The following is a 56,691-nucleotide window of genomic DNA, read 5'->3' as shown; positions in this document are numbered from 1 at the left end:
CCACACTATTAGAAATCTCCTCGCTATTATAGGTTTAGTCTTCATTGTCGGAGCCTTGGCCTTTATGCTTAAGAACCAGAGCTTTAAACCCAGTCAATTACTAAAAAGAGACCAAGCTAGCCAGACCGCAAAAAAAGCCAATCAAGGCCAGGCCAGCAAGTCCAAGCAAAAAACCAAGGTTTCTTGGGAAAAACAGGATGAGGCTGTCAAGGTTCCTATTCTCATGTACCATGCTATCCATGTCATGGATCCTTCAGAATCTGATAGCGCTAACCTGATTGTTAGTCCCGATACTTTTGAGAGTCATATCAAGGCGCTTAAGGATGAGGGCTACTACTTCTTGACACCTGAGGAAGCCTATAAGGTCCTGTCAGAAAATGTCCTGCCTAACGGCAATAAAAAGATTGTCTGGCTGACCTTTGACGATGGCGATGCTGATTTTGTCAATGCTGCCACTATTATGAAAAAATATGGGGCTGTTGGAACCAACAATATCATCACCAGCTACGCCGACAAGGATGGTTTCCTAACTTCGGATAAAATCAAGGAGTTGGAAAAAGAGGGCATGTCCTTCCAGAGTCACACCGTCAACCATCCAGACTTATCCACCCAATCCGACGATAGTCAAACCAATGAAATTGGCGAGTCCAAGTCCTGGTTAGACGGCCTACTTAAGCAGGACACCATTGCCCTAGCCTACCCATCAGGACGTTACAACGACAGCAGCAAATCTCTGGCTGAACAAGCTGGCTATAAGATGGCGCTGACAACAAACGAAGGCCTTGCCAGTGCTGACAATGGCTTCTACGCCCTCAACCGCGTGAGAATCCTACCAACCACTACTGCCGACGACCTCCTAAATACCATAGCTTGGTAACCACATATAGCAACCAGCCCGCCCCTAATGGGCGAGCTGGTTTTTTGCTTATGGGACAAGTAATCCTAGTTGCGCCATCCCCTCATCAAGAATGGCACAGCCAGATTTACGCTTAAGTGAAGTTAACATTTCAGTCTCCAAGAAAGGCTATCTACACATGGAGCTGGCTAGGTTTGATTTGTTGACCCTAGCTTTAACCAAAGGCCTTTTCCTTGATAGCCTTGGCAGAAGCTTCCAACTTTTGCGCTTCTTCCTTCGTCAGTTCTAGGGGGACTCTGGCCAGTACTCCTTGGCGACCGATGAGGGCTGGGTAACTGAGATAGAGGTCACTATCCTGGTCATAATTCGAGACAGGCAGGACTTGGTGGCTGTCTGTCAAGATAGCTTCCACAAGCAAATGGGTGGAGCTGGCAATGGCAAAATTGGTATAGCGTTTGCCATTGAAGACCTCTTGACCACCTCGTCTTACCGCTGCTTCAATCCCTTCCTTATCCAGTTGTCCCAGTTGGTCAAGATTAACTGTTGACCAAGCCGTGAATTGACTGTCGCCATGCTCACCTAGGACATAGCCCTGAATGGATTGAGGAGCCAGACCACTAGCCTTGGCTATTTGATTTTTCAGTCGACTTGTATCTAGGAGGGTGCCAGTCCCCATGATTTTTTCTTGGGGATAATGGAGCTCTCGCTGGAGGACGGTTGTCACCGCATCGCAGGGGTTGGAAACGACGACAATGACCCCAGAAAACTTGGTCGCTTTCAGGCGCCCCGCAATTTCCTTAGCATTTTCAATATTGATAGAGAGTTCCACCCAGCGGTCAGGGTTGTCTCCAAAATAGGCCTTGATGTCGCCAACGGCCACCACTAGGATATCTGCATCATCCAACAGACGATCATCGTTAGCAAGGATTTTCACATAATGAGGACTGGTTGCCAGACTGTCCTCAAGGTCTAACTTATCTGCCAAAACCTTCTTTTCCCTTTTATCCAGAAGAACCAATTCATCAACTAGACCGGAGCGCACAAGGTTTCCAGCCAAGGTACTTCCGACATTTCCCAGTCCGATAATTCCGACTTTTCGAGCCATAAGCCCACCTCCTTAAATTCACAGCCAGCTTATCACTATTAAAGAGACTTGTAAAATAGTTAATCCTTATAGCGCCTTATAGATTTGGACTGAAAACGGGGCCTGTGGAGAGTCGGTCCGAGGGATAGTTATCCTTGTCTAAGTTCTTACCTACAACCAAGGAAAACTTGCCAAAAAGGGGGCAAGAATTTCCCTCGGCTAGGTAATTAGCTTTGTAGCAAAAAAGATAAGCCTGCAAGCAAGCCTATCTCAGCCAAGATTAATCTAACAAGCCCAGTTTGTCAAAGGCCTTGTAGAGACCGTCTTCTTCAACATCATCGGTAATCATATCCGCCATAGCGAGAATTTCTGGGCCACCATTACCCATAGCAACTCCAACTTGGCAATAGTCCAACATAGGAATATCAACCTTGGCATCACCAAAGGCAATAGTGTCGGCCTTGTCTTTGCCTGAATAATCTAGCAGAACTTCAATGGCGTGAGCCTTGTCAATATTGGCAACACCTAGGTCGCCAAAGAGAGCTGTTTCCCCACGTCCTCCCCAGGTTCCTGCCTTAAGGTGAGGAAAGGCCTCCTTGGAATCCAGGTGATCCTGGTAGGACTTGAGGATAAAGCTGACCTTATTGAGGTCATTGCGATAGAGGTTGCCTCCATAAACCAGACCATGTAGACCGTCTTCGGGCTCCATGTCCTTGACTTCCTTTTCCTTAGCTCCCTTGGTGAGGGCATAGGCCCGCATGGTTGGTCTAGCCGCTTCCTTAAAATGCTCACTAGCAAAGAGCCCATTGTTGCTTTCTAGGTAGAATTCCAGTCCACGTTCATGGAGCCAGTCCACAATCGCTCGACTATCTTCCTCAGAAATCACCTGATGCATGACTACCTGGCCATGATGTTCAACATAGGAGCCATTGCCCCCAATCATGCCATCTAGACCAATGTCCCACAGCTTAGCTGGGACTTCGGCATGGCTACGACCTGTACAGATGTAAACCAAATGCCCATTATCACGGGCTTTACGAATGGCCTTTACAGCTGACTCTGGTAGATGATTTTCATAATCTACCAGGGTCCCATCTACATCTAAGAAGATAACCTTATTTGCCATAACTTATTTCCTCCAAGGATTCATTTGATAATTCAATTATAAGGGGTAATCGCGCAAAATGATAGGCGCTTCCTCTGGAAAACTGATACTATCCTATGATAATTGCCAGACTTGCAATCCTTGCTTGCAATCGTTATGATTAAAACATGACAAAAATCAAAGATATTCTAAAACACTTGCCCTATAAGATTGCCTTTTATGACGAGACGGGAAAGCCCCTTTATTGTAATGGCCAAAATGATGGCAGTCTCCTGCCTGACCAAGAAGCCAGAGCCCTGGAGCCCTGGCTTCTAGATGAAATCGTCAAAAGTCCAAGGAAATCCTTATCCTACCAAGTTCCCAGTCAGGCTTTCGACCAAATACTCATGCAGACCTACCAGGCTGCCCTAAATCAAGAGGGACAAGTCATTGGTATTATGGAGACCGTCACAGATTTCAAAGGCCCCCTTGCAAGCTACCTCGATGAGACTGCTCAAGCCCTAGTACCTTGGTCCGATGCCACTTCCGGTCCTTCTATCAAGCGAGAGGACTGATTGTAGAGGTTCCTTCCCAGGAGCACAAACTCTGGTAAAAAAATTTTCATCCCTAGGCATATTACATTTAATGCCCTCAGCCCAAATACCCAATGAAAATCAATCTAGCTAAGGCAAGTTACTTTACCGTTCTTTTGCACGACAAAGTAAGTTGAGGATGAAAAAATTTGGTTTTCCAAGCGCTCAAGTCCTTATAGCGCTCTCTTCAATCATTAATACTCAATGAAAATCGAAAGACCCGAGGCAAGGAGCAATGACATCAAGTCACTAAAGTGACTGATGTCGAACGGCAATCCAATCTCCATCGCGATTGCCTAGCTGCCTTACTAACCTCACAAAGTTGGTGAAATCGACCAACTTTGTGAGCTGTCGCATGAACTGAAGGCACCTCAAAAGTTCTGGTAGACCTTTTGAGGTTGGAGATGTAGAAAGCCTAGCTTTCTTCAGTGATACGGCAAAGTGAGTTAACGATGGATAGTTTTGATTCTTGAAGAGTATCAATAACTTTGATTGGCCAGCTGTTAAGCAGGCCGTCAGTCTTCACGTTCAACTGGTTGGGGCCCAAAGCTCTGAGAGGTAGGCATGATTTCAATGCGATTGACGTTGACATGTTTGGGTTGTTGGGCTAACCAGAGAACGGTATTGGCAATGTCCTCGGGTCTAATGGCATTGGTCCCCTTGTAGAGGGTGCTAGCTCGCTTATCGTCTCCCTTAAAACGAACGTTGGAAAATTCGGTTCCCTGGCAGAGGCCTGGCTCGACATTGGAGACGCGAATCTTTGTGCCAGCCAAATCTGCCCTTAGGTTGAGCGAGAACTGTTTGACAAAAGCCTTGCTAGCCCCATAAACATTGGCACCTGGATAGGGAACCGTCCCCGCTGTCGAGCCAATATTAATGATATAGCCTGACTGTCGCTGGACCATCTGAGGTAGAATCTGACGGGTCAGATAGGTCAGGCCAAGAATATTGGTCTGAATCATGGTCGCCCAATCATCGAAATTGGCTTCATAGGCTTTGTCCAGCCCCAAAGCTAGTCCCGCATTATTAACCAGAATGTCAATCTTTTGCCAGTCACTAGGCAGGCTGGCTAAGGCGGTGTCAATGGACTCCTGGGAGGTCATATCCATCTGCAGGGGATAGAAATTTTCTCCCAATTCTTGACCCAATTTTTCCAACTTATCCAGACGACGACCAGTCCCGATAAGGCGATAACCCTTTTCCACAAAGAGTCGGGCCATGGCTTGACCAAAACCAGCGCTAGCTCCTGTTACCATAACTGTTTCCATTATCCTTATCTCCTTTCTTAGCAAAAGAAGGCTGGGATTTCCGACCCAACCTTGCAATAATATGACGACACTTTTAACAAAGAGCCTAGCTAATCAGTCTATTCGATTGGCCTCCGCGCCTCTGAGGTCAGGTACTCTTAAACTAGGTAACTTTCTCTATTCGGTCTGCTTCTAATTCCCTAAATTCAAATGGCGCGTCCGTCTTGACTTTATGAATTAAAAGCCAGCATAGGAGAAAGTCAGTTCTTTCAAGAATATAGGGCTCTAATCAAGCCCAATTAAGCATTATCTAGGGATTGGGCCGCCGTAATAATAGCCAACTTATAGATGTCCTCAGCACTAGAGCCACGTGATAGGTCATTAACTGGGCTATTAAGGCCTTGGAGGATTGGTCCCACTGCTTCGAACATACCCAAGCGTTGGGCAATCTTATAGCCAATATTTCCTGATTGGAGGTCAGGGAAGATAAAGACATTGGCATAACCAGCAACATCGCTGTTTGGCGCCTTGATAGCTGCGGTTTCTGGAACGAAGGCCGCATCAAACTGCAATTCACCATCTAGGGCTAAGTCAGGAGCCAGTTCCCTGGCCAATTTTGTCGCTTCTTGAACCTTTTCGGCTTGGGGTGCCTTGGCACTTCCCTTGGTTGAAAAGCTCAACATGGCAATCTTAGGGTCAAGGTCGAAAATTTTTGCGGTGTCAGCTGTATTGATAGCAATTTCAGCCAGCTCTTGAGCATTAGGGTCAATATTGATGGCACAGTCAGCAAAGATATAACGCTCCTTGGTATTTTCACGATTCATGAGGAAAACACCTGACGTCCGTGAAATTCCTGGCTTGGTCTTGATAATTTGTAGGGCGGGTCTTACTGTATCAGCCGTTGAACGAATGGCACCTGAGACCATGCCATCTGCCAAGCCCATCTTGACCAGCATAACGCCGAAGTAATTGACATCAAGCAGGAGTCGGTCTGCATCCTCTGCAGTGGCCTTACCCTTTCTCAGCTCTAAGAAGAGCTCCTTCATCTTGTCCAATTCTGGATAGGTTGCAGGATTGATGATGGTGTAATTTTGCTCAACAAAGCCAAATTGTCTAAGAAGGCTCTTAATCTCCTCTGCCTCCCCTAAGATAATAGGATCGGCCAAACCTTCGAATTTCAAACGCGCAGCTGCACGGACAACTCGCTCATCGTTTCCTTCAGGGAAAACAATCTTGATGCCCTTGCCAGCAATCTTGCTCCTCAATTCTCCGAATAATCCTCTAATCATAAAAAATCCTTCTTTTCTAAATTGTTTTGCATGCTCATGATAACGTTTTCAAAATCATCTGTCAAGGGTGCTTCATGGACTCGCTCTTGACCGGTAAAGGGATCCCTAAATTTTAGAGAGTGACAATGGAGGGCCTGACGCTTGATGCCAAAATCCATAGAGCCTCCGTAGAGGTCATCACCTAAGAGAGGCTGCCCGATATGGGAAAAATGAACCCGAATCTGATGGGTCCGACCGGTGTGAAGCCTTATATCAACTAGCTTGACAGGGCCAAAACGCTTCAAAACTCGGTAGCTAGTATGGGCATACTTGCCCGATGGATGGACCCGACGGGTGATAATGCTCTCTGCCTCCCTAGCAATGGGGGCAATAATCTCACCGGCATCTAGCAAGTCCTTGTGACCCGAAACCAAGGCATAGTAGCGTTTCTCAATCGTCTTAGCTTGGAGGGCCTTGTCCATACGGGAGTGGGCATAGCCATGTTTGGCAAAGAGCATGAGTCCGCTGGTGTCCTTATCCAGCCGGGTCACGATATGAATCTGTTGATTCTCATAAGTTTGCTCCTCATAGTAAGCCTTTACAAAATTAGCCATACTCTCATCATGAAGAATGCTGGGAATACTAGGATAGCCAGCAGGTTTATTGATAACCAAGAAATGCTCATCCTCAGCGACAATATCTAGAGGGTGTTGAATGGGCAGGAGACTAGGGCTCCCAACTTCGGCTGGTATCTCAATTGAAACTCTGTCACCTGGAGCCAATAAATAAATGGCATTGACTTCAATACCATTTACCCAAATATGTCCACCCTGATACTTTACTTTAGCCAAGAGTCCTTTTGAAATATCATGGCCCTTGAGAAAGGTCTTAACCTTACAAGGCCGATCAGCTATAAATTCAAATCTCACACTTCTACCTCGCCGATAAAGGCATCCTTGACCCTTTCCCAGAAACCTGTATGGTGAGGTGTCGATAGGAAGCTAATCTTCTTATCATCAAGAGAAAATTCCATCTTGGCAACATTGCGATAATTATAGGATTTGTTATCAAAGGAAACCGAATAGGATCCCACTCGTTTGGGCTCTATGGTCACCTTTTCGCCCTTGGGAATGATGGCCGAGCTCCCTAGGGTTCGATAAACCCGATTGTTGAGACTGGCAATTTCTGTCATCTGGAAGGCCTCGACGGTTGGATGGAGGACCGCACCACCGATAGACTTGTTATAAGCCGTGCTACCTGTGGGGGTTGAAACGGTAATGCCATCGCCACGAAAACGCTCCAAAAAGGTACCATTGATGGAGACATCTGCTACCATGGTCTTCTCCAAGCGTCTCAGGCTGGCTTCGTTGAGGGCGCGAGCTGTTACCACTCGACCATCCGCCATGGTAACCGTCATCCGCAAGAGTGGGTAGGAAATTTTTTCCCCTTGATCCGCTCGAAGATTTTTGAGGAAGGTATCCACCTCAAAATCACGATAGTCGGTATAGAAACCCAAGTGACCGGTATGGATGCCCACAAAACGAACCCTATCTAGGGCCTTTTCGTACATATGGAAGGCCGACAGCAACATACCATCACCTCCGATTGAGATGATAATATCAGGATTTTCCTTGCTGAGGTAAAAATTTCGGTCATGCTTAAGGGCACTAAAGATTTTAGAGGCCACCCGCTTGCTTTGATACTTGCCGTTAGCAATAATAGCCACCCGAGTCTGTTTGGGTCTAGCGGTATAATTCATCTGTGTCATCACTATTTCCTACACCATCACTTAGTTTTCTACTTAAGGGGTCAAAGAGGAGCTGGGCCTCCTTGATGTCATCGCGAATTTTGCGCATTTCTTCATCCAATTCCCGGGCAATTCTTGAGGTAACCTCTAAACGCTGCTTAATTTCATCGGGAAAATCACCCTTATACTTGTAATTAAGCGAATGTTCAATGGTTGCCCAAAAATTCATAGCCAAGGTCCGAATCTGAATCTCGGCTAAGACCGTTTTTTGGCCATCAATAGTATCCACTGGATACTCAATAATCACATGGTAGGAACGATAACCGCTGGCCTTGCGATTGTTGATATAATCCCGCTCCTGAACAATGGTCATATCTTGACGCCGACGAATCAGCTCTAAAACCTCCTGGACATCATCAACAAACTGAACCATTATCCGAATCCCGGCAATGTCCTGCATATCTTCAGCTAGAAATTCTCGCTTAATCCCACGCAGGGCCATCTTTTCTTTGATGCTCTCAATTGGCTTGACTCGCCCCGTTACAAATTCAATAGGGGAATGTCGATTTTGCTTGCGGTATTGCTTGCGAATGCCACGAAATTTAATTTTCAGCTCTCCGACTGTTTGAATATAGGGGTCTAAAAAGGTTTCCCATTCCATCGTATATCTTCTCGAACTCCTGTTTTTAGGGCTAAATTTGACAGCCAAACCTTGTCAATTAGCCCACATTTTTATAGAATTAGTTTAAGTAAAATTATACCATAAAGGTCTTGCAAAGGAAAATCAAGATGAATCATTTGGAAATCGAATACAAATCCATGCTTAATAAGGCGGAATTTAACCGCATGGAGGCGCTCTTCTCCCATGTTCCCGCTGTTACCCAGACCAATTACTACTTTGATACCGACGATTTCATCATGCGAAAAAAACGTCTGTCCTTGAGAATTCGCACCTTCGACAAGGGGGCGGAATTAACCTTGAAGATTCCAAGGGAGGTCGGCACCCTGGAGCACAATATTGACTTAAGCCGTCAGGAGGCGAGAAGCATCATTGAGTCCTGCCACTTCCCTGATAGTACCATCAAGGCCCTCATCCATGAGCAGGGAGTTGATTGCGACCAGCTCAGAAATCTGGGGCACTTAACAACCGTCCGCCGGGAAAAAGAGACCCCTATCGGCCTCATGGCCCTCGACAAGAATAACTATGCTGGACGCATTGATTACGAACTGGAGCTTGAAGTGGAGGATGCCATCAAGGGCAAGGCAGACTTCGAGGCCTTCTTAGTGGAGCACGACATTGAACTTAAGTATGCCAAAAGTAAGGTCGCTCGCTTCTGCTCCACGCTCAAGCAGAAAGAGTGATGAACAAATAGCGATAAGGGGCTGTAAAAATCAGCCTTTTTTGGTACAATAGAGACGGAAAATTTCAAGATTTTCAAGGCCACAGGACAAAGAAAGAATGGGACCAGAAGGCCTTGAAGCTCTACTAACTAGAAGCCCATCTGGGCTTGTTGCTTATTCAAAGGAGACTGACACCGTCATGGTAGAAACTAGCACCCCAAAATTATTTTCGCTGACTTCTAATACAGCTATCGCAGAAAAAATCTCAAAAGCTGCAGGTATTCCGCTCAGTAAATTGTCTTCTCGGCAGTTTTCTGACGGCGAAATCATGATTAACATTGAAGAAAGTGTCCGTGGCTTTGATATTTATGTCATTCAATCAACCAGCTTTCCCGTCAATGATAATCTTTGGGAACTCTTGATTATGATTGATGCCTGCAAACGGGCTTCGGCAAATTCTGTCAATGTTATCCTGCCCTACTTCGGCTATGCCCGTCAGGATCGCATTGCCCAACAACGTGAGCCTATCACTGCTAAGCTAGTGGCCAATATGCTGGTCAAGGCCGGTGCCTACCGCATCCTGACCCTCGATTTGCACGCTGTTCAGGTCCAAGGCTTCTTTGATATTCCCGTTGATAACCTCTTTACGGTTCCCCTCTTTGCTGAGCGCTATATTAAGATGGGGCTGAAAGGGACCGATGTTGTGGTCGTCAGTCCTAAGAACTCAGGCATTAAAAGGGCCCGTAGCCTAGCAGAATATCTGGATGCACCTATTGCCATTATTGATTATGCTCAAGATGATTCCCACCGCGAAGAAGGTTATATTATCGGTGAAGTTGCTGGTAAAAAAGCCATCTTGATTGACGATATTCTTAACACCGGTAAGACCTTTGCTGAAGCGGCTAAAATTGTTGAACGCAATGGTGCCTCAGAAATTTATGCAGTAGCCAGCCACGGTCTCTTTGCTGGCGGAGCGACTGAGATTCTTGAAGCAGCGCCTATCAAGGAAATTCTGGTGACAGACTCTGTTGCCACTAAGGAAAAGGTCAGCAGCAATGTCAGCTACATCACCGCTAGCGAGCTAATCGGCAACGCTATTACCCGTATCCACAACCACAAACCACTTAGTCCACTCTTTACCTACACGTCTCAAAACGAGGAATAAGATGATTTATCTTGATAATGCTGCGACAACTCCTTTGACTCCAGGTGTTATCGAATCTATGACGACGGTTATGTCCGACAATTTTGGCAATCCTTCCAGCATCCATGCCTATGGACGCAAGGCAAGCCATCTCTTGCGGGATAACCGTCTTACTATCGCCAAAATCTTAAAGACCCAAGCAAGAAATATCATTTTCACATCGGGAGCAACCGAAAGCAACAACATGGCCATTCAGGGCTATGCCCTGGCCAACCAAGCCAAGGGCAAGCACCTGATTACTACGGCTATCGAGCACCATTCGGTTCTCCATGTCATGGCTTACTTGGAAAAGCGGTTTGGTTTTCAGGTAACCTATCTTCAACCTGACGACAATCATCAGTTCACCGCCCAAGCCCTCAAAGAGTCCCTAAGGGAAGATACTATCCTGGTCTCAACCATGTTGGCTAATAATGAAACTGGTGACCTTCTGCCCGTTTCTGACTTTGCCCAAGTTCTAGCTGAGCACCAGGCTGTCTTACATGTTGATGCTGTTCAAGCTATGGGGAAAGTCCCTGTTCATCCTGAGGAATTAGGGGTCGATTTTCTCTCTGCTTCTGCCCATAAGTTTCATGGACCCAAAGGTGTCGGTTTCCTTTACGCTAAACCTCACCACATGGATAGTCTTTTACACGGTGGTGAGCAAGAGGATAAAAGACGAGCCAGCACCGAAAATATGCTTGGAATTACCGGTCTGGCTCAAGCTCTCAGGGAAGCTGACCAAAAGCAAGAGGAAAACTATCAGAAGGTGGAACACTTACGAGAGGTCTTCCTAGAAGAGTTAAGCAAGCTAGGCTTGGACTACTATCTCAATGGTGGAAATAAGCAGCTTCCCCACGTCATCAATATTGGTTTCCTAGGCCAAAATAACGGCCTGCTTCTAACCCAGCTGGATTTAGCAGGCTTTGCTGTTTCAACTGGTTCTGCCTGCACGGCAGGAACAGTTGATCCCAGCCACGTCTTACAAGCCTACTATGGAGAGTCCTCTCCACGTTTGACGGAGTCTATCCGCATCAGCCTCTCAGAGCTCAATAGCTCTGAGGAATTATTGGCACTGGCAAAAAAATTGAAAGAAATTATAGGATAATACTATGGCATTTGAAAAATCTATTCACTTAGACGACTGTAAATACACCTACACAATTAGTCCCAAGATTAAAAGATATACGCTGATTGATACCACTTTTGAGTCCAATAAACTGGGCCACTACGAGCTTAATCGTCTTCTAGAAGAGGTGCCAAATTCTGGCCAGGGCTTCCCTCTTAAAATTACGATCAAGAAGGACCTATCTGCCTTCAAGCTTAGTGTGACCGACCAATCCGGCCTACGCCTGGTCAATATCTTTAAGTCCGACAAGCTCTCAATCATTCAAGATAAATTCTATTTCCTGATGGATAGCCTGGTTGAGCGAGATATCTTTACCAAGATAGAGAACTAAGCCTCTATCATGATACCGAAATCCTATTCCCTTATAGGATTTTTTTATCGCAAATTTGTTGCAGTTTTCACAAACTTGTTCTACAATTAACTTAGACGTACTTCATAAGATTGGAGATAGTTAAAGTGACTATTGATAAATCTATTCCTAAAGCGACAGCCAAGCGACTATCGCTATACTATAGGACCTTTAAACGTTTCAATGCCGAAGAAATTACCAAGGCGAGCTCCAAGCAGATTGCTGAGGCTATTGGCATTGACTCGGCAACCGTCCGTCGGGACTTTTCCTATTTTGGTGAACTTGGACGACGGGGCTTTGGCTACGATGTCAAAAAGTTGATGAACTTCTTTGCTGACATTCTCAACGACCACTCCATTACCAGCGTTGTCCTTGTTGGTTGCGGTAACATGGGAAGGGCCTTGCTCCACTATCGCTTCCACGAGCGCAATAAGATGAAGATAGTCATGGCCTTTGATACAGATGACAATGATTTGGTCAACACAAAAACGGAAGATAACATTCCCATCTATGGCATTTCCAGCATTAAGGAAAGGCTCAAGGGGAGTGATTGTCAGACAGCTATTTTAACGGTTCCTAGTGTCAAAGCTCAAGAAGTTGCTAATCTTCTGGTTGAGGCTGGTATCAAGGGAATTTTGAGCTTTTCACCCGTCAATCTCAGCCTGCCCAAGGGTGTCTTCGTTCAATATGTCGACCTGACTAGCGAACTGCAAACCCTTCTCTACTTTATGAATCAAGACCAGTAAGACCTTTTCTTATCTGCACAGACCAAACAATCACCTGAACAGACTTCAGGTGATTTCTCAATAAGTAGTACTCTTCAAAAGAGATTGCCGTTTGGGAGTAAGACTGGAGGAATTTGACAGATATCAAAACCTTCGTCACCTCATGCCATTTTATTTTTAAGTTATCGGCTACCGGACTGTCCTACTACCCCTGCTCCTAGCCTCGATACTTTTGATTTTTATTGACTATTAATTCAAGCCCTCAGGAGGTTCCCTCAATGACCAAAAAGCCTATTATTGGAATTACAACAAATGAAAGACCCAATAGTGACAATATCATCACCAGCTATGCACCCAAGGGCTTTGTCAAGGCTGTTCAAAATGCAGGGGGCATTCCTCTGCTTCTTCCCATTGGTTCAATCGAAGATGCTAAGTCTTACGTGCAAATGGTTGATAAAATCCTATTAATTGGCGGTCAAAATGTTGACCCTCAATTCTATCACGAAAAGAATCAGGCTCTTGATGATGATTTTCTCCACCAAAGGGATGTCTTTGAATTTTCCATCATTGATGAAGCTATTCGAGAAGAAAAGCCGATTTTTTCCGTCTGCCGAGGAACTCAATTGATGAACGTTGCTCTAGGTGGCAACCTCAATCAGGCTATTGAGAACCATTGGCAAGATGCCCCTACGGATTATCTCTACCACGAGATGAAGCTTAAGGACAACACCAAGTTGGCTGAGATTTATGGCTCTGAAACCACCATCAACTCCTTCCACCACCAAAGTATCAAGGACCTATCGCCCTTTTTGGATGTCATTGCTGAGGACCCCAATGACTCTACTATTGAGGCGGTTGCTTCCAACCACCCTGATATCCATTTTTTGGGGTCCAATGGCATCCTGAGCACCTGATTGGCAGCCGCCAGGCTGACCAAGAACTCTTCAACTATTTTGTCAATGAATTATAGAAGACTAGCCCTCCCAAGACCTAGCTTTCCAAGAGGAATTTTACTAAAAGTAACCACTGCTAGACAGAACCCAACTGTCTAGTTTTTTAGTTTAGATTGGAAGCTCAATGATAATATCGGTCTCTTCTCGGAAACTGTAATAATTATCAGAACCAACGATGATATGATCCAAGAAAGCCAGTCCCAAATCATCACAACAGCGCTTGATTTTTTCTGTAAAGGCAATGTCATAGCGGCTAGGGTCTGGTTGACCCGAAGGATGATTGTGGACAACAATAACCGAGGTTGCCATAAAACGACAGGCATAGTGCAGGATTTCCCTCGGTTCTGCAATCGAGCGTTGGACACTACCAATGAAGATTGTCTGTTGCTTGATGAGACGGTTCTGGGTATCCAGATAGAGCGCAATCAGATGCTCCTGGCGCTTATCTCTTAGTTCTGCCATCATTTTCTTGGCCAGGCGGTCACTAGAAATGATGCGGTCCGATTTCTCTGGCAGGGTCTGATTGACCCTTTTGGCAAATTCTAAGGCTGCCTTGATTTCAATAGATTTAACCTGACCAATTCCTGGGATAGCCTGAAGTTCTTCCAGCGAATAACTACGGAAATCAGCTAGACTAGACACTTCTTCTAAAATATTATTGGCCAAGGTCAAGACGTGATGTTGCCTAGTTCCTGTCCGCAAAAGAATAGCTAAAAGCTCTTGATTACTGAGGTTTTCAGGACCAAGAGTGACCAGACGTTCTCTAGGACGCATGGCTTCTTCATGAATTTCTACATTGTACATGTTCTACCTCCTAACTGTATATTCGTAAAGAAGACAAAAAATCCCTTCAACTTTTTAAGTTGAAAGGATTTTTAATGTTCTATATAATCTTAAGCTTTTTGTTCCTTACGCAGAGTCCCAAAGACAATACCTGAGATAATAGCTCCGATAGCAACAAAGATAAGGTAGAGCCACCAATTAGTGGTCAAGGCTACTACGAAGATACCTCCGTGAGGGGCCATGAGCTTGATACCAGCCCAGCCAACTAGGGCACCTGTAATAGCTGAACCCAACATAAAACTTGGGATGGCACGACCTGGGTCGGCAGCGCCGAAAGGAATGGCCCCTTCAGTAATGAAGGACAGTCCCATGACGATATTTGTCAAACCTGAATCACGTTCTTCTTGGGTGAACTTATTAGGGAAGAGACGAGTAGCGACAAATACAGCCAAAGGCGGAACCATACCAGCAGCCATAACTGCTGCCATAACTACTGAACCACCATGTTCGAGGACTCCTGCTTCGGTCAGGGTGCCTGTACCAAAGATGTAGGCAGCCTTGTTGAAAGGTCCACCCATATCAATGGCCATCATGGCACCGACAATTAAGCCAAGTAAGACAGCTGAGCTACCAGAGAGCCCTTGAAGGAAGTTATTAAGACCAGTATTGATGGCTCCCATTGGAATATTAACCAGGAGCATGAGGAAGCCAGTAATACCAACCCCTAAAAGAGGCAAAAGCAAGATAGACTTGATACCCTCTAAGGAGCGAGGAACCTTAATATATTTCTTGAGCAAGAGGGCAACGCCACCAGCTAGGAAACCACCAACTAAGGCTCCGAGGAAACCTGAAGGAATCAGGGTCGGATTTTGAGCAGCCTTGCTACCGGAGAAATAAGCAACGGTGTTGATGGCATAACCATTAGAAGCAATGAAGCCGGCTGCAAAACCTGAGGCTAGACCTGGCTTTTCAGCAATAGAATAGGCAATGTAACCCGCCAGAACTGGAAGCATGAAACCAAAGGCAGCATTCCCGATTTGTTTAAAGATAGCGGCTGCCTGGTGGTAGACACCCAGATTACTGAGTTGATCCTTAGGCACGCCCATCATGTTATCAATCAGGAAGGCTAGGGCAATCATGATACCACCACCGATAACGAATGGCAGCATTTGTGAAACCCCACTCATCAGATGCTTGTAGAAGGCTGCCCCTAGGCCGGTCTTTTCACCAGCGTCACTTGTAGTTGAGCTTGCTTCTCCTGCTGCGGCATGATAGATTTCTGCCTTGCCATCAAGAATGGTATTAATCAATTCTTCTGGCTTTTTAATACCTTCGGCAACTGGCCGAGAAATCAAAGGCTTGCCATCAAAACGAGGCATTTCAACTGCCTTATCGGCTGCTACGATAACACCCTTAGCTCGCTTGATTTCATCAGCAGTCAATGGAGTTCCGACACCTGAGGCACCGTTGGTTTCAACCCGAACATTGACTCCCATTTCTTGCCCTTGTTTAATCAGGGCTTCTTCAGCCATGTAGGTGTGGGCGATACCAGTTGTACAAGCGGTAACGGCGACTACCGATGGTTTGTCATCATCAGTTACTGGAGCTGCCTTGCTAGCTGCCTCAGCCTTGTTTTCCTCTTCTGCTGCATCAAAGGTCGCAATGACCTCGTCTGGACTGCTTACCTGCCGTAATTTATCGGCAAAGCCATCCTTCATCAGATACTTAGATAACTCCGCCAAGGCAGCCAAATGAGTGTTGTTAGCGCCGTCTGGTGCTGCAATCATGAAGAAAAGGTCAGTTGGCTGACCGTCCAAGGCTTCATAATCAACTCCCTTGGCTGATTTAGCAAAGAGGACGGTTGCCTCTTTAACAGCAGCATTCTTACTGTGGGGCATAGCTATTCCATCACCCAAACCGGTTGAAGTTTGCGCTTCCCGATTCATAATACCTGTTTTAAAGGTATCGAAATCGGTGACAATGCCCTTATCAACCAAGGAAGAAATCATTTCATCAATGGCAGCTTCCTTGGTGGTTGCTTGCAAATCCATGATCATGACTTCTTTTCGCAAGACGTCTTGAATTTTCATAGTTTTTCTACCTCTACTTTTTGATAGGTTTCTTTAATAAAATCGATGTCGGCTAGGTCATCTGAGAAGGCCGTTGAGGTCCCGCAGGCCACACCCCACTTGAGAGCCTCAATTGGATCAGCAGACTTGACAAATTCACCGGTAAAACCAGCGACCATCGAATCACCCGCTCCAACCGAGTTCTTAACCTGACCTTTGATTGGTTTAGCAAAGTAAGCAGCTTCTGGCGTTACCAGCAGAGCCCCGTCACCAGCCATAGAGATGATAACATTTTGGGCACCTTTGGCTAGAATCTCTCTAGCATACTTTTCAACATCTGCTAAACCATTGAGCTTAACATCAAAGATGACTTCCAACTCATGGTTGTTAGGTTTAACGAGGAGCGGCTGATAATTGAGGGAGTCCAAGAGAGTTTGCCCCTCAAAGTCGCAGACTACCTGAGCTCCTGCTTGCCTAGCAGCAGGAATCAAACGATTATAGATCTGGTTGCCCAGACTGCTAGGGGCAGAACCGGCAAAGACCACTGTATCATCAGCTGACAGACCTGTAAGGATAGCCTCTAAATCAGCTAACTGCTCCGGACTGATTTCAGGTCCCGCACCATTGATTTCTGTCTCATCATCTGCCTTGATTTTGACATTAATGCGAGTATCCTGATCGACCTTAACAAATTTTGTTCTGATGTTTTCAGCCTTGAGACCATCTTCAACAAACTTGCCGGTGAAACCACCTAGAAAGCCGGTCGCAGTATTTTCTACGCCCAGACGTTGCAAAATCCGACTAACATTGATGCCCTTACCGCCTGCAAACTTATCATCGCTGGTCATGCGGTTGACGCTACCGACAACAACCTTGTCCAAACGAACAATAAAGTCGATGGAAGGGTTAAGGGTTACTGTATAAATCATACTTCAATCACCTTCGTTTTTTCTTTTATTGTGTTGACAATGGCGTTAGAGGAACGGTTGATAATCAAGGTCACTTCCTCAACTTTGGCAAACTTAGCAAAATAAATTTTTCCTAACTTGCTGCTATCAGCCAAGACAAAAGTTTCCTTACTGTTGGCAATAACCATCTCCTTAATCGCTCCTTCATAGATATCGGGCGTTGTCAGATTATCACAATCTGCACCATTTGCTCCTAAGAAAGCACGATCAAAATTGAGCTGATTAAGTTGCTGGAGCGCAATAGGACCAACATTGGCATCTGTTGAAATCTTAACATTCCCCCCAATCATAACTGTGGGAATTCCCTTCTCAGACAACTTAATAGCGTGATGAATGGAATTGGTCACCACGGTAATATCAATGCGATTCAAGCAATCAACTAGAAGTTCATTGGTCGTTCCCGCTTCGATAAAGATAACATCACCTTGGCAAATCCGCTCCTTAGCGGCATGCGCAATTAACTTCTTTTCTTGAACGTTTTTGATAGCTTTCTGCTGGACACTGAGCTCTTCTTGAAGACTGTGCAGTTTCTCGGCACCACCATGGATGCGGTGAAGTTTATGCTCAGCTTCAAGTTCATCCAAATCCCGACGAACCGTTGATTCAGAGGATTTCAGTATAGATACCAAATGGTCCAAGGTCACAAAATCAGCTTGACTTAGCTGGTCCATAATCAGCCGTTTTCGCTCTGACTTTAGAATACCAACACCTCCTTTGCAATCGTTTACATTTTCATTATAAAACTATTCCTGCCAATGTCAAGCATTTTCTTCCAAAATCTATCAAGACTCTACATGCCCAAATTCTCAAAGTAAGTTCCAGTTAATGTCCAAAACTAGGACTTTTCCTGAGAATTTAGCAAGATTCTACATGATATTGGACAGGTCTTGTTTAAACGAACATCAAACGGTTAGGGGAAGTCGATCCAGTCTCTAATTTCTCACTAACTGATTGACTATAGCTTCGGCCGTCGCTACTGCAGCCGACCTTTGCTACTGCAGCCCTAGCGAAAGTCACTTAGGGATTTAAGCTGCTGACCGTCTGAGGTGAAGTTAGCTGGGTCTAACCAGGCTTCTAGGGCAAGCTTATTGGCAGGCCACTCGGAATCTATAATAGAGAGCCAATCCGTATCTCGACTTCTTCCTTTATAGATAGTAGCTTGGCGCCAGGTTCCTTCAAAAGTGAAGCCCAACCTTTGGGCTGCCTTACGGGAGCGCTCGTTGAGATGGTCACATTTCCATTCATAGCGACGATAGCCCAAGTCCTCAAAAACATATTTCATGACCAGGTATTGGGCTTCGGTTGCAAGGCGACTCCTTTGCAGTTGAGGCGAATAGATGACCCAGCCCATCTCAACGGAGCGGGCTTGCCGATTGAGGCGCATGAGAGAAAAAATTCCCACAGCTTTTTGACTGCTCTTATCGCGTACGACCAAGAAGTAGGGGTCTGCTGATTGAGACCAGTCCGACAAGAGTTGGGCGAAAGCCTCCCTAGTCATCCCTCCAGAAATAGGTAAATAGGTCCAATCAGGCAAATTAGCATCTGGCCCAAAGAACTCATAGAGGTCCGTAAAATCTCGCTCATAGTCCAGCTTTTCAACGCTACAACTAGTCCCCTCTAAAGAAGAAATCTCAGGGCGTGATCCCAGACTGTCATCTGCAGCTTGACCAATGATTTGGCCGTATTCATTAACTGGCATAAAAGCACCTCCTAGTAAAAAATAGAGAATGGGACAGGAATCAGTATTTCGTCAAATTGATTTACCTCACTCCTTAATTTTAAGGTTTAAGAAAGTCCCTACAGTAGTCGCCATTTTGCGAACTACTAGGCTCTCTTACTTAGTTTCCCTTTCAAACTATCATCGAGTTTGTAAGGGACCTGTCGCGGGAAGTCTAGTCTATCCCCAGACTATCCTCGCTTTCCCGCCTCCGCAAAGTTGATTTTATTTTCTCCAAGGGTCTCCCAGGCCCTTGGACCTATCCCTGCCTGCAAGGGATAAGGACCTTACCGCCGTTTCACTGGCATGTGAATGACTAACCACTAAAGTGTCAAGTCACTCATCACAAATCAACCACTGCGTCAAACGTTTGATACTGCATAAATAAACAAAGCTGAGACATTTCGTCCCAACCTCAAAACATTTTCATCTACTCCTTGATTAAGGATGTTGAGTGGACCGCCCGATTGTCTCGGTCGGGATAGATGTAGCTGATAGCGTGATTGATGGCCGTTGGCGCTTCCCCGAAACCTGTGGCAATCAGGTCGACCTTGCCATCATAGTCAGCAGCATCCCCGATAGCATAGACACCCTCTTGACTGGTCTGAAAGACTGGGGAGACAGCGATATTGGTCCGCTTGTAGTCAATGCCCCAGTTGCGCAGATTCTTATTATTGGTCGAAAAACCAAAGCTGACAATCATGGCATCCAGGTCAAGTTCTACCACTTCTTCTGCCTTAACCTTTTGGATGGAGAGAGCAGTCAAGTTTTTGCCATCACCATGGAGCTCTAAGGGAACAAAAGGCGTCATAATCTTGACAGAAGAGCCTTGCAAAAGCTCGACGCTGTGCTCTTGAGCCCGAAAGGCATCCCGGCGGTGAACGATGGTCACACTCTCAGCAAGGGATTCCAGATGCAAAGCCCAATCCACAGCTGAATCGCCACCACCACAGATAACCACCTTTTTACCCGCAAATTGGTCTAACTTATGGACATTGTAAAAGAGATTGTTATCAGCATAGCCTTCTTCGCCTTCCAGTCCAAGGGTTCTTGGAGCAAAGGCCCCATTGCCACAGGCAATGATGATAGCCCGCGACAGATGTTGCCCCTTGTTAGTCTCAATCGTAAAAATACCATCCTTTTTTTCAAAAGATAGGACTTCCTCTTTCAGACAAATCTCGGTGCTATCCTTGAAGCGATCCAACTGACCCAAGAGATTCTCAGTCAGCTCAACCCCATTGGTCTTGGGATAGGCAGGGATATCATAGATAATCTTCTCCGGATAAAGGACGGCTGGTTGGCCACCTAACTCAGACAGGCTTTCAATAATCTTGACAGACATACCCCTCAACCCAGCATAAAAGGCAGCAAAGAGACCAACAGGTCCCCCGCCAATAATGGTAATATCAGTAATCTTTTCTTCAGTCATTTCTTTCTTCCTTTTCTCTTGTTTCAGCCTTTATAGCTTCTAAAAGCTCTGCCTCTTCCGGGCTCAATGAATAGTTTTCCAGCAAATCAGGTCGACGCTGCCAGGTCTTGCGTAGACTCTGCTCTAAGCGCCAGCGACGAATATTCTCGTGGTGGCCACTCATAAGGACATCGGGAACCGTCATGCCACGAAAATCATAGGGTCTCGTGTATTGGGGATACTCCAGCAGACCCGATGAAAAACTATCATCCTGATGGCTGGACTCCTTGCCTAAGACCTCTGGAATGAGCCGAACGGTCGCATCGACAATGGTCATAGCGGCCAGCTCCCCACCCGTTAGGACAAAGTCTCCCAAGGATACCTCATCAGTTACTAGGGTCTTAATCCGCTCATCATAACCTTCGTAGTGGCCACAGATAAAAATTAGTTGCTCTTCTTGGGCCAGATCCTCAGCATAGGCCTGGTCAAATTTGCGACCAGCAGGATCCAAGAGCAAGACCCGAGGCTTCTTGGCCTCAATTTTTGCCATGGTGTCAAAAATGGGCTGGGCCCGCAAAAGCATACCCTGACCTCCGCCATAGGGTTCATCGTCCACATGGCGGGATTTCTCAGCATTCTCGCGGAAGTTGTGGTAATTAATTTCCAAGAGCCCCTTTTCCTGGGCCTTGCCAACGATGGAATGCTCCAGGGGAGCAAACATTTCTGGAAAGAGGGTTAGAATGTCAATCTTCATCGTCATCCAGTCCTTCTAAGAGCTCCACTTCTACCCGCTGATTGGTCACATCTACCTTCTTGACCACCGGGGGAATGTAGGGCAGGAGCAAGTCGCGCTTGCCCTTTCGCTTAACCACCCAGACATCATTGGCCCCAGGTTGGAGGATCTCCTTGATGGTGCCCAATTGCTGATTATTTTCATAGACAGGTAGGCCAATAATTTGGTGGTAGTAAAACTCACCATCGGACAGGTCCGTCAAATTTTCCTCGGCCACCTTGAGGACATGGCCCTTGAATTTCTCAATAGCATTGATATGGTACATGTCCTTGAACTTGATGACATCGAAATTCTTATGCTTGCGGTGACTGGCAATGGTCACCTCCTGCACAAACCTATCCTTATCATCAAAGAGAGCTAGGCTACTCCCCCTTTTAAAGCGTTCGTCCGCAAAATCGCTGACCGAGAGAACCCGCATTTCCCCTTGCAGGCCTTGGGTATTGACAATAGTGCCAACCTTATAATAATTCATAAATCGTCCTTATTCTTTAATCATTCCCTAGTATTTTACCACTCCCCAGCCAGGAAAGTAAAGGAGCAAATTGCCAAGTAAGCAACTGAATCGACTAAAAAAAATAAAATTTTAGGGTGTCTAATAAAATCCCCCCCTTTAAAGACAGAGGTGTCGGACTAACAATCAAGAATTCTCAACATCAAAAGCAATTATCAACTAACTGAAATCAAGAGCCCTCTACAATAACTAGAAACTGTGCATCCTTAGTAAATATTCAAGTAGAAGGGAATTATCCAGATAGTCCAAATGGAGACTGAAAAAATATAGCTTTTAGCCTTTATGGGTCTACTGTAATAGGTAAAAACAATCTGGAAAAACCCAGAGGCATAACCCATTAACTGAATCGGTAATTCTATACTTAAACCGGCTAAGGATAGCGTTAGGATTCCTAATGCTAAGTCAGCCAAGTGCATCCTCGAATAAATTTGCAAGAAAGTCACTGATAAACTCTCATCTGCAATTGCTTAAAGATTAATTTATAACAGATTGAATTTAAAAAGGTGGAGGTTCTTATGAAATTCTATTCATACGACTATGTTCTCAGTCAGATCAGTCAGCAGAATTGGGCTATGATTATTGTGTCAACGCTCTTAGTAATTGTGACTATTTTTTTTTGCATTTAAAGCTTTCAAAGATAAAAAAGGAAGCAAGTTCCGTGAATTATCGATTATTTCTATTTTGACTTTAATTGCTTTTGTATTGATTAGTATTACGAATTTCCAAACTAGTCAATCCAATGATAATCAATTTCGTAGTTACTTACACTTCATCGAGATTGTATCAAAAGAGTTAGGTGTTGATAAAAAAGATGTTTATGTCAATACTTCAGCTACAACTGATGGAGCTATCATTAAGGTTGGCGATAATTTTTATCGTGCTATTAACGGGACTGACCAAGATAGCTATTTATTAGAAAAAATGGAACTGTATAAATCAGACGTTCAGTTCATTTCGTATCAGTTTTTTGCTTTTCAGTATAAAAGGGTGTATACTTAAATCAATATCTGATTTAGTTTAGATAATACAAAAAATTAATGGAGGTAACCCCATGTCAATCGAAGAAAAATTCAACCAAGCTAAAGGTTCTGTTAAAGAAGGTTTTGGTAAACTAACTGGCGATACAAAAACTCAAGCAGAAGGTGCTGCAGAAAAAGTAGCTTCAAAAGCTAAAGAAGTTGCCGGAGATGCTGAAGAAGCTGTCGAAGGTGCAGTATCTGGTGTTAAAAACATCTTTAAAAAAGACGGAGAATAATTTCCTGTACAATAAGCACTCTTATTCCACATGCTTAGAAAAGCATTGGAATTAGGGTGTTTTTTTGCTCGTTCAAACATCAGAAAAGCACCCCTTTGAGATACTTGATATAGACTTGGTAGTTATTCTAACTAATATGTATAAGAGATTGATGTGGGTTGGATAGAAGATATAGAAGAAATATTTATCCCCTCGACTTTTTTCTCCAACATAAAATATCTCCCTTCTCTTTCGAGAAAGGAGAGTTTCTTTTATGGGCTCTAAAATATTTGTAGTGGGTAAATCCCCTATGGATATTATGGAGCCTATTTTGTTGTAGAAAAAAAGTCCCATAAGATCTATAATGAAAAGTGACAAAACAACTCATTAGAAAGAATCATATGGAACAATTACATTTTATCACAAAACTACTGGATTTTGAGTCCAGCGCGTCTGCCAATTCCGCCACACCGGCCTAGCATAGAAGTGCAAATAAAAAAACTGGGGTAGCTGGATTCGAACCAACGCATGAGGGAGTCAAAGTCCCTTGCCTTACCGCTTGGCTATACCCCAATACAGCTAATATTCTACTGAAAAATAGGGTGCTTGTCAAGATGATTAGAGTAAAAAATTCTTATCACACCTCCTTAATCTATTGCCTTAACGAAGTCAGATCAATTATTCAATTTTTTCCACCTAAAAAAGAAATAGAAAACGTTCGCCAGTTTAGCTTAAAGCTCAACCATCAGTAAACAGAGTAACTCTCGTCAACCGAACATTGGATAAACACCACAAAAAGCGAAAAACAATCAATGTATAATTACGACGTAAACATATTGATTGTTTTCCCCTTACAGATTCTTTAGATTTCCATAAGTAATGTCATTGCCTCTTTTTCTTTTCCTGAAAGGTTCTTCATTATTTCTGATGCGGCTAATATAAATCGTCTATCTTTTGTATCAGCAACTTTTTGGAATAATTCAATAACTTGTGTCCAACCATTCGCGATCTCAACAAATAATTGGTAAGCATCCCTAATAACTCCATTCTTTGTGATAACATAGGCCTCATTTAGAAAATCACAATAGAGATTTCTAAAGATAGCACCACCAGTACCTGCTCTCTCCATTAAGATTGCAGTTTTTCCAAAATCTTCTGCAGTGGTCTGTGAACCATCAAACCACTTGATGACCTCCTCACTTACTTTTTCAATACCTCTATATTGCATATTCTTGATTGACGGACTTAAATAGTCTACTGCGTTATTCCGTATCGCTTTTACCACAGCCATCTCTAAAGATATCAAGTCCTTTTCTTTTTCAATAGTGTAAAATAAATTCTTAGAGGACATAGGACCTTTCTCGCTTCTTGCCAGCGCCAAACTTTCAAGCGATGTGCTGACTTGGCAACCTTGCTGATCCGTGTCTACTAAAAAAGCATCCTGATTTTCGTAACCAATGATAGCAACATAATGGCCTGCAAAGTGAATAGGATTAGTGAAATAATCCAAATGATAACAATCTAATTTCAGACCGACTGCTTTACCACTATCCAGCAAGCTTTTTACAGATTCCCAAGCTTTAACTTTAGAAGAGGTTTCCTTAACATCAAGTTTTAATCCAAGATTTTTCGTGATGTTTTGCGTCAGACGATCGGGTTTAATTCTCCCACCTATAAATGGCATATTCGAAGATTTCATCTTCCAAAAAACAAAGCTTAGCCCTTCTCCCAGGCCGAACAAGAGCGGTTCACTTAAAAAGATACCAAGTTGATTCAAAAGGGTTCCTGTAGCAGTCGTTTCACAATGTTGTCCGATAAAAGGTTTTACATCCAATTTCATCCGCTATCTCCTTTGATGATGTATAATGCTTCTATCCTTCCCTTGATTGCAAAATATCAATTTCCTCCTCTAACCAGCCCAACTCTGCTTGGAGCATGGTCATGCCTAAGCTGAATAATTGCTGGGCAGAGCGCGGTGCAAAACCCTCCCTTGCTTCTTGTAATTTCAAGACCTGCAAGTCCTCTTCTAAAACTTTCTTACGTATCTTGAAAGCTTGTAACAAATCCTTTGGTGACATATTTTGACTATTAGCCAAGGCCGTCATGAAATGTGAATTGGCTGGTTGGCGCTCTAGCAAACGCTGTTTGGTTTTTTCTGTCAAAACTGTTAGTCCCAAGTCTGTAATGGCATACTCTTTTTTCTCCTTTCCTTTTGCTGGTGCACTTTTAGCAAGCTCTTTTTTCTCCAGTTTATCAAGGACATAGTATATCGAAGAGAAACCAACCTCGGTCCACCGCCTCATCCCCCTGTCTTCAATTAGCTTTTCAATTTGATAACCATGTCTAGGCTGCTCTGCCAATAGTCCTAGAATCAACTCTTCTGTTAAAGATGTCTTAATGCTCATTTTTTACTTCCTACTTTTTTGATGGGATGACGAATAATTGTTTTTAGCTTATCTGGCGCCACTTTACGGACATCACCAATATAGATTTCATGGTGCATACGTTCATCGGTAATATCCAGTTGATATCCCTCTTCCTCCATGTAAGCATGCATGCGTTCAACTGTTGCAGGCTCGTCATTGTAGGGACCGATATGCAGACATTGAACACACAGACCTTCGTCATAAGTGAAATATTCAACCTTGGAAAAATCCAATTTCTTTTTGATAGTCGTTTGTTTAACTGCCCAGTCAAAATCTTCCTCGCTAACAAAATCAGGCAAGCGAAGAATGGCGATAAAATGAAAATCACTCTTACGATTGTAGTCAGCACCTGTGATTCCCTCTTGCCACCAAAAGCCTTCAAGTGGTGGGACGACAAAATCAAAATATCCTTCCATCTTGTAGTCTGTCTTTTTGCTCATTTTAATGGTATAGGCCAGCGGATAAAGTAAACTTATAGCTTGCTTATATTCACCTCCTTCTTCATTAGGGTCACCCTGTCCTCGAACTGCCAAAAAGTTCATTTTAGGGACCTTGACAATCGTCGGATTAGTCTTTGTCGGATACAACTCCTTCAACTCTTTTTTGAAATCAAATGCCATGACATTTTCCTCCTTTTGGAATATCTTTTTTGATTTGTATATTCTAGCATTAGAATATCATCTATTTATATTCTATCACTAGAATATAATTTGTCAAGCAAAAACAGCAAACCGTGAAGTCTACTGCTCTTACACTATTTTAATTTTTGCTAACCTAAGATTTATTAATCTACCCGACTTCTTTGATGAAAAATCATCCTCCAATTACCATAGATAAAAAACCAGATTAAGCACCTATTTGTTCTCACACCGCTTGTTCGATTCAAGAGGGCATATTACTTAGACATGCCAAATCCGACAGCACTACACAGGTGTAGCCTTCAATTTCGTAAACACTTGTGTTTAAATCTGCTTGTGGGAGCTCTGCTTTTTTCCACCTTTTATCGGAAGCACCAGATTCTTCATACTTAGGATGAAGGACCTCTAAAGATTTACCACTCTGTCGATTTTCTGAATCAAGGTGAAATTATTTATATTCAATTATGATACCCCTCCCACCTTCAAATTTCGTATACTCTGCCTAATATTCCTTGAGTATTCAGTCTTTTGGCATAAAAGCAAAAAAAGCAGCGGACAATCGCTACTTTCTTACTTTTCATCAATAATGATTCTAACTTTTTTGGTCTCAACGGGTACCGAATAGACAATCGACCTTATCGCTGTGATGGTTCGACCTTTTTTGCCGATAATCCGACCAATATCCTGAGGATCTAGGTCCAAATGGTACTCCATAAATTCAGAACCATCCTCAATTTTGATGCTGAAGCTATCTGGCTTTGAAATCAAAGGTTTGATGATAGCGATAATGAGATTTTCAATGGTATCCATAAGTTAAGCTCTTATTTTGAGTATTTAGAATCGTGGAATTTCTTCATAATTCCTTGGCGTGAAAGGATGTTACGAACAGTATCAGAAGGTTGAGCCCCTTTAGACATCCAGTCAAGAATGCGGTCTTCCTTCAAAGTCACTTGGTTTTCAGTAACCAAGGGATTGTAAGTTCCAACAGTTTCGATGAAACGACCATCACGCGGTGCACGTGAATCGGCAACATTGATACGGTAGAAAGGCTTCTTCTTAGAACCCATACGAGTCAAACGAATTTTTACTGACATGTTTAAGTCTCTTTTCTATAGTAATTCTTGCTTAGCCATAGGCTTCCTACGACTTTACTTAGCTAGTATAGCAGAACATCAAAGCTCTGTCAAGAAAAAATCTTGACAGGGTTGTTGAAATTTTTCCTTTCCTATCTCCTGTTCAAGCAAAAACGAAAACTCTAATCTTGAGAACAACTCTTAATAATCGTCTGAAATAATTTGGGAAAACGCTGATTAATGTCGCTCTGTCTTAAAGAGAGATAACGATGTCTTCCTTCAATTCTTACATAGATGACACCAGCTTCACGCAGAACTTTATAATGATGCGATAAGTTACTCTTTTTGGCTAAGTTATTAAAATAACTACAACTCACTTCTTCCCCTAAATGGAATAATTTAGAAAAGATTTGCAAACGAATGGGATCGCTTAGGGCATATAAAACTTGTGATAAGGATATTTCTTGGGCTTCTGGATGAAATAAATCGGGCATAATTTTGAGTTTATTCAGTCCTTTCTTGAAAAATTTTATTATTATGTTATCATTTAATTGTTCAATGATTATCAAACAATGTAAAGGAGGTTGTTACAATGACCATATTGGATCGCTATTTTATCCTATCTGACCAAGCTGGACAAGATAGAGAAAAGTTTGACGAACTCTGCACACTCTTTGATGAGCAAGCTACCATAGAACCACATAATGGGAAAGCCGTCCATGGGAAGGAGGCCATCATCAATTTTTTCAACGATTTTTTCAGTCGAAATCCTGTTTGCAAACACCTTTGGCATACCAGTCAAATCTCTGAAAACGAGTTTAGAGTGGATTGGGGAGTTGTATCACAACGCTCCGCTAATGACTATTTTACCCTGACTGGCAAAGATTTTGCAACCATCAAGGATAGTAAGATCAGTCATCTTAAAATTGTTGCAAATTAATAGCAGATTTAACTAAATTCATACGCCCTATATAAAGAGAACGGTCGACAGAAATCAACCGTTCTTTTTATATTTATAATTGGCAAATCAAGTATCAAGGGCAGCCAGAGCGGTTGTCGTATCAAAGCCCAAGCTAGCGATTGAGAAATAATCAATATAAAAGCTTGTTAAACTTTTATTGTCCCACAGCCAAAATCATTTCAACAATATATTGAAAGACCTCAGGATTGTTAAGAAGATTGAAGCAGCCTGCTTGGCCTCTCAGTACAAACTAGACAGGGTGTATGACCCTCGATATTTCTTCCAGTCTTTACACTGAAAAAGGCGATAGGCTGATTAACACAATTAGCGTTGGATAAATCTTTGTAATAACTTTTCCATAAGCGGAGAAGGCACCAGCTTGGTAAGGCGTATGAGGAAGCGATAGCCTCTGCCAGGATAATGAAGCAATTTATTAGCTCGCAAGGCAGCAAGAGATTCTTTCGCACATTGTTGGGGCGTGATTTCAACCTTTTTCAGAGGATTATTGTCTGCAAAATCCTGGGAAGAGCCAGAACCACCACTGCTGGTCCCAAAATTCGTAGCAACAGGACCAGGCTGAATCTCAGTAACATGTACTCCGGTGCCCTTTAAATCAATGCGAAGGCCCCTGACCAAACCATGGATGAGGTTTTTACTAGCAGAATAGTGGACCAGACTAGGCATAGGATGAGTGGCAGCCCCTGCTCCCATAAAGAGGATATTCCCCTGATTACGAACGATGGCAGGTAAGAAAGCCTGAGTGAGCAGAGTCGGAGCCAAAGCATTAGCAACTGTAGCCTTCTCAACAGTATCTAGATCTAAACTATCAGCCAAGCCGCTGACTCCATAGCCGACATTATTTACCAAGCTATCAATATTAAGATGTAACGCTTCAACTTGCTTAACAGCCTGGAAAATTCCCTCAACAGTTGATAAATCAGCACTGATAGTGAAGACTTCAAGGCTAGGATTTAGGGCCTCCAGGGCAGTCTTAGCTTGGGAAAGCTTGACCTGATTCCGAGCAAGGAGGACAATCTCTGCTGCTTCTCCAGCAAGTAGTTTTGCCAATTCTAACCCGATGCCAGAACTTCCGCCTGTCACAATAATCGTTTTTGGTTGTCTGTTGTACTTTCGCATAAGAACCCTCCATTCTTATAGCTCTGAATAAGTCATCTGCTCTACAAGTAGCTAGCTACTGGCATTAATTTCTAACCTTCACAGTCTTATCCTGACGGTTGGTAAGAATCTTTTCTGCAATATACTGAATAACTTCCGGGTTACTTGGCAAATCCGAATGACCAGCCTCGTCGCCCGATACCGTTACCTGCGTATAGTGCTTGGCCGTCTTTTGGAAGATATATTTACCAGTCTCAACACTGGCAAAAGGAACTATTTTGTCACCGTCATAAGACTCTGTCCCAGCGAGATTGTAGACACTCAAGCTTGCCGGAATTTTATCCTTAGCAGCCATTAAATCTTTTAGCATCTGAGTTTTGTTAGACATATTGGTTTCCTCAAAATTGTAGGGTGTCCCAATCGTCAGCAGATTTTGCATATCAAAATCATCTGCATCATAATATTTTTCCAAAAAGATAGTCCAGTTGAGACCACCGTTGGAGTGACCAATAGCATTAAAACGTTTAAACTTGTACTTTTCCTGCAGGGTTGTCATGGTCATATCAAGCCACTCCGCTTGCTTCTTGATATTAGCATAACCATCCTGGTTATTTTCAAAGGCAATCACAATAAACGGTTGGCGATCCTTGTTATTAACCTTACCAGAATAGCTGATACTATCATCCTTATGGACCGTTAGTTTGAGAACGCTATGGTTTTTTTCTCGACTATTTAAATCTGCTATCAAATCATTAAAGCGCTCCTGAGTAGCATCTGAACCAGGTACCAAAATAGTTGGGATCATTTGTGAATTATAAATTTTTGCCTTGTGGGCTGTCATCTGATTAATATAAGACTTTCCAAGGAAGGTCATGACGATTAAAACTAGTCCTACGAGAATCAAGTAGAGCCACTTAATGCGTTTTTTCATGGGCAACCTCCTTAGACAGGGCAATTTTTACAAATGGCAAATAAATCAGAACAGATAGGACCAAAATTACCAGGGTCACTAAGAGATAACGCCAGTCACCGTTGGATGCCAGAAAGCCAAATAAGAGACTAGGTGTCCCGTTGGGAACCGTGTAGACGGAAGGGTCTAACCAACCCAGCTGTAGGCAAAGAGCTCCCAATCCTTCTGCAATAAGGGTAGTCACAACCATTGGCAGCAAAAGAATTGGCTGCAAAATGACCGGGAGACCCAATAGGAAAGGAAGATTTTGGTCGAAGATAATTGGAATCATCGTCCAAAGAGCCAAGCGTCTATAGGGGGAATACGACCGTCGCCGACTCTCAATGAAGACAGCGATAGCTAAGGCTAAAATAAGCCCAACACCTCCAAACATGGCAAAGCTGTCCTTAACTGTATAAAGTGTGAATAAATGAGGAATTTTATCAATACTTTGGTTGAGAGCTGCATTTAAATTATCCCCTACTACTGTCAGTTCTGTGTATGGATGAAGAAGAACGTTTGGAATAACAAAACCAAAAATGAGAAGAAAAATGGCTAACAAAGACCAAAGGAGCACTTGCCACAAATGACTGGGACCGTTCCCCATCCAATCTGAAAAACTCATTTGCAGAAGATACTCCGGTTTAAAGCTCGGAAAATGTTTGAGAAAATTAGAAATAAGATAAATGGAAATCAAAATGATTCCTAAGCCTGAATATGCTAAAGCTTGAGACTGCCATCGCCATAAACGAACAACCAAGATAATAGCTAAGCTTATAAAAATCAACAGCAGCCAGGAAGGTTGGCTAAGGGGAGTACCATCAGCCCCTTGAGCAGACTTTGATACTGTCAGCCAGACGGCTAAAAAGCCTAGAAGACTGGGAAGGTAGGAGTCTGCCTTTGAATGCTCCAAGTCACGCTTAATAAAACTAGCCACAAAAAAGGCTGACATGAAGTAGGTCAAAAATCGCAAGACATTAGAAAGGCTTTGGGAAATAAACAGCCACCAGCCCTGCAAGTAAAAGTCCCACTGGCTGGTTTCTGCCAGAAAGGAATTTTCTGAAATTAGAAGATTATAACAGATGGCCAACCAAGCGTAAATCATCGCAAATGGGAAGACATCGCTAAAACTCTGATAAAGCTGGTATCGAAATTTTAAGAAATACTTGAAATAAGAATGCTTCATGAAACTGCCTTTTACTGAATAAGTTGTTGAATCGTAAGACCATTATAACATTTATGAGGTAGGAGAAGAAAAGATAAAATGATAGCCAACTATAAAAACGGTTTATCAGAAAGTCATTACAAAAACGGCTGATAATCTATCAATCCATTTCTTCCTAGCAGTGTTTGAAAAAGAATAATCTTAGAAAAATTAAAGTTGCTTCATCGCAAATAGCCCTTGTTTTATTGATACTCCATTAAAATCAAAAGTTAACTTTTTGATAGTTACCACAGAAGGGACATGAAATCCTTGTCAATAGATAGTGGGAAGTAAGCTTTTAAAAATGAAGTAACTTATAAATCTTATATTTGAAAATACCATTTCCTATACACTTTCAGTATCGGCAGGATTAATGATGAGATACTATTGCTAGGTGCAGAGTAAAAAAGAAAACGACCTCACAGAGATCGTTTCAATATTATTTTTATAAAACATTCGGTTATTCATAACGCAGAGCTTCAATCGGATCCAGCTTACTGGCCTTATTTGCCGGCAGAATACCAAAGACAATACCAACAAGGACCGAGAAGAATAGACTAATTAAGATGGTACCGAAGGAAATACTTGGCCTTCCTAACTGCGCCAAAAGTCCCTCTGACTTAGCTAAGAGACCAACAATTCCTCTAGCCAACAACAATCCAATCGCACCCCCTATTAGAGTTAGGAGGACTGACTCAATCAAAAATTGCATCAGGATATTTGAACGAGTCGCTCCCAATGCCTTCCGCAAGCCAATTTCTCTGGTGCGCTCTGTAACTGATACCAGCATAATATTCATAACACCGATACCACCAACAATCAGAGTTGTTGCTCCGATCAGACCAATAAAGAGAGAAATACCAGAAACTTGCGCTTTATATTGGGCAATCGCTTCTGTTAAATCGTAAGTCTTAAATTTTCCACTACTTGCCCCAGACAGTTTGGTCAGCTCTTTTGCTGCTGCCCTTCCCGAATCTAATGACTTATCAACATCAGGGACATGGACGTAAATAGCACTGATTTCATCCAAATTAAATTCAGAAGCCAACATACTATTTGTAAAAATAGCATTTCCTGACGCCATACTGTATGAGGTATCAGCCTCGTTGGGATCTTTATAAACACCAACAACTCGGAACTGTTTGCCACCTATCTCAACGATTTGATTGAGAGCCTCATCATAGCTTGAAAAAAGCTTATCCGCCAATTTTCTATCAATCATGGTATAACGGGATAGCTGGGTATAGTCCGATTCTTCCAAACGGCGACCAGCTAGAATTTTAAGACTGCGAACTTTAAAATAGCTTTGACTAACTCCCGTTAGAGTAACCTGTTTAACTTTTTTCTTGGTCGAAGCAACATTTGCGGTTGTCGTATTAGTAATATAATAGCCAGAAATTCCATCAACGTTCTTAACGATGGTCTCTAACCAAGCCTCTTGAACTTTAGGGGCACCTTTAGGCATTTGACCACTAGCCAAAGCTTCATTCTCATCTTCTGTACTACCAGATGATGAGACATAATAGACTTGAACATCATGTTGGGCCTTACTGATAGTATCAGCCATCTTGACCTTAAAGCCATTCCCCAAAGCCAAGACAAAAGACACCGATGCTACTCCGATGATGACCCCTAACATAGTCAGAAAGGACCGCATCTTGTGCCCCATGATTGAACCTAGGGCGAATTTCCAATTTTGCATCATAACCTCCCCCTAGTCAATCCGAACACTTTCGGTCGTGTCTTGGGTAATCTCGCCATCACGGATAACAATCTTTCGCTTGGCGTAGTCAGCAATTTCAGGCTCGTGAGTAACCATGATGATGGTCTTACCTTCCTCATTGAGCTGGGTCAAGAGTTCCAAAATCTGATTACTGGTCTTGGTATCCAAGGCACCTGTCGGTTCATCCGCCAAGATAATTGAAGGATTGTTAACCAAGGCACGCGCAATAGCCACCCGCTGCTTTTGTCCACCGGACAGTTCAGACGGCAAATGTTTGCTGCGGTCTGACAATTCAACTCTTTCCAGATACTGCTGGGCCAGTTTACGCCTCTGGGAGCCACCGATCCCTGCATAAATCAGAGGTAATTCAACATTATCCTGGGCATTGAGCTTGGAGAGGAGAAAGAACTGCTGAAAGACAAAGCCTAGCTCCTCATTACGGACACGGGCCTGCTCCTTGGGCGTCAAACGTTCAACCGCCTGACCGGCTAAAGTGTACTGGCCAGAAGTTGGTTTGTCCAAGAGCCCAATGATATTCATGAGGGTTGATTTTCCTGAACCTGAAGGCCCCATAATGGCAAGGAACTCCCCTTCTTTGACAGTCAGATCGATACCTTTAAGGACCTGGAGCTCCTGCTCACCATTCTGGTAGGATTTGGTAATACCGCTTAGCTCCATTAAAATATTTTCAGCCATAGCCCTCACCCCTTATCAGATGCTGCCATTTCTGATTTTGACAACTTTTGCCCATCTTTAAAGTTCTTGCTTGGGTTAGCGATAACGGTTTTACCTTCATCAAGACCGGCAACGATTTGCTGTTTCTTAGCATCAGCATTCCCTAGGGTAACTTGTGTCTTGGAAATTCTACCAGTCTTACTATCGTAAACCCAGACATAAGATCGATCTCCGCTAGTCGTCACCGCCTTAACTGGCACCAGGATACTTTCCGTATCGCTCTTGACTTCGATAGAGGTTGAGAAACCTTGCTTGAGGTCGCCAATATCGCTGGTAATATCTACCTTGTAGTTATAGGTAGAACCAGATGAAGAGGAAGATGAAGAACTGGACTGACTGCCTCCACTGCTAGCATCATTTTTTTCATTAGGATAGTTGGAAATATAGCTAATCTTACCGGTCCATTCCTTATCAGGGTAAACCTTGGATTTGATGGTAACTTCTTGACCAACCTTGACATTAGCCAAATCATATTCGGTCAGAGTCCCCTGAATTTGCAGCTGACCTTCACTAGCTACATGAACTAAGGTCTGGCTGGTCTGACTAGAAGGGTTGACACTGTCAGCTACTTCCACTACCGTCCCAGAAACATCACTGAGAACTGTGGTCGAATTGAGGGCCAATTGAGCCTTTGTTACCACGCCCTGTGCATCCGCATAGGCATCATTAAGAGACTGCAACTGGCTATTATATTCAGTTGTCCCTGCAATCAAAGCGTTGGCTGTCTTAAAATTTTGAATATCAGATGCTGCCTTGTTGAGGGCACGAACAGCACTATCGTAATCAGCCTGAGCAGAAGTTGCATCATACTGAACCAAGGCTTGACCAGCAGAAACCTGATCCCCTACATGGACTTGAATATTAGGGGTACTTCCCTTGTTTGGCTCATAATAAACATACTGCTCAGATACCGACTTAACCTTCCCAGACAAAATGGTTGAGGAAGCTAGGTTGCCCTTGTTTGCCTTAGCAGTCTTATAGAGGTTTCCGGAACCACCAGCCCCCATAAAGGCTTTGACAATCAAAAAAGCAAGTACTAGGGCAGCAAAAACTGAAATTCCAATCAGAGACCACTTCTTCCTTTTAGACATGGCCTTCTTCTTGCGTGTACGTGTCATCTTCTTACTCCTTTTCTAAGGCTGATGGAACAGCCCAACTTACCCTTTTAGTTTACCAATAATCCAAGTTGATTCACTTACAAATTTGTAAGTTTTTCAATTGTATTACTTTCATAGTATAGTTTAAATTATAAACTTAAAAAAGTCAATATGTAATCGGTATTAAATACAATAAAATAGGATTTAAAAAATTTGATTATCAAACCTTAATTGTATTAGTAATCATAAAGAAGATAAGCTAGAGATTATATAATCCAACCCCTCTTTTAGTATACCTAAAATTCTAGTCTAATTACCAGTAAAGTCGTGAAAGGGCCAAATAAAGTCGTCAACCGGCATTTTTGAGGGAATCTTCGCTATAAATACCTCTCATCAGACCTTCTGCATACAAAAAAGAGGCCCTTGCCTCTCCTTTTGCTATTAACCAACCTCGTTAAGCTGTTTAGCTTTGAGGTAGGTAAAGACGATAAGAACCACTTGGACTAAATAAAGGACTGTGCTAAACCAACTAAAGCCAGACAATACTTGATTGATGATTGGCAAAATGATGAAAGCCAGGCTCAAATAGTAAGGCCAGTAACTAATATAGTCCTTATTCTTGACAGCCCGATGATTCCTAAAAAGCAAATAAACCAGAATAGCATTGAAGACTAAAGCTAGCAGAATAGTAACCAAGAACCAAGGAGTCATAGTCCGGCGGAGAAGCTCGATTTGTTCTTTAGTGACGCCTGATTTTTCATAGGCCTTAGGATGCTTGAGGATGGCTATATTCATGTAGTAGCCGACGATTGACAAAACATTAGAAGCCAGACTCAAGAGCTTCCAGATAAAAAGAGTCATGTTGAGGGATTTAAGATTAGATTCGAGTTTTTCAATAGAAATCATAGACTACTCCTTTCAGATTTCCAAATTTTTGTGATAGTTTCTAGCACTAATATGAAAGCAAAGTGCACTAGCTAAACAAATAATGGCCCAAGCTGAACCAATACTTCCCCAGTCAGCTGGCTAGTTCTGGTCTATGAAGACCTCCAAAAATACTGATGGGCACCTCTAAAAACCCCAAACTTTTAAGATTTAGCAACAATTGTAACGACAAAATCGCAATTTTATTGAGTATTTAGAGGTGCCCTGATGATTAATCATAAAAGAAAAGCTAATAGCGCCATTCTTTGCCCTTTCCGATAACTTTTGAGATTAGCCAAAGCTAAAGGTATACAAATCATAGCAATCAGCCCTGTAAGAACCAAGAGGCTAAGAACCAGCCCAGAACCAGCTATCGAGTGATAATCAATGGTTGGCCGACTGGCTATAATATAAAGGTAGTGGCTAATTCTTAGCACGGACCAAATGACTTCCAATCCAAGCAAACTAAGGAAGGGCCAGGCTAAGATATAAGCATGATAGGGAACTCTTTGACCAGTAAGGTAGTTATGATTTATCACTAACCACTCCCAATCGTTGATTCTGACCAAGGATAAAACTCCAAGTTATGGCTACAATCAGAGACTCCATGAAGATACTGCTGATAGTCAGCCCTAAAAACTTGCCGTAAATTACTACTAGGAAAAACCAAATGACCCAATTGGTGCTTAAGAGAATGCCCGGCCATAGACTTTGTCTTTTGAATCTGAGTCTCAATAGCATATTTCTAACCTGACTAAGCAGCGCGACAAGAGTCAGCAGAAACATGGTCAGAAAGAGGCCAGTAATGACTAGGGATTGACCAGTATGCAAAAAGGTTCCCGGACTCAGCTTCCTGTAATAGCTATAAAAATAAAAGATTTGAGAGGCTCCGTAGAAAAGTAGGGCCAATAAAAATAGACTATTGGAGATGAACATACTAAGACGGTACTGCCTAGAATTTCTTGGTGTCATAAAACCTCCTCGGTATTGAAATTTTTGAAGAACTTCCCGCCCTTACTATAACATAAGTTTAAGACTTTTTTCCATCTATATAGTGAACGGTCATTTTTCGACAAAAAAAGGAGATAAAAGACTGGCTCGGCTAAGACCTTTTATCTCCTTTCCTGTTTTTATTTTTAAAGAAGCTAATGACCATATCGAATATATGACAGTTTTCTGAGTTCAGCTAATTCCTCTTGGACCTTAAGAGGTAATTCTAACTGGTTTTCTCGCAACAGCTTTGAAAGTTCCAGATTGAAACGCAGGAGGATAGCTGGAATGGGCGTGCTCCACTGATCCAATTCATGTCGATAAGACATGCATAGCCTTTGAAGCTCCTGACTATCTGGCATTTTAGCCACTTCTGCTATCAGAGTATCAAATATTTCTAGAGCAAGAGTTCGTCTTTCTTTACTACCGGAAAACCATTTTAAATGTGACATCAATTCATTATCATTTTCTAATCGTTGAAATTCGAGTATTCAAATAGATCCAGCCATCTATCCCAGCCTAAAAATAAAGAGGGAAGGTGAAGTCCATCCTTACTAAACTCCTCCCCCCTCCTCCCACAATTTACAATTGGGATGACACTCTCCTTTCAAGCTATTCCTACCACAGTTTCTTTCCGTCTTCAATAGAGGCAAAAAAGATTAGTAATACAATAATTTGAACATAAGCGAATCCTATCGGTAAAGTTTCATAATTCAAAACCTCATCAATAAATGTAACGGTAGTTAAGGCCAGAAACCCCAAAGCAAAAGCCGTAGATGTCACCTTTTTACCTTTATTCAGTTGAAGATAAGAGCGAATGAGAAGGACAATCGTTAGAATGAAAAGAAAGAAGATTAAACTTGTTAAAGCCAGTTGGCTCCAACTCCCTTTGCTAAGATTCAAAATGATTTTTGGAATAAGCAGTAAGCTATCAAGCATCATCATGATTAAAGATACAATAATAACCGACACTATTAACCTTTTCCTTATTTTCATTAGTAGACCCTCTTTCTTTACTAGTTTATCCTAACCATTAATATCCATAATTTCTCTGCATTTCTCTATAGTGATTCTCGTAACCGGTACAATAAAAGGAGCCGGTTAAAGCGCCACCTAGACCGTACGCAATCAATCCATATCGTCCACAGTAACCACCTATACAGTTTGAAAGATCGTTAGCATTTAATTGGTCAAATTTGTCAATATTAATCATAGTTCTACTCTCCTAATCATTAGTAATCAGCGATGGGTACGATTGTAATCAGACTCTGCCTGCATCTGTCCTAGCCAATGAGCAAACTGAAAACCTGCCATCACTGCCCCACCGGCAGCAATAATAGTACCTACCACACCTCCGTTTATAGTCTCTAATTGTTTATCATTAACAACATAAAATTTTTCAATCGCTTGAGTTTTCATAATAATACCTCCATTTTCTGTAAAGAGAAGTTTGCAACTTCTAATGTTTTGATTTTCTGAGAGTTCACTGGCTGATCACTTCCTGTGGACTTTCTCTGGTCTCTCATGAGGACACTTATAGGATACCAAAAATTTTCGTTTATGCATGTTTATGTCGTGAACGGTTCAAAATTTGTCGTGAACGGTCATTGCCTTAAATTAGTGATAATAGTTCATAGTAATACTCAATGAAAATCAAAATTGGCCAAGGCAACGAACTGCAGGCAGTACTGAAGTACGGCAAAGTGAGTTAACGACGGATAGTTTTGATTTTCGAAGAGTATAAAATTAGCTACTTTGATGGCCCAAAATTTTATCCTGATGCTAAAAAAGATGTCCATGACGAACATCTTTTCGGGTGATTGAACTTAAATTCCTAACTTTGCTAAAAGAGCATTGATAAGGGATGCAAGCTTATTGATAACCTTGGTCAATGTATTGGTGTCTAGTTTTTCTGTTTGAGGGGTCGCTTCTGCCTTTGTCTGACTTTGGTCAGTCGTTCCTTTTATGTCAGCTGATGGCTTACTATCATTAGTATTTCCAGCTGGTTCAGTTGGATTTTCACCAACTGTTTGGGTTTCTTGGCCTGTTGTAGTTTCCTCAGAAGCATTGGTTTTAGTATTTTCTGGTTTAAAAACCTTATCATACAATTCTTGTGCGGTACCACCACTGCCTAGCTGACCAGAAACAATCTGACCTTTTTCCAAATGGAGAACTGTCGGTGTACCGAAAGCTCCAATTTTTGTTCTCAAAAACTCTTTAGCTACAGTACTGAAATCGGCACTATCCGTATTGTAATAATAGACTTGACCACCTGAAAGGGTATTAAAGTCCTTGATAACTGGGGAAAACTTACGACAGTAAATGCAGGTTGGACGGCCAAGGTAGAGGGTATAGCTGCCATCTTGGTCATCAAACATATGGTAGACATCTGCCATAGTCACCTGCTTGAAATCCGCAACGTTCGCTTCATATTCCTCTGTTGAGATGTCAGGGTTGTATTGACCCTCTTGACTGTCATTCTTGGTTACCGCATTAGTTTCAGTCTCAGATTCCCTAGCCTGTTGGTTCTGGTTAGCTACTTCTTGGGTAGTTTGAGTGGAGGCCACTTGATTGTTAGAATCAGGTGCTTCTTCTTGTTTAGCTGTAGTTTCTTGTACCTGGGCAGTCTCTTGGGAAGTTGTTTGAGACTGTCCTGTTTGATTAGATTCAGTCTGACTGCCCTCTTGATTGGTTACAGCTGGTTGATTTGCTTGACTATCAGCTTGGGACACTACTGCAGCTGGTTGCTCTTGGGTAGAGATTTGACTGACTTCATCAGCTGAAACCGCACCACCAACTAGGAGCAGGGCAGTTGCTGAAAATAATAGAAATGATTTATAACGATTCATGAATAACTTTTCCTTTCACATAATTAAAAATATTTACTCTAACTAACTTTTATCTTTTTTAAGCAGTTTAGTCAAATACAAGAGGTTCCAAATTAGCGTCAAAACTGGTAGAACACTAACAATCACTAAAGCAACACGTTCTGTCGTATCTGGCGCTGTGATTACCTTATAAACAAAAATAAGTAGGGCAAGAAAACCTATTATTACTAAGGTAACAATCGTCTGAGTAGGACTAAACTGTTGTTCCTCGACTGGACGTTCCTTTAATTCCTTATAAGAGATGTAAGCTAAAGAGAAAGAACCTAAGGCTAAAATTCCCAGACTAACACTCAACCATACTGGGCCCTTGTTATCAATTAAGTAAAAAACAAAATTAACAACAATAAACGCTAGTAGAACACATCCAAGTCTTATAAATCGAAGAGCTTTTGAGCTAAGTTCTGATGGTTTCATACTATCACCTTTACTTGTATTTATATTTGATTTACTTTTTTTGATGCCAATTCCAACCAATTGGCATACTGGTCTCAATTAGAAAATTAAGAAGCTCCTGTCGCCAGCCACCACCTTGGATGAATGATAATTCCTTCGTAGATAAATTTTCATAATTGGTAAAATTGAATTTCATATATAAAGTTCCTTTATAGTTAACCAGATTTTCTGCTTCAAAAATTACACACAAAATTTCGTAAAGCGCAATTGTACAAAAACGAGAACCCACTGGTTCCCGTCTAATAATAAAGTAATTATTTTTCTCGTAAAATTGGAATAATAATCATAAGAAGAAAAATTGAAATTAATACTAATCTATAAATACTTCGAGAAGAAATCAAAGCATTTATACCAAATAGTGACATTATTAGTATTACTTTCATTAATTTCTTTAACATTTATCCACAAAATCCGGCAGCTGCAGCAGCACCTGCACCAATAACTAGAGGCACACCTGCACCTCCTGAAGCAAATGCAGTAGCTGTGTAAATTGAACCAGCGACAGCTACCGCACAAACAGGATTAATTTTGCCTCCGTAAATGTTTTCCAAAGTAATATTATCCAATGATTTTAAATCATTTAACACTTTATTTTTCATAATTAATCACCTTTTCTACTATTTTTATTACCTACACAGTCTTAAAGCTGTTGCACCCCCCAAAACTGCTGCACCAGCAGGACCACCGCCAAATACAAAGCCAGCACCAGCCATGCCTGCAGTTCCTAGAACACATCCCAACGATGCTTGACCACCTTCAACGGTAGATAAAGCTTCAGTATCCATAACGTCAAATCTTTCAATCGCTTGAACTTTCATAATAATACCTCCCTTTCTTGTAAAAAGAAGTTAAAAACTTCTATGGATTGGATTTAGTTGACGGAAATTTTGCTGGCTGATCAGTTCCAGCTAACTTTCGTTTTTGCCACTTGCAAGCTCATTTATAGGATACCCAAAAATTTCGGTTGTGCACGTTTATGTCGTGAAAGGGACAAAATATGTCGTGAACGGTCATTTCCTTAAACTAGTGATAAATAGCGCCTTCCATTCACGACAGAATAACGACCGTTCACGACTTTGATGAAATTTTGCTTCCTTTTTATGGCATAATGACTTTGATTATGCTTTTAAAGGAGTTTTTATGAATTTTTACAAATTTGTGCCTCAGATTGATGCTAGAAATGAGGGGGGACGCTGGTTCCGGGCTGCTGCTGAGAATAGTAAGAATGATTTGTAACGATTCATAAATAACTTTTTCTTTCGTTTTTCTTGTAACTATAATTAAGTTACTTTTTTTGATACCAATTCCAACCAATCGGTTTGCTGGATTCGAACTAAGCATTAAGAAATGCTTGCCACCAGTTACCGCCAATAATGATTGATAAATTTTTTGTTGTCAATTTTTCGTATTTATCAAAATTAAATTCTATAGGGGCCTTTAATAATAACCATATCTTATATAGGACAACTTTCTGATAGAGTTTAGTGCTTCCTTCACCCTATCAGTTAGAATAATATTGCTATCCCTAAGTACTCCAGACAGCTCTACGTTAAAACGGCTAAGAATAGTTGGAATTGGTGCCTTTTGTTTCTCAAGCTCATCCTTATAAGTCAATAAAAATTCTTGTAAAGATTCACTGCCTTCTATCTCTCGTATTTCTATAATTATAGACTCAAGTAAATCCAATGCATTATCCCGTCTTTCTTTGCTACCAGAAAACCACTTTAATTTGGACATAAAAACCCTTTCTACTTTAACAAAAACATTCTTTCATTTGATTTAAGAATGTTTTGAAATCAAGCAACAAGAAAACAAAGAGCTGGACAAAAAATGCTCAGCTCAATTTTTCCAAAAACTTCATCTTTTTAATTAAAGTTAGTGGAATAACATCTCTAAACTAACTAAGCAACACCACCAGAATGCCAACCCGCATTACCTTGAGTTGCCCAATTCATAGCAGAATTAGTTGCAATTGAATTAATTGTTTGTCCCCAATCAACCCAACATGTCTTATTACAGTATACTCCATTACCATAATAAATTGTTCTCCCACCTTCAACAGTGGACAACACTTCACTATTCATAACTTCAAATCTTTCAATGGCTTGAGTTTTCATAATAATATAATTCCTCCGTTTCTTGTAAAAAGAAGTTAAAAACTTCTATGGATTTAGTTGACGGAAAGTTTGCTGGCTGATCAGTTCCTGCAAACTTTTTCATGTCTCTCGCGAGGACAATAATAGAATACCAAAAAATTTCAGTTGTGCACGTTTATGTCGTGAAAGGGCCAAAATATGTCGTGAACAGACATTGCTTCAAATGAGTCATAACTTTGATTTTCCATTCACGACTAAAATAGGCCCTTTCATGACTTGGATGAAATTTGAGTCCTTTTTTGTGGCATAATGGCTCTGATTAAGTCTTTAAAGGAGTTTTTATGTCTTTCTACAAATTTGTTCCCCAAATTGATGCCAGGGATTGTGGGGTGGCAGCTCTCGCTTCTATCGCTCGCCACTACGGAGCCAACTATTCTTTAGCGCATTTGCGTGAACTGGCCAAAACCGATAAGGAAGGGACAACGGCCTTAGGTATCGTAGAAGCTGCCAAGGCTATGGGCTTTGAGACTCGGGCTGTCCGAGCTGATATGAGCCTTTTTGAAGAAGAGGAGATTCCCTATCCCTTTATCGCTCATGTTAACAAGGAAGGAAAGCTCCAGCACTACTATGTGGTTTACAAGGCCAAGAAAAATCATCTGATTATCGGCGACCCTGACCCAAGTGTCAAGGTAACCAAGATGAGTAAAGAAAGGTTTGAAAAAGAATGGGATGGTATTTCTATTTTCTTGGCTCCAGAACCAGCCTACAAACCCCATAAGGATAAGAAAAATGGTCTATTAAGCTTTGTCCCAATCATTCTCAAGCAAAAGGGGCTTATCTTCCAGATCAGTTTGGCCAGTCTTTTAGTGACCCTGATTGATATCTTGGGTTCCTACTATTTACAGGGGATTCTAGATAGTTATATTCCTAACCAAATGATTTCAACCTTGACCATGGTCTCGGTCGGACTGGTCATTACCTATATTATCCAGCAAATTATGACCTTTTCACGGGACTATCTCCTAACGGTCCTCAGTCAAAGACTGACAATCGATGTCATACTATCCTACATCCGTCATATCTTTTCCTTGCCCATGTCTTTTTTTGCGACTAGGCGGACAGGAGAAATTACCTCTCGTTTTTCGGATGCCAATTCCATCATTGATGCCCTGGCTTCAACCATTCTCTCGATTTTCTTGGATTGCTTCATCTTAATCATTATCGGGGCTGTCTTGCTTCTGCAAAACGCCAATCTCTTCCTCCTAACTTTGCTGTCTATCCCAATCTACACAATTATCATCCTTGCCTTTATGAAACCCTTTGAAAAAATGAACCAAGATGTCATGGAAGCCAACAGTATGGTTAGCTCTGCTATCATTGAAGATATCAACGGGATGGAAACCATCAAGTCGCTGACTAGTGAGGATACTCGCTACCGCAATGTTGATAATGAGTTTGTTGATTATCTAGATAAGTCCTTTAAACGCCACAAGTACGAAATTTTACAAACTTCCCTTAAAAAGGGAGCCCAGCTGATTTTAAATGTCGCCATCCTCTGGTTTGGCTCAACACTGGTTATGGTCAATAAGATCTCCATTGGTCAACTCGTTGCCTATAATTCTCTCTTAACCTACTTTACCAATCCGCTGGAAAACATCATCAACTTACAAACCAAGCTGCAATCGGCCAAAGTAGCCAATAATCGGCTCAATGAAGTTTACCTTGTTTCCTCGGAATTCGACCAGAAAACTACGAAAGTTAATCAGGAGGCTCTGTCTGGAGATATTGTCTTTTCTGATGTCTCCTACAAATACGGGTTCGGTCGAGATACCCTGACCGACATTAACCTTAAAATTGCCAAAGGTTCGAAAATCAGCTTGGTCGGTATCAGTGGCTCTGGGAAAACGACGCTGGCTAAACTGATTGTCAACTTTTTCCAACCCTACAAGGGAGAAATCACTATTAAGAGCCTAAATACCAACCTTTTGGATAAAAGGCTTCTTCGCAAATATATCAACTACCTACCTCAGCAACCTTATGTCTTTTCCGGAAGCATCTTAGAAAATTTGACTTTAGGTGCCGACGAGTCTGTCAGTCAAGAGGACATCATGAAAGCCTGTGAGATGACTGAAATCAGAAGAGATATCGAGCAAATGCCACTGGGTTATCAAACTGAGCTATCCGATGGGGCGGGACTCTCAGGTGGTCAAAAACAAAGGATAGCTCTGGCACGTGCCCTCCTGACAAAGTCACCGATTATGGTCTTAGACGAAGCGACTAGCGGGCTAGATGTCTTAACAGAAAAAAAGGTCATTGACAACCTGATGAAGATGACCGAGAAAACCATTATTTTTGTGGCCCACCGACTCAGCATTTCTGAGCGGACTGACAAAATTGTTGTTCTTGACCAGGGAAGAATTATTGAAACAGGTTCCCATCAGGATTTGCTTAAAAAGCAAGGCTTCTACTATCAACTTTTTAATAAATAAGCGGAGGTTACCATGGATAAAAAATTACTGAGCAGTTCTGAATTTTACCGCAGGCGCTACCAAAATTTTGCGACCTTGTCGGTTATCCCAATAGCTTTACTGGTGATTTGTCTTATTGTCTTTTCGATGTATGCGACCAAAGAAATTGTCGTTACCAGCACGGGTGAGTTGACACCAGCTTCAAATGTTACTTCTATCCAATCTATCAGTGATAATGCTATCACAACCAATAATTTACGAAACAATAAAACCGTCAAAAAAGGCGACACCTTACTCAAATACGAAAAAACAAAATTAGATAGCCAAACCCAGCTCTACCTTGAAGAAACTGGCCAGGCTATTCAAGAGGAAAAAGCTCCAGAAGTCAAGGCGACACAAGACGGCATCCTACATTTAGAAAAAGATTATAGCGGTCAAAAAGCTATTCCAAACGGCACGACTATCGGGGAAATTTATCCTAATCTTCAAAAGGAGAAAGCTATCAATCTCACTTACTATGTCAACTCAAACTATATTGCTAGTATTAAGACTGGACAGTTGGCTAGAGTTAGCTTAAAAGGCGATAATAATAAAAATCTCCTTCTCAAGGGAAAAGTGATTGCAATTGATAAAACAGCAACAACGACAAAAGAAGGCAATGTCTTTAAAGTAAGGGCTAGAATAGACCTCGAAAAGCAAGAGAAAAAATATCTCAAATTCGGCCTCCAGGGCAAGGTGACTAGTATTGTTGCTAGGAAGACCTACTTTGATTACTATAAGGAAAAGCTCCTAGCCTCATTCAACTAAGAAGAGACATAAAAGCTCCCAGATCCAGCAGATTTGGGAGCTTTTAGTCTTTTACTACTCTTTGAAATTAAAAGGAGGCAAGTTCCTACTTTTGACTCTTATTGGGAAAGAGATGTCTCATTCCTGCACCTCCAAATGTTGAGTAAAGAGGCCGTTCTGGTTGCTAGTGTTGAGTCTAACATTGGGATAAGTTGAGAGGATTTTCTTGACGATAGCCAGACCCACGCCCCTGTCTTTACCCTTGGAAGAGACGCCCGTTTGGAAGAGCTGAGCGATATTGTCAGTTTTTTCTTTGGTGCTATTGGCCAGAATAAAAACATAGGTATCGTCATGTTTAAAATAGGAAATCAAGAGTTGCTCATCCTCGGATTCATTGGCCGCCTCGATAGCATTGTCCAAGAGATTGGAAACCAGCCGAATAAAGTCTAGACTGGAGAAACTGACGGGAAGTCCAATGGGGTTGAGAATTTCCACTTTGATATCCAGTCCCAAGTCAATAGCCTTGGATAATTTGGACGAAAAAATACTCTTCAAAGCATCGTCTTTAAGATTAGCCAGATTAGCAATCTCGAATTCCTTGGTACCCAGAATTTGGTCGGATTCCCGAGTAATCTCATCCAGAGTCTGACGAACACTAGCCAAGTCATCATGGTCAGCACTATAGCGGAGGCTGGTTAGGATATTACTATAGTCATGCCGGAAGGAGCGAATCTTAGCGTAGAGATTTTCAATCTGGTGGCTATAATCAGTGATATTTTTGAGCTCACTTTCTTTTTGAGAGACTAAGCGTTCCTCATAGATTGTCGCAACTTTAAAATTTAGCATCGAAATGAAGGATAAAAAGACCAACATAAACAGCGTACTAGTATTAATCCGGAAGTTTGCTGCCTCTGTTGCATTAATCAAACCAAAAGGAGTGACGAGAACATAAGTCAACCAGAGAACTAGAAAATATGCCAAGAAAAAGATGTTATGGAATAGGATAACCGATTGAATACTTTTATCCTCTACGACTTCATTTATCCTCAGAAAATCCATTTTGAAATAGCGAATAATGACTTCATTTCCAAAAAGGGTCAGCAAAACCTGCAAAATTATAGAAACAATTGGTAGTTTTTGTACCGCAAAATGCGGAAACAAAGGGACGACAATTACAAAAAGTGTAAACCTAGCTATGATATCAACTCCTAATTTGACATAGAAGGCAAAGAAGAGTTTTAACCAAGTGTTTGTCACCTTTTTACTGAATTTAAAAATCAGTAAACAAATTAGAGCGAATTCAAAGAACTGATTAGCGTAAAAGAACTCGGTCAGCCAGAGGTAGGGTAAACTGCTGACGACTAGAAAGGCCAGTTGATAGGCCCAAGGTATGCGAATTTTCAGTGAGCGTCTAATAATGAATAACTCAACAAAGGACCAGAGCAGCATCTGGAAGGTCCGATTTAGATAGACTAAAGAAAGCATGATTACCTCCTATGTAATTTCTTCAAAGCATTGGCTAAGGGGCGCATCTTGGTTTTGGCGATAATGCAAGTTTCACCATTTGGAAAGTAAGCCAGACGTTGGCTCTTATCAACCTTAGCCACATTAGCTGGATTAAGACTGATTGATCGATGGACCCGGATAAAGCGATCTGTTGCTTTATCAACCTCTGCTAGGGTACCGTAAAATTCCATATAATCCTTGCGCCCATGCAAAATGATTTTGTGGGGACTGGAGGATGCCTCAATAAAATAAATTTCATTGTAGGGCATCTGAATACGAAACTCCTCATTTTCAAAGAGAAAGGAATCCTCAGCTAGATTCTTGCCAAGATTATCCTGAGCATGCCGTAAAATATTAGCCAATCTCTGCCTGAATTCTTCTTCTGGCAATTCCTTATCAATGAAATCCAGAGCAGAAACCTGATACTGGAAGGTTAGAGGCATGAAATTGGAATAGTGGGTTACAAAAACAATCAGCGCCTGAGCATCCCTAGCTCGGATTTCTCTGGCAACCTCAAACCCTTTCTGCTTCTGACCGTTCAAATCAATATCAAGAAAGAAAACGTACTGGCTACCCTTGCCTTCTAGGCTTTCCATCAATTGATCAGCCCTTCCAGAAACCGAGAGCTCGTAGTCCATAGTTTCTGCTGTCGCAATTGCCTGAATAGCACTTTCAATCCTAGCTTGCTGTTTAAAATCGTCTTCTAAGGCATAGATATATAACAAAGATAACTCTCCTTTTTTCGTCAAAAACCCTAATTTAAATCATTATACAAAAAAGAGTCTGGGACAAAACCCATTTGCCCCCATAAAAACAGAGGATCACTTGTTGGTGACCCTCTATTTTTTAGGTTCGGTTGCTTCTCCTGTTATATTTGATGAGATTATTGGCCATAAGGGCCAATCCCATGTCAATCTTGACCTGTCGTTTCCCCCGCAGATGACACCTTTTGTAACCCAAACAAGCCTTTATCTGCCCAAAGACAGGCTCCACATCAACCTTGCGTTGTGCGAAAACTTGACTGCCCTCAGGAGATAAAAGCGCTTGAACTTCTTTTTGCTTTAAGTATTGGTACCGTTCATTGATGTAAAGCCCCTTTTGAGGAGCTAATTCAGGCTCCTCAGCCTGGTAGACCTTAATCTCTTGTTCAAAACCTGTTTGCGTTTTCTGGTGTTTGAGATGATGAAACACCTATTTCCAGCCCTCTGGATGGGTGTAGCTATCCTCTTTTTCATTATAGTGCCAATTGGCTAGATTCTTGTCAGACTTTCTGTAGGTTCTCTTTTGTTCCTTATCAAACCGACCATACTTAATCAAGTGATTAATTTCCTCTTGGTCAAGAGTTAGTAGGTTCTCTTCACTACCATAACCAGCATCTGCGACAATAGTCTTGGCGTCATGGGGATAGGAGTCTAAAAATGGTAAGAGGGTCTTGGTGTCTGTCGGATTTGGGAAGATATCATAGTGGAGAACAAATTGATTCTCAGTAGCGATTTGGAGATTGTAGCCAGCCTTCAGTTGACCATTTCTCATGTGGTCGTCTTTCATCCGCATAAAAGTGGCGTCTGTATCTGTCTTTGAAAAACTATTGCGACCAGTGAAAGTGGCTTGATAGGTCTCATACTTTTGTGCACGGGCTGAAAAATCATCCCTTACCTTTCGAAGGACTTTCTTGAGTTTCCGACGCTTTGTTTGACGCTCATCCTTTCCTTTGACAGGATTTTCTTCGATGGCTTGGTTAACTGATTTCAATTCTTCCTCAAGGATTTGAGAAAACTCTGTCAATTGTTCAGAAGTTACAGGCTCTTGGTCATCTAAGACAATGGCCTCTTGAATCAAAGGATTAATTTCCTCTTGAAAATAGGTTTTTAGAGTCGCTTGAAGTTTGGCAGAAAATTTATCAACAGCCTTCCGCCAAACAAAACTGTACTTGTTAGCGTTAGCCTCAATCTTAGTCCCGTCAATAAACAAACACTCTAAGGACACTAATTCCTCCATTTTCAACTGAAGGTTGAGGTCAATAAAGAGATTACGAATCAGCTCCTCCATCCCAGGAGCCACACGAAAACGATTGATTGTCCGATAAGAAATCACCAGCTGACCTGTTAAGTATTGCATGGCAAGATTTTCCACCATCATTTTTTCTATCTTTCGTCCGGAAAAGATCCCTTGAGAATAAGCAAATAAAAGGGCTGCTAGGAGTAATTGGGGATGGTAAGAAGGCCGCCCAACCTCATGATAAAAGTTTAGAAAGGCATTATCATCTAGTTTATTGACCACCTTTTCAATCGTAAAAACGAGATGGTTGTGGGGTAAGAATGCGCTTAATTCTAGTGGCAGAGTCGTTTGATTTGTGTTATAGTGACTGTACATGAGGTAGCCTTTCTATTATTTTTTTGTCAACGATATTTTATCAAGACTACCTATGTCAAGCAAAAAGCAACGGTATCAAAACCGTTGCTTTTTCGTTGGCTGAGGGATAGTTTTGTCCCAACCTCTTGTCATGAAATGGCCATAATTTGTCGTGAACTGGTCATTTCAGAGGAGGATTAACAAAAAAGAGCCAGCCAAAAGTCCAAGCAGATAGCCTACAATGACATCCTTAGGGTAATGCATGCCTCCCAAAATCCGACAGAAGCCTAATAAAACCGACAAGACCAAGCAGAAGACTGCCAGCACCGGACTAACCTGCCAAAGACTAAGACTAATCATACTGGCTGAAAAGACATGGCGACTTGGAAAGGAAGTTCCCTTGGCTGTCTTATAAATCAAGGGGGCAATCGACCAGCTTTCATAGGGCCTAGGGTAATCTAACCTTCTCCTGAAGGCACTGAGAGCTAAAAAGGCACAGGCTGTAATAAAGATAGTCAGTCCTAAGTCCGTAAAACGCTTTTGCCAAAGTAGGTAAAGTAAAAGCATGGGGTATAAGACAGCCATAATTTTGGTCAAAAAACCATTGGTGACTTTTAAAAGTTGGATAGACCAAGGATGCCGTCGCAAGGGGGCCGTTAAACGCTCATAAAATTCAGCATAGTCCTTCATGCTTGTTGCTGCTCCTTTCTCATTTCATTGGGAGTGAAAGTCGTCAATTTTCCCTTGCTTTCTGAGTTTTAAGGCTTTACTAGAGGAATTTCAGCAGTCACTATCTTGCAAACTACTGCCCTTCCTTACTAAGGTTTCCTTTCAGGCTATCATCGTGTTTGCAAGATCCCTGTCGCAGGCTGTCCAGTCCGCCAGACTCCCCTTACTTCTCTACTTTTGAGCTCAGGCCACTCTACTCCAGAAATTGAAACGCTACTCCTACCTCGCACAGTTAACTCAGTTTTCTCCAACAGTCTCCCAGACTATTGACCAATCCGTTGTATAACAGGGATAAGGACTTTATCGTCGCTTCATTGGCTTGTTTTGCATTAAAAATTAACACGAAGCAGAGGTAAAGCCATTGACCTTCTAGTTTTGCCCTAATAATTGAGGTGTGGCTAAACAAGCACAACAGTGCTTGTAGCTAGTCATCGGCTACTTTTATTAGCCAGATGCATGCTGTCGCTTCGCTGGTATATGATGGACTAAATGTTGAAGCATCAAGCTCACCGTCACCAATCGACTACCGCATCAAAATTTATTATGCATACAAAATATAGTACCTAACGACTATTGTCTCAGACTCATAGCAAGTCCAGATTAACAATTGTAGACTCGCTTTGTCCATTATATTCTTTTGCTTTCCCAAGAATATTAATCTTTTGCTAAGCCTTCTATCACTTCCGCCTGAGCCAAAGAGACTAAGACCTCTGCTGGCAGGAGCAGTTTAGAAGTGACTAGTCCTCCGCCAATGACAAGCTTCTCTTGTTCAAGCAGGCTGCTATCAACTAAGATTTTCCAATCATCGGGAAGTCCAAGGGGCGTGATGCTGCCAAACTCCATGCCTGTCATCTCCAAAACAACTTCTAAATCCGCAAAATGAATCTTGCTTGCATCTAAGGGTCTCTTGACGGTCGCATTGGTCTTGGCTCTCTTTCCATAGGGAACTAAGAGGGCAGCGTATTTTTTATCCTCTCCTCTACTTCCTCCAACGACTAGGCAGTTGACTTCCATTTTGTAGGGAATGTCGTATTCCTTACTGAGTAACTCACCATCGGCAAAATCAGGATTAATTCGGGCAACTTTAACAGTCTGGCTCAGTCCTTGCTTTTGCACGAATTCAGCAACAGCTGGAGCGACTAAGTCTTCACGCCCTTCAAGAGGTTGAAATTCTAAATTCATTTGCTATCCCTAACCTTTCAATAAGTTAAGAAAATAGGCCAGAAAATGGCTCTATTTCCTACGGCAACCACTATGGTGGCTTGCCTAAACTTCTCACTAAGTCAGATAAGCGACCATTATCGGCTCAATTTTCTGACTGTCGCTAAATTGAGCAAGGCCTTGGTATTGTTTGAAAAAATATCTGCCTTATCAACCGGACTGATTGGCAAGGCCTCAATAGCCTGGTTGATTTCTTCAGTCGCACCTGCCGGTAAAATTCCCAGAGGGGCCGTCCGTTCCAAAGAGGACCTTGTCCAGACCAAAATAATCCAGACAGAGTTCTAAAGCCTTGGTATTGCCCAAGAGAGCCGTATCCACATAGAACTTTTTGAAATCAGCAGCCTAGTCCGCTGGTAAAATCCGCTCAATTCGTCCAGCAAAGTAAGGAGGCATGACAACTGCGTGATGGACAATAACCTTCAGGTCAGGAAAGTCTTGGAAATAACCGGCCTGTACCAATTGCAACATGGCCTGAGTCTGCTCGTATTCCCAGGAGAAAATAATATTATTATCGGGCTTGCGACTGTCAAAGACCGGATGAAGCCAGACCGGCAGATCAAATTTAGCCAAAGCTTCAAAAATAGGACGGAACTCTTGGTCAGCCAGAGACTTGCCCAAGCGGCGAGTGAACAGCTGAACGCCAAGAATCTCCGAATTGGCCTGCACAAAATTTTCAATGATATCCAGAGCTTCTGGAATATTATTCATGGGTAACATGGCCACCCCACCAGCAAAAATATCCGAATTTTCCCTAACTGTCGACAGCAGCTCGGCGTTAGCTTCCCTGACCAATTGAGCAGCCACTTCTGCTTCCAGATAGTCTTCAGGATTGGGGTTGACATAACTGATGATTTGCTTGGTGTCGGCTGGCATGGTCCGTCGCCGTTCCGCCATATTCATCAAGACTGGGTTCTTGATAAAGGGCATCTTCTTAGGCAGGTCTCCGTCAATTTCCAGCATCTTCCGATAAAAATCTGGTAGGAGCACATAGGCAAAGACATCTATTTTAGTCATAACTATCTTCTTCATAAGATACGACAGAGCAAAGTCATCTAGTTACTAAAGTAACTGATGACTAACGGCAACTGCCCTGGCAGTTGCTTAGCTCTCTCACTAACTTTCGATAAAGCAGTAGTCTGACTGCTTTATCTCCGCGTCGCAGAGCCGTTAAACACCACACAGGAAACTTCTTCTTTTTCCACAGTGGTGTAGGCGAGTTCATTTTAAATAAGCCTTTAATTTGGGCATGATTTTTTGGGTATCCGTCAGGCCTATATTGTAAATCTCATCAAATTTTTCGGGATTGGTTTCCAGTCGCCCAATGTCCAAATCCTTTTCTGGACGAACGACAAAGATTTCTCCTGCCTTCTCTAGCTTGATGACCTCTTCTACCTGACGATTATAAGTCTTCCAGCGTTGACTAGCCACCTTGACAAAGTTAGGGTACTTACGGTAAAAAAGCTGATAAATCCGGCCCTTGGAAGGCTGCTTGCGATAATCCTTGGGACGAGTCAGGACGACAATCAATTTATCAAAGCCCAGACTTCTAGCAAATTCAACAGGAATGGAATCCGAAAGACCGCCATCCAAATACTTCTTCCCCTGCCATTCAACGATTTTAGAAGCAAGAGGCAGGGCTGAGCTGGCTCGAAAGATTTCCATTTCTTTGAAAACATTCTTGACCGGCAGGTAATCGGGCTTGCCGGTTTCAACATTAGTTGCCACAGCGTAGAAATCAGCACCAGATTCCTCAAAAGTCTGCTCATCAAATACATCCAACTCCAGAGGCACCTTGTAGTAGGTGAAATCCTTATTGACAAAATTCCCCGTCGTCAACCAGGACCAAAGGCTCATATAATTTTTCTGACCGATAAAGCGTTTATTGTAGCGAAGGCCACGCCCCCTCTGCTGGGAAAGGAGATTGACACCGAAAAGAGCGCCAGCGGAGACCCCAACGAGTCCATCCACCTTGATACCGGCATCTAAAAAGGCATCGATGACACCCTGACTGTAGAGCCCTCGCATGCCTCCACCTTCCAAAACTAGTCCTATACGCATGACTGTCGCCTCCTTAATAAGTATTATTATAGCAGAATTCCTGGCAAGCAAGCACTTCTCCCGCTTGTTTTCAATGGTAGGTAAAAATTAGTAGGAGGTATAGGTGAACTGCAACTGCGGCTAACCTTGCAATCAAGACTTCTCAAATCTTAGATAGGCTTATCTGTCGGACTTTTTTGTGGAAAACTATTATTCTCCTTTCAATAAGATACCACGGAGCAAAGCCACCTTCTTGTTCATACAAGAGCTGGCTAAGGGAAATCACTAGTCTGATTGACTAGCTCCCTGATTAACTTCAACCAGCCAGTATTTTCAACTGGCTGGTTTTCGTATCGCCAAGCCGTTAAACAACTCACAAAATTAGGGAAATCAACGAAGGTGCTTACACCCAGTTGATTTCATCTAAATTCACAGAGTTGTAGGCGTGTTCAATTCAATAAGTTAAGGGAATGGGGCATTAAAATGCCTCTATTCCCTACGGCAACCACTATGGTGGATTGCCTAAACTTCTTACTAAGCTAGATATTCGAACATTATCGATTCTCTTATCTGGCTGTCGCTAAGCAAAAGAAAAAGGCTGAGGCATTCTCTCAACCCTTCTTAGACAAATAACTATCTATTAGAAAAAGGCAAGCAATACCAAAAGCGTAGGCTAGCAGGTCTGCCCATTGGAAACCTTGGCCCAAGAGCAGGTAGCCAAGGGTGGTTAAGCGAAAGCTGACCAGCCAGTGCCATCGGATTAACTGGGAAAATTCATCCAGAAGACTGACGACTAAAGCTAAGAGGGCGATTTTCTTGAGGGCTGTCTTAGGCCAGCAAAATCGCAGAGCTAAATAGAGGACGGCAGCCCAGAGACTGTCCTCCGATCCAAAGAGGAAAGCCTGCGACTTTTCTCGATAAAAGCCCCAAAAGTCCTACTAACAGTAAAACTATGCCAATCCTAAATCTCTTTTCCATTTCTTTCTTCCTTACAAATAAAGCTTGAGAGCTTGAGCCAATTTGGCATAGCCAGCCTGAGTCAGATGCAAACCCTCCTGAGTGTATTCTTCTGCTAATTGACCCTGTTTATCTAGCAAGGCAGTGAAAACATCCGCAAACTCTATGCCTGGCAGAGCCTCTAACTGCCGATTTAATTCTTCAATCTTGTTATTTCGCCTGATTTTTACCTTGGCCTGATACTTAGGAGCCTCATTAACCGGCAGAACTGAAATCAGAGTCAAGCGACTACCATAACTGAAACTGCGTAAACGATTAGAAATAGCCTCTATACAAGTAACGATTTCCTCGGTCTCATAGCCCATTCCAATATCATTGGTGCCGATCAGGAGGAAAATTTGCTCTGGCTGAGCTCCAGCCAAGACCTGGTCAACATGGTCACACATCCAGTGGGCAGAGGTCCCAGCTATCCCATGATTGACAAGGTTCAGGTCATAACCCAAGAATTTCTTGAGCGAGAAAAATTCCACAATTGAATCCCCCATAAAAAGGATTGAAGCTGGTTTAGTTGACTCCGACGCAAAAAATTGGCAGCGCTCTTCTTGATGACTAAGGATGCTTGGGTCTTTTCTAGGTTCTGCTTGCATAGCCTTAGTCTAGCAAAAATTAAAGGAAAATGCTATCGGTCAAAACAACAAAGATGCTTAATTCCGTCAAAACCAGCTATCACTGCAGAATTTGAAACATTTCTTTCATGCACCTACATTCCACCAAAAAGAGGCCGGAAACAATATCCAGACCTCTTTTCTGTTAAAGCCGATAGGGGCTATTGGCTAATTACTTGTCATCATTTTTGATGCCAGCACCATAACCATATTTACTACTAAGATTGTAGGTTTTACCATCGTCACTAGACTTGAACTCAAGCCGAACTGATCTGGCATGCGAGTCATCAGCGTCATAATCTGAGTATACAATATTTAAAGATTTTTCAACTTCACCTTTAGTGAACATAGAAACTGAGTAATAGGCTTCACTTGGTTTAGAGTGTTTACTCTTGACATCACTCCAGCTAGTTCCGCCACTACCAGTCTCATCATCCCCGACCTTTAAGGCATCAAAATCGGACTTGCTCCAGTCTGCCTTGTAGGAAGAATCGGTTGTGATGTCGTCAGCCTTGAAATCACCACTAACATAAGAAAGAACCCAGGTTCCATCGTATTGCTTTTTAAAAGCAACCCTAACTTGTTGTTGGGTACCGCCATCATCAGATTTTGAACTATCTTTGTAGGTAAGTGTCAAATTATCACCGGAAATTTCAGCTTCAGATGCCTTACCATGTTCCTTAATAACATCAGACACCTTGTCACTATCAATCTTCATGTCGGAGAGATCACTTTGTTTCCACTCAAATTTATAACTTTTATCTGTGTAGTCGCTGACATCGGTACTGTTATCCTTAACCTTAGTACCGTTATCCTTCTTCTTACTGCTGCTTACAGTTGAAGAATTATCGGATTTGCCAGATGATTGACGCGAGTTATTGACAAGCAGACCACCAACACTAACAATAACTGCAAGCAGAGCAACACCACTTGCAATAATGGACAGTAATTTCTTGCCCTTGAGGTTGAGCAATAAAAGCACTCCAGCAAAGATTAAGCCAAGGACAGCCAAAATCAGAAAAACAACTGCTGCTGGTGTAAATGATAAACCTGCGAACAAAACAGAAAGTACCAAAGAAATAATCGGTAAAACCAGTCCCAAAATCAACTCAGAAGTGTTGGATTTTTGAGTTGGCACCCCTGGAAAACCAGACTGTTGGAAGGGCTGATTGAAGGCCGATTGCATATTTGGATTTGGTTGCTGAGAGGCCTGACCTTGCTGAGAAGCTTGTCCTGGCAATGGCATTTGACCTTGGCCGCCTACAGATGCTCCTTGGGCTGGACCCGCAACTCCTGCCTGAGCCTTTGGTTGGTTACCTTCTTGGCCAGCTACCTGGTTAACTTCAGGTTGGCCCTGATTGGCTTGAGGAGCTGGATTTACAGGCTTAGCTGGATTAACTTGAGGGACAGAATTTGCCTGATTAGCACCAACCATTTCCGCTAATTTATTAAGGTCAAAATTATCTTTCTTTCCCTTAACAAACTCGTTTGCAGTCGGTTTACGACCAGTCAGAGCTTCAAACTGCTTGACCCATTCTTCATTATTATTCATGATGGACTCCTTTTGATTTATAGTACCATAGTTGGTCACTTGTCTATTTTAGCATAATTTAAGCTTATGTAAAGGCTTGATGGCAAATTTTTCAAACCTTTTTGTT

General features: G+C 42.3%; 60 protein-coding genes, 1 tRNA gene and 5 pseudogenes (1 of these 66 running past the window's edge). 13 read left to right on the top strand and 53 right to left on the bottom strand.

Features of this window, described 5'->3' with window-relative positions:
- Positions 1–877, top strand: partial view of a polysaccharide deacetylase family protein gene (locus tag DYE66_RS06605; RefSeq protein ID WP_019784386.1) — the 3' portion only. It extends 32 nt beyond the left edge of the window; 877 of the gene's 909 nt are visible here — the last part of the coding sequence; its start codon lies off the left edge, out of view; the stop codon is at positions 875–877.
- 193 nt (positions 878–1,070) lie between these two features.
- On the opposite strand, the gene DYE66_RS06600 is transcribed toward DYE66_RS06605, so the two are convergent.
- Both DYE66_RS06600 and DYE66_RS06595 read right to left on the bottom strand, forming a co-directional pair.
- Positions 1,071–1,961 (bottom strand): lactate/malate family dehydrogenase, encoded by an 891-nt coding sequence (locus DYE66_RS06600; protein ID WP_002997978.1) that lies wholly within the window; start codon positions 1,959–1,961, stop codon positions 1,071–1,073.
- Between the two features lie 259 nt (positions 1,962–2,220).
- Positions 2,221–3,066, bottom strand: a complete 846-nt coding sequence (locus tag DYE66_RS06595) for a Cof-type HAD-IIB family hydrolase (RefSeq protein ID WP_002997850.1) — start codon at positions 3,064–3,066, stop codon at positions 2,221–2,223.
- Positions 3,067–3,212: 146 nt separating this feature from the next.
- Here DYE66_RS06595 and DYE66_RS06590 point away from each other — a divergent pair, with 146 nt between their 5' ends.
- Positions 3,213–3,599, top strand: coding sequence for a hypothetical protein (locus tag DYE66_RS06590; RefSeq protein ID WP_002998497.1), 387 nt, complete (start codon positions 3,213–3,215; stop codon positions 3,597–3,599).
- 533 nt (positions 3,600–4,132) lie between these two features.
- On the opposite strand, the gene DYE66_RS06580 is transcribed toward DYE66_RS06590, so the two are convergent.
- From DYE66_RS06580 to yjbM, 5 genes are all read right to left on the bottom strand, one after another.
- Complete coding sequence (locus tag DYE66_RS06580) at positions 4,133–4,888, bottom strand: SDR family oxidoreductase (RefSeq protein WP_044123785.1); 756 nt, start codon at positions 4,886–4,888, stop codon at positions 4,133–4,135.
- Between the two features lie 275 nt (positions 4,889–5,163).
- Complete coding sequence (pta, locus tag DYE66_RS06575) at positions 5,164–6,153, bottom strand: phosphate acetyltransferase (protein ID WP_002998131.1); 990 nt, start codon at positions 6,151–6,153, stop codon at positions 5,164–5,166.
- Complete coding sequence (locus tag DYE66_RS06570) at positions 6,150–7,061, bottom strand: RluA family pseudouridine synthase (RefSeq protein WP_002997961.1); 912 nt, start codon at positions 7,059–7,061, stop codon at positions 6,150–6,152. The genes pta and DYE66_RS06570 overlap by 4 nt, the downstream gene beginning before the upstream one ends.
- Positions 7,058–7,900, bottom strand: a complete 843-nt coding sequence (locus DYE66_RS06565; RefSeq protein ID WP_002997730.1) for an NAD kinase — start codon at positions 7,898–7,900, stop codon at positions 7,058–7,060. Before DYE66_RS06565 ends, DYE66_RS06570 begins: the two co-directional genes overlap by 4 nt.
- Entirely contained in the window at positions 7,875–8,540 is a 666-nt protein-coding gene (gene yjbM, locus DYE66_RS06560; RefSeq protein WP_002998459.1) for a GTP diphosphokinase, read from the bottom strand. Before yjbM ends, DYE66_RS06565 begins: the two co-directional genes overlap by 26 nt.
- Before the next feature lie 128 nt (positions 8,541–8,668).
- On the opposite strand from yjbM, the gene DYE66_RS06555 reads away from it, so the two are divergent.
- The 6 genes and pseudogenes from DYE66_RS06555 to DYE66_RS06530 all read left to right on the top strand — a co-directional run bounded on the left by DYE66_RS06555 (position 8,669) and on the right by DYE66_RS06530 (position 13,573).
- The gene (locus DYE66_RS06555; protein WP_002998297.1) at positions 8,669–9,241 is read left to right on the top strand and encodes a CYTH domain-containing protein; all 573 of its coding nucleotides are present in this window, start codon (positions 8,669–8,671) and stop codon (positions 9,239–9,241) included.
- Positions 9,242–9,419: 178 nt separating this feature from the next.
- Entirely contained in the window at positions 9,420–10,385 is a 966-nt protein-coding gene (locus DYE66_RS06550) for a ribose-phosphate diphosphokinase (protein ID WP_115325191.1), read from the top strand.
- A 1-nt stretch (position 10,386) separates the two neighbouring features.
- Positions 10,387–11,508: a cysteine desulfurase family protein gene (locus DYE66_RS06545; protein ID WP_002998204.1), complete on the top strand. Its 1,122-nt coding sequence runs from the start codon at positions 10,387–10,389 to the stop codon at positions 11,506–11,508.
- A gap of 4 nt (positions 11,509–11,512) precedes the next feature.
- Positions 11,513–11,860, top strand: coding sequence for a DUF1831 domain-containing protein (locus DYE66_RS06540; protein ID WP_002997914.1), 348 nt, complete (start codon positions 11,513–11,515; stop codon positions 11,858–11,860).
- Positions 11,861–11,985: 125 nt separating this feature from the next.
- Positions 11,986–12,624 (top strand): redox-sensing transcriptional repressor Rex, encoded by a 639-nt coding sequence (locus tag DYE66_RS06535; RefSeq protein ID WP_002998061.1) that lies wholly within the window; start codon positions 11,986–11,988, stop codon positions 12,622–12,624.
- Between the two features lie 257 nt (positions 12,625–12,881).
- Positions 12,882–13,573 (top strand): annotated as a pseudogene (locus tag DYE66_RS06530) (gamma-glutamyl-gamma-aminobutyrate hydrolase family protein).
- 91 nt (positions 13,574–13,664) lie between these two features.
- On the opposite strand, the gene radC reads toward DYE66_RS06530, so the two are convergent.
- The 8 genes from radC to rimM all read right to left on the bottom strand — a co-directional run bounded on the left by radC (position 13,665) and on the right by rimM (position 21,766).
- Positions 13,665–14,360, bottom strand: a complete 696-nt coding sequence (radC, locus tag DYE66_RS06525; RefSeq protein ID WP_002998465.1) for a RadC family protein — start codon at positions 14,358–14,360, stop codon at positions 13,665–13,667.
- An 89-nt stretch (positions 14,361–14,449) separates the two neighbouring features.
- Positions 14,450–16,429, bottom strand: a complete 1,980-nt coding sequence (locus DYE66_RS06520) for a PTS fructose transporter subunit IIABC (RefSeq protein WP_002997889.1) — start codon at positions 16,427–16,429, stop codon at positions 14,450–14,452.
- The gene (pfkB, locus tag DYE66_RS06515; protein WP_002998059.1) at positions 16,426–17,337 is read right to left on the bottom strand and encodes a 1-phosphofructokinase; all 912 of its coding nucleotides are present in this window, start codon (positions 17,335–17,337) and stop codon (positions 16,426–16,428) included. The genes DYE66_RS06520 and pfkB overlap by 4 nt, the downstream gene beginning before the upstream one ends.
- The gene (locus DYE66_RS06510) at positions 17,334–18,077 is read right to left on the bottom strand and encodes a DeoR/GlpR family DNA-binding transcription regulator (protein ID WP_280523161.1); all 744 of its coding nucleotides are present in this window, start codon (positions 18,075–18,077) and stop codon (positions 17,334–17,336) included. The genes pfkB and DYE66_RS06510 overlap by 4 nt, the downstream gene beginning before the upstream one ends.
- 302 nt (positions 18,078–18,379) lie before the next feature.
- Positions 18,380–19,075, bottom strand: coding sequence for a GNAT family N-acetyltransferase (locus DYE66_RS06505; RefSeq protein ID WP_002998489.1), 696 nt, complete (start codon positions 19,073–19,075; stop codon positions 18,380–18,382).
- Between the two features lie 448 nt (positions 19,076–19,523).
- Positions 19,524–20,522 (bottom strand): NAD(P)/FAD-dependent oxidoreductase, encoded by a 999-nt coding sequence (locus DYE66_RS06500; RefSeq protein ID WP_002997933.1) that lies wholly within the window; start codon positions 20,520–20,522, stop codon positions 19,524–19,526.
- Positions 20,515–21,255 carry a tRNA (guanosine(37)-N1)-methyltransferase TrmD gene (trmD, locus tag DYE66_RS06495; protein ID WP_002998142.1) on the bottom strand — a complete coding sequence of 247 codons (741 nt, stop codon included), beginning with the start codon at positions 21,253–21,255 and terminating at the stop codon, positions 20,515–20,517. The genes DYE66_RS06500 and trmD overlap by 8 nt, the downstream gene beginning before the upstream one ends.
- Positions 21,245–21,766, bottom strand: coding sequence for a ribosome maturation factor RimM (gene rimM / locus DYE66_RS06490; protein WP_002997794.1), 522 nt, complete (start codon positions 21,764–21,766; stop codon positions 21,245–21,247). The genes trmD and rimM overlap by 11 nt, the downstream gene beginning before the upstream one ends.
- Before the next feature lie 554 nt (positions 21,767–22,320).
- Here rimM and DYE66_RS06480 point away from each other — a divergent pair.
- Both DYE66_RS06480 and DYE66_RS06475 read left to right on the top strand, forming a co-directional pair.
- A pseudogene (locus tag DYE66_RS06480) lies at positions 22,321–22,804 on the top strand (DUF3290 family protein).
- Between the two features lie 52 nt (positions 22,805–22,856).
- Positions 22,857–23,060 carry a CsbD family protein gene (locus tag DYE66_RS06475; protein ID WP_002963266.1) on the top strand — a complete coding sequence of 68 codons (204 nt, stop codon included), beginning with the start codon at positions 22,857–22,859 and terminating at the stop codon, positions 23,058–23,060.
- Positions 23,061–23,540: 480 nt separating this feature from the next.
- On the opposite strand, the gene DYE66_RS06465 is transcribed toward DYE66_RS06475, so the two are convergent.
- The 7 genes from DYE66_RS06465 to DYE66_RS06435 all read right to left on the bottom strand — a co-directional run bounded on the left by DYE66_RS06465 (position 23,541) and on the right by DYE66_RS06435 (position 27,670).
- Positions 23,541–23,612: transfer RNA gene (locus DYE66_RS06465), tRNA-Gln, on the bottom strand.
- A 289-nt stretch (positions 23,613–23,901) separates the two neighbouring features.
- Positions 23,902–24,879 (bottom strand): BtrH N-terminal domain-containing protein, encoded by a 978-nt coding sequence (locus DYE66_RS06460; protein WP_002960705.1) that lies wholly within the window; start codon positions 24,877–24,879, stop codon positions 23,902–23,904.
- Positions 24,880–24,910: 31 nt separating this feature from the next.
- Complete coding sequence (locus DYE66_RS06455; protein ID WP_002998167.1) at positions 24,911–25,444, bottom strand: PadR family transcriptional regulator; 534 nt, start codon at positions 25,442–25,444, stop codon at positions 24,911–24,913.
- Entirely contained in the window at positions 25,441–26,085 is a 645-nt protein-coding gene (locus tag DYE66_RS06450) for a GyrI-like domain-containing protein (protein WP_002998373.1), read from the bottom strand. Before DYE66_RS06450 ends, DYE66_RS06455 begins: the two co-directional genes overlap by 4 nt.
- A gap of 588 nt (positions 26,086–26,673) precedes the next feature.
- Positions 26,674–26,913, bottom strand: coding sequence for a KH domain-containing protein (locus tag DYE66_RS06445; protein WP_002997867.1), 240 nt, complete (start codon positions 26,911–26,913; stop codon positions 26,674–26,676).
- A gap of 11 nt (positions 26,914–26,924) precedes the next feature.
- Positions 26,925–27,197, bottom strand: coding sequence for a 30S ribosomal protein S16 (rpsP, locus tag DYE66_RS06440; protein WP_002998116.1), 273 nt, complete (start codon positions 27,195–27,197; stop codon positions 26,925–26,927).
- Between the two features lie 161 nt (positions 27,198–27,358).
- Positions 27,359–27,670 (bottom strand): ArsR/SmtB family transcription factor, encoded by a 312-nt coding sequence (locus DYE66_RS06435; protein WP_115325044.1) that lies wholly within the window; start codon positions 27,668–27,670, stop codon positions 27,359–27,361.
- A gap of 98 nt (positions 27,671–27,768) precedes the next feature.
- Here DYE66_RS06435 and DYE66_RS06430 point away from each other — a divergent pair, with 98 nt between their 5' ends.
- Positions 27,769–28,116, top strand: coding sequence for a nuclear transport factor 2 family protein (locus tag DYE66_RS06430; protein WP_002997807.1), 348 nt, complete (start codon positions 27,769–27,771; stop codon positions 28,114–28,116).
- 345 nt (positions 28,117–28,461) lie between these two features.
- On the opposite strand, the gene DYE66_RS06425 is transcribed toward DYE66_RS06430, so the two are convergent.
- The 21 genes and pseudogenes from DYE66_RS06425 to DYE66_RS06325 all read right to left on the bottom strand — a co-directional run bounded on the left by DYE66_RS06425 (position 28,462) and on the right by DYE66_RS06325 (position 42,333).
- Complete coding sequence (locus DYE66_RS06425) at positions 28,462–29,274, bottom strand: SDR family NAD(P)-dependent oxidoreductase (protein ID WP_002998034.1); 813 nt, start codon at positions 29,272–29,274, stop codon at positions 28,462–28,464.
- A gap of 64 nt (positions 29,275–29,338) precedes the next feature.
- Positions 29,339–30,184: an alpha/beta hydrolase gene (locus DYE66_RS06420; protein WP_002998075.1), complete on the bottom strand. Its 846-nt coding sequence runs from the start codon at positions 30,182–30,184 to the stop codon at positions 29,339–29,341.
- Positions 30,168–31,388, bottom strand: a complete 1,221-nt coding sequence (locus DYE66_RS06415; protein ID WP_002997796.1) for a PTS sugar transporter subunit IIC — start codon at positions 31,386–31,388, stop codon at positions 30,168–30,170. Before DYE66_RS06415 ends, DYE66_RS06420 begins: the two co-directional genes overlap by 17 nt.
- A 478-nt stretch (positions 31,389–31,866) precedes the next feature.
- Complete coding sequence (locus DYE66_RS06410) at positions 31,867–33,108, bottom strand: ABC transporter permease (protein WP_019782834.1); 1,242 nt, start codon at positions 33,106–33,108, stop codon at positions 31,867–31,869.
- 12 nt (positions 33,109–33,120) lie between these two features.
- Entirely contained in the window at positions 33,121–33,825 is a 705-nt protein-coding gene (locus DYE66_RS06405) for an ABC transporter ATP-binding protein (protein ID WP_002998295.1), read from the bottom strand.
- 5 nt (positions 33,826–33,830) lie between these two features.
- Complete coding sequence (locus DYE66_RS06400) at positions 33,831–34,982, bottom strand: efflux RND transporter periplasmic adaptor subunit (protein WP_002997956.1); 1,152 nt, start codon at positions 34,980–34,982, stop codon at positions 33,831–33,833.
- A 420-nt stretch (positions 34,983–35,402) separates the two neighbouring features.
- The gene (locus DYE66_RS06395) at positions 35,403–35,867 is read right to left on the bottom strand and encodes a hypothetical protein (protein WP_002997899.1); all 465 of its coding nucleotides are present in this window, start codon (positions 35,865–35,867) and stop codon (positions 35,403–35,405) included.
- A 257-nt stretch (positions 35,868–36,124) separates the two neighbouring features.
- Positions 36,125–36,421, bottom strand: a pseudogene (locus DYE66_RS11185) (hypothetical protein); the annotation flags it as partial.
- Positions 36,411–36,857 carry a hypothetical protein gene (locus DYE66_RS06385; RefSeq protein WP_002998272.1) on the bottom strand — a complete coding sequence of 149 codons (447 nt, stop codon included), beginning with the start codon at positions 36,855–36,857 and terminating at the stop codon, positions 36,411–36,413. The pseudogene DYE66_RS11185 and the gene DYE66_RS06385, both read right to left, overlap by 11 nt.
- Positions 36,858–37,030: 173 nt before the next feature.
- A complete protein-coding gene (locus tag DYE66_RS06380) occupies positions 37,031–37,327 on the bottom strand; it encodes a hypothetical protein (protein ID WP_019771639.1) in 297 nt (98 codons plus the stop codon).
- 166 nt (positions 37,328–37,493) lie between these two features.
- Positions 37,494–37,871, bottom strand: a complete 378-nt coding sequence (locus tag DYE66_RS06375; RefSeq protein WP_019768637.1) for a hypothetical protein — start codon at positions 37,869–37,871, stop codon at positions 37,494–37,496.
- 37 nt (positions 37,872–37,908) lie between these two features.
- Complete coding sequence (locus tag DYE66_RS06370) at positions 37,909–38,088, bottom strand: hypothetical protein (protein ID WP_019768638.1); 180 nt, start codon at positions 38,086–38,088, stop codon at positions 37,909–37,911.
- 26 nt (positions 38,089–38,114) lie between these two features.
- Positions 38,115–38,294: a class IIb bacteriocin, lactobin A/cerein 7B family gene (locus DYE66_RS06365; RefSeq protein WP_002998429.1), complete on the bottom strand. Its 180-nt coding sequence runs from the start codon at positions 38,292–38,294 to the stop codon at positions 38,115–38,117.
- Positions 38,295–38,701: 407 nt separating this feature from the next.
- The gene (locus DYE66_RS06360) at positions 38,702–39,724 is read right to left on the bottom strand and encodes a DUF6568 family protein (protein WP_002997743.1); all 1,023 of its coding nucleotides are present in this window, start codon (positions 39,722–39,724) and stop codon (positions 38,702–38,704) included.
- 42 nt (positions 39,725–39,766) lie between these two features.
- Positions 39,767–40,177, bottom strand: coding sequence for a hypothetical protein (locus DYE66_RS06355; protein WP_019787611.1), 411 nt, complete (start codon positions 40,175–40,177; stop codon positions 39,767–39,769).
- Positions 40,178–40,208: 31 nt separating this feature from the next.
- The gene (locus tag DYE66_RS06350) at positions 40,209–40,352 is read right to left on the bottom strand and encodes a ComC/BlpC family leader-containing pheromone/bacteriocin (RefSeq protein ID WP_002998052.1); all 144 of its coding nucleotides are present in this window, start codon (positions 40,350–40,352) and stop codon (positions 40,209–40,211) included.
- A 262-nt stretch (positions 40,353–40,614) separates the two neighbouring features.
- Positions 40,615–40,815: a hypothetical protein gene (locus DYE66_RS06345; protein WP_002998351.1), complete on the bottom strand. Its 201-nt coding sequence runs from the start codon at positions 40,813–40,815 to the stop codon at positions 40,615–40,617.
- Between the two features lie 27 nt (positions 40,816–40,842).
- On the bottom strand, positions 40,843–41,034 hold the full coding sequence (locus DYE66_RS06340; RefSeq protein WP_002997724.1) for a Blp family class II bacteriocin: 192 nt from the start codon (positions 41,032–41,034) through the stop codon (positions 40,843–40,845).
- 515 nt (positions 41,035–41,549) lie between these two features.
- On the bottom strand, positions 41,550–41,645 hold the full coding sequence (locus DYE66_RS06335; protein ID WP_115325190.1) for a ComC/BlpC family leader-containing pheromone/bacteriocin: 96 nt from the start codon (positions 41,643–41,645) through the stop codon (positions 41,550–41,552).
- Positions 41,646–41,653: 8 nt separating this feature from the next.
- The gene (locus DYE66_RS06330; protein WP_019787613.1) at positions 41,654–41,953 is read right to left on the bottom strand and encodes a bacteriocin immunity family protein; all 300 of its coding nucleotides are present in this window, start codon (positions 41,951–41,953) and stop codon (positions 41,654–41,656) included.
- Between the two features lie 164 nt (positions 41,954–42,117).
- Complete coding sequence (locus DYE66_RS06325) at positions 42,118–42,333, bottom strand: leucocin A/sakacin P family class II bacteriocin (RefSeq protein ID WP_002997959.1); 216 nt, start codon at positions 42,331–42,333, stop codon at positions 42,118–42,120.
- A gap of 320 nt (positions 42,334–42,653) precedes the next feature.
- Between DYE66_RS06325 and DYE66_RS06320 the strand changes: the two genes are divergently transcribed.
- Both DYE66_RS06320 and DYE66_RS06315 read left to right on the top strand, forming a co-directional pair.
- Positions 42,654–44,801 carry a peptide cleavage/export ABC transporter gene (locus DYE66_RS06320; RefSeq protein WP_002998252.1) on the top strand — a complete coding sequence of 716 codons (2,148 nt, stop codon included), beginning with the start codon at positions 42,654–42,656 and terminating at the stop codon, positions 44,799–44,801.
- Positions 44,802–44,813: 12 nt separating this feature from the next.
- Positions 44,814–45,587: an HlyD family efflux transporter periplasmic adaptor subunit gene (locus DYE66_RS06315; RefSeq protein ID WP_002997910.1), complete on the top strand. Its 774-nt coding sequence runs from the start codon at positions 44,814–44,816 to the stop codon at positions 45,585–45,587.
- A gap of 117 nt (positions 45,588–45,704) precedes the next feature.
- On the opposite strand, the gene DYE66_RS06310 is transcribed toward DYE66_RS06315, so the two are convergent.
- From DYE66_RS06310 to DYE66_RS06265, 10 genes and pseudogenes are all read right to left on the bottom strand, one after another.
- Positions 45,705–47,051, bottom strand: coding sequence for a sensor histidine kinase (locus tag DYE66_RS06310; RefSeq protein ID WP_002998464.1), 1,347 nt, complete (start codon positions 47,049–47,051; stop codon positions 45,705–45,707).
- 2 nt (positions 47,052–47,053) lie between these two features.
- On the bottom strand, positions 47,054–47,797 hold the full coding sequence (locus tag DYE66_RS06305) for a response regulator transcription factor (RefSeq protein ID WP_002998258.1): 744 nt from the start codon (positions 47,795–47,797) through the stop codon (positions 47,054–47,056).
- Positions 47,798–47,918: 121 nt separating this feature from the next.
- Positions 47,919–49,445 (bottom strand): annotated as a pseudogene (locus DYE66_RS06300) (IS1182 family transposase).
- A 165-nt stretch (positions 49,446–49,610) separates the two neighbouring features.
- Positions 49,611–50,114 (bottom strand): phosphatase PAP2 family protein, encoded by a 504-nt coding sequence (locus DYE66_RS06295; protein ID WP_002998509.1) that lies wholly within the window; start codon positions 50,112–50,114, stop codon positions 49,611–49,613.
- Positions 50,115–50,807: 693 nt separating this feature from the next.
- Positions 50,808–51,335, bottom strand: a complete 528-nt coding sequence (locus DYE66_RS06290; protein ID WP_002997925.1) for a YbaK/EbsC family protein — start codon at positions 51,333–51,335, stop codon at positions 50,808–50,810.
- 116 nt (positions 51,336–51,451) lie between these two features.
- Positions 51,452–52,388, bottom strand: a pseudogene (locus tag DYE66_RS06285) (amidohydrolase family protein).
- A 204-nt stretch (positions 52,389–52,592) separates the two neighbouring features.
- On the bottom strand, positions 52,593–53,432 hold the full coding sequence (locus tag DYE66_RS06280; RefSeq protein ID WP_002998000.1) for a patatin-like phospholipase family protein: 840 nt from the start codon (positions 53,430–53,432) through the stop codon (positions 52,593–52,595).
- 590 nt (positions 53,433–54,022) lie between these two features.
- Positions 54,023–54,259, bottom strand: a complete 237-nt coding sequence (locus DYE66_RS11000) for a DUF2809 domain-containing protein (RefSeq protein WP_080567358.1) — start codon at positions 54,257–54,259, stop codon at positions 54,023–54,025.
- Positions 54,260–54,400: 141 nt separating this feature from the next.
- Positions 54,401–55,015, bottom strand: a complete 615-nt coding sequence (locus DYE66_RS06270) for an SGNH/GDSL hydrolase family protein (RefSeq protein ID WP_002997827.1) — start codon at positions 55,013–55,015, stop codon at positions 54,401–54,403.
- Between the two features lie 190 nt (positions 55,016–55,205).
- Positions 55,206–56,585 (bottom strand): DMT family transporter, encoded by a 1,380-nt coding sequence (locus DYE66_RS06265; RefSeq protein ID WP_002998058.1) that lies wholly within the window; start codon positions 56,583–56,585, stop codon positions 55,206–55,208.
- Positions 56,586–56,691 lie beyond the last annotated feature (106 nt).

This window comes from Streptococcus downei MFe28, from assembly GCF_900459175.1.
Taxonomy (GTDB): Bacteria; Bacillota; Bacilli; order Lactobacillales; family Streptococcaceae; genus Streptococcus; species Streptococcus downei.
This window is presented reverse-complemented; position numbering and strand designations above follow the sequence as displayed.

What these genes read in the sequence shown, in the direction of transcription:
- DYE66_RS06565 (WP_002997730.1), bottom strand. Translation starts at nt 7,900, where the DNA reads ATGACACAGATGAATTATACCGCTAGACCCAAACAGACTCGGGTGGCT.
- DYE66_RS06435 (WP_115325044.1), bottom strand. Translation starts at nt 27,670, where the DNA reads ATGCCCGATTTATTTCATCCAGAAGCCCAAGAAATATCCTTATCACAA.
- DYE66_RS06330 (WP_019787613.1), bottom strand. Translation starts at nt 41,953, where the DNA reads ATGTCCAAATTAAAGTGGTTTTCTGGTAGCAAAGAAAGACGGGATAAT.
- DYE66_RS06460 (WP_002960705.1), bottom strand. Translation starts at nt 24,879, where the DNA reads ATGAAATTGGATGTAAAACCTTTTATCGGACAACATTGTGAAACGACT.
- rimM (WP_002997794.1), bottom strand. Translation starts at nt 21,766, where the DNA reads ATGAATTATTATAAGGTTGGCACTATTGTCAATACCCAAGGCCTGCAA.
- DYE66_RS06420 (WP_002998075.1), bottom strand. Translation starts at nt 30,184, where the DNA reads ATGAAAAAACGCATTAAGTGGCTCTACTTGATTCTCGTAGGACTAGTT.
- DYE66_RS06405 (WP_002998295.1), bottom strand. Translation starts at nt 33,825, where the DNA reads ATGGCTGAAAATATTTTAATGGAGCTAAGCGGTATTACCAAATCCTAC.
- DYE66_RS06425 (WP_002998034.1), bottom strand. Translation starts at nt 29,274, where the DNA reads ATGCGAAAGTACAACAGACAACCAAAAACGATTATTGTGACAGGCGGA.
- DYE66_RS06540 (WP_002997914.1), top strand. Translation starts at nt 11,513, where the DNA reads ATGGCATTTGAAAAATCTATTCACTTAGACGACTGTAAATACACCTAC.
- DYE66_RS06590 (WP_002998497.1), top strand. Translation starts at nt 3,213, where the DNA reads ATGACAAAAATCAAAGATATTCTAAAACACTTGCCCTATAAGATTGCC.
- yjbM (WP_002998459.1), bottom strand. Translation starts at nt 8,540, where the DNA reads ATGGAATGGGAAACCTTTTTAGACCCCTATATTCAAACAGTCGGAGAG.
- DYE66_RS06295 (WP_002998509.1), bottom strand. Translation starts at nt 50,114, where the DNA reads ATGAAGGACTATGCTGAATTTTATGAGCGTTTAACGGCCCCCTTGCGA.
- DYE66_RS06315 (WP_002997910.1), top strand. Translation starts at nt 44,814, where the DNA reads ATGGATAAAAAATTACTGAGCAGTTCTGAATTTTACCGCAGGCGCTAC.
- DYE66_RS06345 (WP_002998351.1), bottom strand. Translation starts at nt 40,815, where the DNA reads ATGAAAAATAAAGTGTTAAATGATTTAAAATCATTGGATAATATTACT.
- trmD (WP_002998142.1), bottom strand. Translation starts at nt 21,255, where the DNA reads ATGAAGATTGACATTCTAACCCTCTTTCCAGAAATGTTTGCTCCCCTG.
- DYE66_RS06445 (WP_002997867.1), bottom strand. Translation starts at nt 26,913, where the DNA reads ATGGATACCATTGAAAATCTCATTATCGCTATCATCAAACCTTTGATT.
- DYE66_RS06450 (WP_002998373.1), bottom strand. Translation starts at nt 26,085, where the DNA reads ATGGCATTTGATTTCAAAAAAGAGTTGAAGGAGTTGTATCCGACAAAG.
- DYE66_RS06500 (WP_002997933.1), bottom strand. Translation starts at nt 20,522, where the DNA reads ATGACTGAAGAAAAGATTACTGATATTACCATTATTGGCGGGGGACCT.
- pfkB (WP_002998059.1), bottom strand. Translation starts at nt 17,337, where the DNA reads ATGATTTATACAGTAACCCTTAACCCTTCCATCGACTTTATTGTTCGT.
- DYE66_RS06325 (WP_002997959.1), bottom strand. Translation starts at nt 42,333, where the DNA reads ATGAAAACTCAAGCCATTGAAAGATTTGAAGTTATGAATAGTGAAGTG.
- DYE66_RS06385 (WP_002998272.1), bottom strand. Translation starts at nt 36,857, where the DNA reads ATGACACCAAGAAATTCTAGGCAGTACCGTCTTAGTATGTTCATCTCC.
- DYE66_RS06545 (WP_002998204.1), top strand. Translation starts at nt 10,387, where the DNA reads ATGATTTATCTTGATAATGCTGCGACAACTCCTTTGACTCCAGGTGTT.
- DYE66_RS06380 (WP_019771639.1), bottom strand. Translation starts at nt 37,327, where the DNA reads ATGTCACATTTAAAATGGTTTTCCGGTAGTAAAGAAAGACGAACTCTT.
- DYE66_RS06365 (WP_002998429.1), bottom strand. Translation starts at nt 38,294, where the DNA reads ATGAAAACTCAAGCGATTGAAAAATTTTATGTTGTTAATGATAAACAA.
- DYE66_RS06375 (WP_019768637.1), bottom strand. Translation starts at nt 37,871, where the DNA reads ATGAAAATAAGGAAAAGGTTAATAGTGTCGGTTATTATTGTATCTTTA.
- DYE66_RS06555 (WP_002998297.1), top strand. Translation starts at nt 8,669, where the DNA reads ATGAATCATTTGGAAATCGAATACAAATCCATGCTTAATAAGGCGGAA.
- DYE66_RS06360 (WP_002997743.1), bottom strand. Translation starts at nt 39,724, where the DNA reads ATGAATCGTTATAAATCATTTCTATTATTTTCAGCAACTGCCCTGCTC.
- DYE66_RS06595 (WP_002997850.1), bottom strand. Translation starts at nt 3,066, where the DNA reads ATGGCAAATAAGGTTATCTTCTTAGATGTAGATGGGACCCTGGTAGAT.
- DYE66_RS06370 (WP_019768638.1), bottom strand. Translation starts at nt 38,088, where the DNA reads ATGATTAATATTGACAAATTTGACCAATTAAATGCTAACGATCTTTCA.
- DYE66_RS06400 (WP_002997956.1), bottom strand. Translation starts at nt 34,982, where the DNA reads ATGACACGTACACGCAAGAAGAAGGCCATGTCTAAAAGGAAGAAGTGG.
- DYE66_RS06270 (WP_002997827.1), bottom strand. Translation starts at nt 55,015, where the DNA reads ATGCAAGCAGAACCTAGAAAAGACCCAAGCATCCTTAGTCATCAAGAA.
- DYE66_RS06520 (WP_002997889.1), bottom strand. Translation starts at nt 16,429, where the DNA reads ATGAAAATTCAAGACGTCTTGCGAAAAGAAGTCATGATCATGGATTTG.
- DYE66_RS06505 (WP_002998489.1), bottom strand. Translation starts at nt 19,075, where the DNA reads ATGCCAGTTAATGAATACGGCCAAATCATTGGTCAAGCTGCAGATGAC.
- DYE66_RS06280 (WP_002998000.1), bottom strand. Translation starts at nt 53,432, where the DNA reads ATGCGTATAGGACTAGTTTTGGAAGGTGGAGGCATGCGAGGGCTCTAC.
- DYE66_RS06600 (WP_002997978.1), bottom strand. Translation starts at nt 1,961, where the DNA reads ATGGCTCGAAAAGTCGGAATTATCGGACTGGGAAATGTCGGAAGTACC.
- DYE66_RS06550 (WP_115325191.1), top strand. Translation starts at nt 9,420, where the DNA reads ATGGTAGAAACTAGCACCCCAAAATTATTTTCGCTGACTTCTAATACA.
- DYE66_RS06290 (WP_002997925.1), bottom strand. Translation starts at nt 51,335, where the DNA reads ATGAATTTAGAATTTCAACCTCTTGAAGGGCGTGAAGACTTAGTCGCT.
- DYE66_RS06415 (WP_002997796.1), bottom strand. Translation starts at nt 31,388, where the DNA reads ATGAAGCATTCTTATTTCAAGTATTTCTTAAAATTTCGATACCAGCTT.
- DYE66_RS06455 (WP_002998167.1), bottom strand. Translation starts at nt 25,444, where the DNA reads ATGAGCATTAAGACATCTTTAACAGAAGAGTTGATTCTAGGACTATTG.
- DYE66_RS06355 (WP_019787611.1), bottom strand. Translation starts at nt 40,177, where the DNA reads ATGAAACCATCAGAACTTAGCTCAAAAGCTCTTCGATTTATAAGACTT.
- rpsP (WP_002998116.1), bottom strand. Translation starts at nt 27,197, where the DNA reads ATGTCAGTAAAAATTCGTTTGACTCGTATGGGTTCTAAGAAGAAGCCT.
- radC (WP_002998465.1), bottom strand. Translation starts at nt 14,360, where the DNA reads ATGTACAATGTAGAAATTCATGAAGAAGCCATGCGTCCTAGAGAACGT.
- DYE66_RS06350 (WP_002998052.1), bottom strand. Translation starts at nt 40,352, where the DNA reads ATGAAATTCAATTTTACCAATTATGAAAATTTATCTACGAAGGAATTA.
- DYE66_RS06310 (WP_002998464.1), bottom strand. Translation starts at nt 47,051, where the DNA reads ATGCTTTCTTTAGTCTATCTAAATCGGACCTTCCAGATGCTGCTCTGG.
- DYE66_RS06320 (WP_002998252.1), top strand. Translation starts at nt 42,654, where the DNA reads ATGTCTTTCTACAAATTTGTTCCCCAAATTGATGCCAGGGATTGTGGG.
- DYE66_RS06265 (WP_002998058.1), bottom strand. Translation starts at nt 56,585, where the DNA reads ATGAATAATAATGAAGAATGGGTCAAGCAGTTTGAAGCTCTGACTGGT.
- DYE66_RS06340 (WP_002997724.1), bottom strand. Translation starts at nt 41,034, where the DNA reads ATGAAAGTTCAAGCGATTGAAAGATTTGACGTTATGGATACTGAAGCT.
- DYE66_RS06475 (WP_002963266.1), top strand. Translation starts at nt 22,857, where the DNA reads ATGTCAATCGAAGAAAAATTCAACCAAGCTAAAGGTTCTGTTAAAGAA.
- pta (WP_002998131.1), bottom strand. Translation starts at nt 6,153, where the DNA reads ATGATTAGAGGATTATTCGGAGAATTGAGGAGCAAGATTGCTGGCAAG.
- DYE66_RS06410 (WP_019782834.1), bottom strand. Translation starts at nt 33,108, where the DNA reads ATGCAAAATTGGAAATTCGCCCTAGGTTCAATCATGGGGCACAAGATG.
- DYE66_RS06395 (WP_002997899.1), bottom strand. Translation starts at nt 35,867, where the DNA reads ATGATTTCTATTGAAAAACTCGAATCTAATCTTAAATCCCTCAACATG.
- DYE66_RS06430 (WP_002997807.1), top strand. Translation starts at nt 27,769, where the DNA reads ATGACCATATTGGATCGCTATTTTATCCTATCTGACCAAGCTGGACAA.